This is a genomic window from Sphingobacterium paucimobilis HER1398, assembly GCF_000416985.1.
GTDB classification, from domain to species: domain Bacteria; phylum Bacteroidota; class Bacteroidia; order Sphingobacteriales; family Sphingobacteriaceae; genus Sphingobacterium; species Sphingobacterium paucimobilis.
Window position 1 is genome coordinate 57,672 of record NZ_ATDL01000014.1, and the last position, 57,671, is coordinate 115,342.

The following is a 57,671-nucleotide window of genomic DNA, read 5'->3' on the forward strand; positions in this document are numbered from 1 at the left end:
ATTGATCATCAAAGGGCAAGTGGCGAAAAGTGAAACTGAAGTTCTGTCCCCATCTTGGAGTGATATCCATTGTTGCTCTACGCGAGTTGCGGTTGAAGTAGGCTTGATAATTGAGTGGAAAGGCGATTTCATCATTGAAGTTAGTTAGGTTGCTTAAGCTTATGTTGTATCTTTTGAGATAGGATGTGCCAAAATTGACCCTATAAGAATATATTGTGTTGCCTCGATATTTACTGAAGGGTAAACTAATGTCAAGTGAGGTGATGCGTTCTCTCCAGTCAAAGGGGATGCTTGTTGAATTGTTAGTCTGTGCGGCCCCAATCTGTCCTTTGTCAGTGTAGGATAAGGTGATCTTGGGGAAGTATTTTTGGTATGACAATGATGCGGAATAGATACTTTTTTGGAGGTCATTGTCATATTCATAGCCTATTCTTAGGTCTGTAGTGTTGAGAAGGTCATTGGAAATCCAGAAGATCCCTGGTTTTAGGTTGTCAAAATTCTCGAAGTCATTTCCGCTAAGTGTCAGGCTGTGAAAATTAAAACTGTTTTTGAATGTTTTGTAGTCTTTGATTGTGTATTCCGTTGTGATGGAAGTATCTATTGGGGTTTCGTTTGCGTTATTTAGGCTTTGACTGCTATAGATGGCTTCTATCATATGGGGTTCTATAGGCTGCTCTTTAAGCTGGGATAAGGGGATGCTGTTTATCTGATAGCCTATTGGAGTGTAATCATTGTACCATAGAGTGTCTGCATGCAAGGAGGGATTGAATATACCAAAACGACTGTCCGTTAGCTTAGTTATTTCTCCTTTTTTCCATCGGAATAGGTCATCTTTATTGCCGTAATTTGCTTTGAATATAACATCGTCTTGGTCGAAAATGGGCCTTTCAATCTGTGCATTTGACCAGTCAAGTAGTGGTGTTAGGCTTTTTTTCTGCAGGTCTATCTGCATCAGATTAGTTCCTTTTTCGTTAACTGCTATAGCTATTAGATGGGTTCCTTTCGTATTGAACTGAGGTTGTTGGAGGTGTAACCCCACAGGTAAAATGAGGGAGTCAATCTTTTTGGAAGTAGCAATATCTAGCCATACTAGAGAGGTTCTATTGGTAAGATCTACCTCAATGCAGATGATTTCTTTTTTATTGGGAGCGACTATAGGACTGTAATATCGACTGTTTTTGCTGAGTGTTTTTTTCTTTTTTCTGGCCATATCATAGACCATGATTACGTTGTATGTTTGTTTTTCGAACCTCGCATCTTTGCGGTATTCATCCCAAGTGATGAGCTGTTCACGTAAGTGAAAATAAGGCATAAGCTGTATGCCTAAAGTTAAAACGGTCTTGCTATTGTAAGGTGCCTTTTGATTCGTTTGGACAATTCTTGCTGTTCTTTGCGGTCCCTCTTGCAGTGCAAACGTAGCGTCTTCGTTCGCTTGTGGGAGGAGGTAATTGGTCGGGTATCGGTCTGTTTGTTTTGAGATATTAGTGTCAAAGAGTGCTGAATCGGTAGCCCATTTTTCTGCTAAGTTTGCCATTGTTAACTTGAAAATGGCGTTGGATTTTAGTCCATAATTCTTCTTTAAGCTGCGTTGGAAATTAAAAGGACGGAGTAATTTTCCGTTCATTTCAGCTAATATTTTGCCATGAATCAATGGGTCTTTTTGATGAAGTTCGCTATTCATAAAGTAACCGATTGTGTAGAAACTAGGAACGATGTCTTTAAAAGATCCATGAACATATTTATTGAAATCATAATTTCGTCCGGTTAAGATATCTGTTCGGATAGGCATCTGCCAAGAGGTAAGCCGGCCTCTTCCGCCTTTAGAAAACAAGGTTTCCTGAAGAACGGCATCTCCCTCAAAGTACCAACCTGGGAGGTTCAAGCCGAACAATGCGAGGGCTAACTGTTCACCAAAAGGAGCTCTTATTTTGCCTGTCAAATTGTCAAATTGGGCGATGTGCCTAGACTCGTGAAGGGCTAAATTAGGTAACCATTCCTGATTGTCAGCAATAGCAGAAGGAGTGGAGTAGAGCTCTGATTTACGTGGGGCTAACTGTACAAATCCGTTCTGTTGTATATGATTTTGTTGGACTATTATATTGATGAAACGTGATTTTCTTTCTAAATCCGAGGAGGTGTTTTGTATGAATTGGGTGATGTTGTCGGCTAGCTTCGGTGCGCTGGAACTAAACTCGCTAGGGAAAATAAGACGGAACTGATCGGTTGTGATTTGCTTCCATTTTACGCTGTAATGCGCTTGACTGTAATCAAAAACCTGACTATAGATTATATAGAAATTTATAGTTAATATAAATGTTAGTAATGATTTGATTTTCATTTAGTAGCAATTGATTAAGGGGTTGAATTTCTTTGTTGCTAAAAATAATAGTAATTCAGTTTGTTTTTATATTGTGTGTTTGTTTAGTTATGTGTCTGTAATAAATTGATTATTATTGATTAAATGTTTTTTTATTTATTTTTTTTGATTGTTTTTTTGTCTCCAAAAAATGGCTTTTTTGATTTTTGAAGTAAAATAAAATGTCTTTGTGCATCGTGCTACTAAAGTAGTGTTTTTTTATTAACTCAGTATTAGGTTTATTGTTTTATGAGGGAGTCAATGTTGGTGGAGCTTTAGGCTGTAAAGGAGGTTCGTTTCCGAAGATGAAGAATGTGTTTCCCTTTTTAAGGGTAACTTCTGTTGTTGGGAAAGTCTTGTTTTTAGTGTTACTGGGTTTTATGCTTTGTGCCATCAGTTCTGACAGTCGTTATTTGTTTTTTTAAGGAGATGAGGCATCTTTTTTGTTTTAACCATAAGTGACATAATGTCTTTTTTTTACTGAGTGCCTGTTTTCAAATTGGAGGTAAATCGAGCAAAAAAAAAGATTATATTTTTTGGTATAAAAAGGCGACTTTTGCAGACGTACTTAAAACCACTGTTTGGTGTTTGATAGGTGCACACTAATTAACATACTCTTTCAAAAGAAGTAAAACATGTAGGATAAATATCGGAGGCAATATGGAAGAATTGGAAATGCAGGTCGTGCATGTAGAACAGCTAATTGAGGAAGGTAATCTGGTAGCGCTGGAGGATTTTCTGAATGAACTTAATATTTCTGACGTCGAGGAATTGATCGACGAACTTCCCGAGCACGGTGCACTTTTTTTGGAAACCTTAAATCTAAAACGAGCTGTCAACGTATTCCGTATTTTAGACTTTCCGACGCAAGAGCGTATCTTCAAAAAACTATCTGCAAGTAAGGTTCGAGAGATCATCAACGAGATGCCTCCGGATGACCGTACTTCTTTTTTTGGTGAGCTGAAGGGAGATGTCGTAAAACGTCTTATCATCATGCTTTCTCCGGAGGAGCGAAAGGAAGCACTCTCGCTGTTGGGCTACCCTGAAGATAGTGTGGGGCGACTGATGACGCCCGATTATATTACGGTGAAAGCGCATTGGAGTATTACGCGTATCTTAGACCATATCCGTCGGTATGGGAGTGCATCGGAGACTATTGATGTATTGTACGTAATCGATTCTGAAGGGAAGCTGATTGATGATATTCGGATTAAAGATATTCTATTGGCAGATCCGGAAACCCGAGTTGGGGAGTTGATCGATAATCGTTTGATTTCTCTTAATGCGAATGATCCGCAAGAGGATGCTGTTACGGTCTTCCGTATGAATAATAGGGTCGCTCTGCCTGTAGTGGATGAGCAGGGTATCATGTTGGGGATTGTGACAATTGATGACATACTTTGGGTGGCTAACGAGGAGTACACGGAGGATATGCAGCGTATTGGTGGTACAGAGGCGTTGGATGAACCGTATTTGGACGTGTCCATTATGCACTTGGTCAAGAAACGTGGAGGATGGCTAGTGGTGCTGTTTTTGGGGCAATTGTTGACGGCTACCGTTATTGAGCAGTTTGAGGGGCAGTTGGAGAAGGCTGTTTTTTTAATGGTGCTAATGCCGTTGATTATGTCTAGTGGTGGTAATTCTGGCTCACAGGCTTCGACCTTAATTATCCAGGCTATGGCGATGGGAGAAGTGACGTTGGCGGATTGGTGGCGCGTGATGAAGCGTGAGATAATTTCCGGCCTGTTGCTAGGGGTAATTTTGGGTATATTGGGGTTTGTGCGTGTGGCCGGATTTGAGGCATTTTTGGATGCCTATGGTGAATATTGGATATTGATTGGACTAGTCGTGAGTCTTTCTTTGGTTGGTGTGGTTATGTGGGGGTCGCTGACAGGATCGATGTTGCCTTTTATTCTTAGGCGGCTAGGAGCTGATCCTGCGAGCTCATCGGCTCCTTTTGTATCGACTTTGGTTGACGTGACAGGATTGATAATTTATTTCACTATTGCGAGTCTTATCTTGAGAGGAATTTATTTGTGATAAAAAATCTGATTGGATTTGAGGAAGTTGCAGTTTTGTGCTTAAAAATATTTGCAAAGACGAATTAAACTTCCGATAATTGCATCACCGAAAGGGAAACAACATAAGATTCCTGAATAGCTCAGTTGGTTAGAGCATCTGACTGTTAATCAGAGGGTCGCTGGTTCGAGCCCAGCTTCAGGAGCCATGTTTGTAAAGCCATCAACATAAGTTGATGGCTTTTTTTTGTATTACCATTTCCAGGCAAGAATTCTTGAAATTTTTTGACCCTGTTGCATCGGAATGATTTCTATAGCAGCAGCTTTGTGGTATTCGAGTATGGCTACTAATGGTTTTATGTGGTCTTTGCTTGAAACAAGGGTTGTTACCCAGTTGAGTTGATCTTTAAACTGTATACTCTCGTATATTAATTTTGAGATAAAGGCTTTCTCGCCTCCAGGATACCACAGTTCATTAGGGTGACCCGAGAAGTTTTGAACAGTCGGTTGCTCTTTGTTCTTGTGTAGGTTTTGGAATTTCTTGGAGCTTACATTCCAGTTGTCCTCACGCGATTTGAAGAACGGAGGGTTGCATAGCACAGCATCGAACCTGTCTTTTTCAAATACAACACCTTGTAGGATATGTTCTTTGTCATCTTGGAATCTCAATTGTATTTTCTTTTTAAGCCAGATGTTTTTGGTGACGTTTGTTTCCGCATATTGAATAGACTTTGGATCTATCTCGGTAGCCGTGAAATCCCATAGGTATTCTTGTGCCCCTATGATGGGGTATACCAAGCTTGATCCAGTTCCTATGTCAAGTACTTTGACTTTTTCTCCAGTTGGGATCTGACCATTATTGTCCTTGGCCAGCAGGTCGGCTATATAGTGTATATAATCGGCTCTTCCTGGAATGCCCGGACAAAGGCTGTTGGGACTAATTTGCCAGTTCTTGATTTTATACTCACTGGTGAGCAAGGCTTTGTTAAGCTCGAATACCGCTTTTGGGTTGGCAAAGTCAATACTTTGTGTGCCAAAATCATTGGTGAAGACGAAAGCGAGAAGGGCTGGATTGCTTTTACTCAGTTTGTCCATCTGATAGCCATTTCGGTGTTTGTTGCGAGGGTGCAGTTTTGAAGGAGTTGCGCCTTTTGGAATCATGTTCATTTACTGTTGTTGAAAGAACAAAGGTACATTTGTGGCGCTATTAAATAGCATTTAAAGGTAAAATTAGTGCTTGTCTAGGGCTTTTTTATGTCAGGGATTCGCTAATACCAAGCATTTTGTCTATGTTTGGGCTTTCATTTTAAATAACTAGATGGGGCTGCATGTAGAACAGTGTAATTGTACATACTGTATGTTGGCGTGTCTAAAGCATTAACAAATTTTAAAATCATAATTGTAGATGATTAACATTACTCTCCCTGACGGTTCGGTGCGTCAGTATGAAAAAGGAACTACCGCTATGCAGGTGGCTCTATCTATCTCCGAAGGTTTAGCACGTAATGTATTAGCAGCAGAAGTCAATGGCGAAGTATGGGACGCGTCCCGTGCGATCGATTCGGATGCCGCTGTCAAGTTGCTGACTTGGAATGATGATAAGGGCAAGTCTACTTTTTGGCATTCTTCTGCGCACTTGTTGGCAGAAGCATTGGAAGAATTGTATCCAGGTATTAAGTTTGGTATTGGCCCTTCTATTGAGACGGGTTTTTACTATGATGTGGATTTTGGCGATCAGGTATTTTCTTCTGACGATTTTAAGCAGATTGAAGATAAAATGCTTGAATTGGCCAAGAAGAAAGAGGTGTTTGATAGAAGAAGTGTTTCTAAAGCCGAAGCATTGGCTTACTTCGAAGATAAAGGAGACGAGTATAAGCTGGACCTGATTAAAGATCTAGAGGATGGATCGATTACCTTTTATTCGCAAGGTAACTTTACCGATCTATGTCGAGGTCCACATATCCCGAATACTGGTTTTATCAAAGCTATTAAGTTGACCAATGTTGCCGGAGCCTACTGGCGTGGAGATGAAACAAGAAAACAGTTGACCCGTATTTACGGCGTTACTTTTCCTAAGGCATCGGAGCTTTCGGATTATCTCAAGTTTATTGAAGAGGCCAAGAAGAGGGATCACCGTAAGCTAGGTAAGGAGTTGGAGCTTTTTGCTTTCTCTGAAAAAGTGGGTATGGGATTGCCTTTATGGTTGCCAAAGGGAACAGCGTTAAGACAGAAGCTGACAGACTTTCTGCAAAGAGCACAGCTGAATTCGGGCTATGAGCCGGTAATGACCCCGCATATTGGACACAAACAGCTCTATATCACTTCAGGACATTACGAGAAATATGGAGCAGACTCTTTCCAACCGATAAAAACGCCAGTAGAGGGAGAAGAGTTCTTGTTAAAACCAATGAACTGTCCTCACCACTGTGAGATATATAAGACTAAGCCTCGTTCGTATAAGGAATTGCCGGTTCGTTTTTCAGAGTTCGGAACAGTATATCGCTATGAGCAATCAGGGGAGCTTCACGGTTTGACTCGTGTTCGTGGGTTTACGCAAGATGATGCCCATTTATTCTGTCGTCCTGATCAAGTGAAGGAAGAATTTAAGAAGGTTATCGACTTGGTTCTTTATGTATTTGGAGCATTGGGCTTTAATGAATATACAGCACAGGTTTCTTTACGTGATCCAGAAAATAAAACCAAATATATCGGTTCGGACGAAAACTGGGCTTTGGCTGAATCGGCTATCATTGAGGCTGCTGCGGAAAAAGGACTCCCAACTGTCGTGGAATACGGTGAAGCTGCGTTTTATGGTCCTAAACTGGATTTCATGGTTAAGGATGCATTGGGCCGTAAATGGCAATTGGGTACGATACAAGTTGACTATAACTTGCCAGAGCGTTTTGAATTGGAATACACAGGAAGCGATAACCAAAAACATCGCCCAGTGATGATTCACCGTGCGCCGTTTGGTTCTATGGAAAGGTTTGTAGCGGTATTGATTGAACACTGTGGTGGTCAGTTTCCGTTATGGCTTGCTCCTGAGCAGTTTATCGTCTTGCCGGTGTCAGAAAAATATGAAGATTATGCGCAAAAACTTTTGGAATCGCTAAATAATTCCGATATTCGCGGTCTAATCGATCTCCGTGACGAGAAAGTAGGACGTAAGATACGTGATGCTGAAGTTAAAAAATTGCCTTATATGCTTATTGTAGGGGAAAAGGAGATGGAAAGTGGCACAGTTTCTGTTCGTAAGCACGGGTCAGTGGACTTGGGTTCCATGACCTCTGATGAGTTTAGAGATTTATTAATAAAAGAAATAACCGTTTAAAAATTTAAACATTTGGCATTAAAAAGACCTAGTGGTCCTAGACCACCGATGAGGAAAAAAGAACCGGAGCACCGTATCAACGAATTCATACGTGTGCCTGAGGTACGTTTAGTTGGGGATAATGTTGAGCCAGGAGTATATCCTACGCGCAAAGCGTTAGAGCTGGCTGATGAATTGGAGCTAGATCTAGTTGAGATTTCTCCGAATGCTGTTCCTCCTGTTTGTAAAATTGTTGATTACAGCAAGTTTATTTATGAGCAGAAGAAAAAGCAAAAGGAAATCAAAGCGAATGCCAAACAAACAGTTATTAAGGAGATTCGTTTTGGACCTAATACAAGTGAACACGATTTTGACTTCAAATTAAAGCATGCTATGCGTTTTTTAGAGGCAGGAGAGAAAGTTCGTGCGTATGTACACTTTAAAGGGCGTGCTATTGTCTTTAAAGAGCAAGGAGAGATTTTATTGTTGAAATTTGCTCAGGCTTTAGAGGACTATGGTAAAGTAGAGTTGTTACCTAAATTGGAGGGTAAACGTATGTTCTTGACGTTGGCTCCAAAGGGTGCTAAGAAATAAAAGTATTCTAACAGATTGATATAAATATTAAGTATTATGCCAAAAGTAAAAACCAATTCCAGCGCTAAGAAACGTTTTAAAGTGACTGGAACAGGTAAAATTGCAAGAAAAAGCGCTTACAAAAGCCACATCTTGACTAAAAAGACTACTAAACAAAAACGTAATCTTACGCAAACAGCTTATGTTTCTGATGGAGACTTAGGTAATGTAAAACGTATGTTAGTTCTTGGGAAGTAATCCTTTCTTAACAAAAAAAACAATATTTTTTGACCGGGTATAGGGTTGTAAGCTTGCTGAAAAACGTAACACCTTTTACCAAATTAAATTTTAATAATTATGCCACGTTCGGTTAACGCAGTTGCTTCGAGAAGAAGAAGAAAAAGAATTTTGAAATTAGCTAAAGGCTATTTCGGTTCACGTAGCAAAGTATATACTATTGCTAAAAATACAGTAGAAAAAGGTTTACAGTACGCTTACCGCGACCGTAAAACCAAAAAACGCGAGTTCAGAGCTTTATGGATTCAGCGTATCAATGCAGGTGCCCGTCAGCACGGAATTTCTTATTCTAAGTTGATCGGTAAATTGAATGCTAAGAATATCGGATTGAACCGTAAGGTTTTAGCTGACTTAGCTATGAATAACCCTGATGCTTTCAAAGCAGTTATTGACGCTGTAAATTAATTTAGTTTTAAATCGCTGTCAATTTGTTAGATATTGAAAGGGACCCAATCGGGTTCCTTTTTCTTTTTTTAATGGTCTAGGTATACTTGCTATGTAGCGATCATTATCGTGATTTGGGACCTTTAAATTTTATAAACTGCGTTTTTGAAAGGGCGCAACTCTGGGATGAATGATTGTGCTATATAGGGTAGGGACTCGGTTATTTGGGCTTAATATGCTTATGAAGTAGAGTTAGGCTCGCACAAGAGGTAAGTGTGGAAAACTGCTTTGTTTTCCTTATCTTTAAGAAAGTTACCTTAAATCGTGTGTGATGGAAAGTGTTAAAATATCTTTGGCATTTATGCCTTGCGAAAAAGTTAATGCCAAAATCAAAGGCATAAAAGATATGCTCAAATCCTTGGTCGGTTGGTATTCTAGTTGTAATGCTACGGGACATATTACAATCTGTGAATTTGAGACCACCGAGGATCAATTGGAAGGCATAGTGGCGATATTGCGCGAAGAGTTGAACTATGAGCATGCGCAATACGTTTATTTCAACGACTATTCGGTCTTTCAAAACGGGGATAGTTATACCTACTATATTGCACCAACCGTGCAATCTCGATATTATTTTAATCAGCGTTCGGCAGTCGTCATCAATGCGCTGAAAGGAAAGTTTTCTTTACGTTCTATGTCTAAAGAACCGCACCTGTCTATTGGTCGACGCCTTGAGGAGAGTATGCTTAAAGAAGCAAAGAATAACCTTAAGCAGATTGACCTGGATTTTTTCTGCGATGCGGTGTTTGTGCGTGTATTCAATCCCGTTGTGAAACAGTACGATATATATACTAAAATCCCATTCGGAGGAAAAGTAAGAGAGGTATACCCTTCAGGACAATTAAGCTTTAATTTTTAGAAAAAAAAGCATCATTTTTTAAATGATGCTTTTTTGTAACGTATACTTTTATTTCTCTTTAGCCGGTTCGGTGTTAAACCTATTGATATCTTTGGCATTTTTTACTTTGCTCTTTAGTAAAGCTAGGTCGATTACTTCAGACATCTCCGATACATAATGAAACTGCATGTCTTTTATATAATCTTCTTTAATCTCCAGAATATCTTTCTTGTTCGATTTACAAAGAATAATTTCCTTGATATTAGCCCGTTTGGCGGCGAGTATCTTTTCTTTTATACCACCAACAGGGAGAACTTTGCCACGTAATGTGATTTCGCCTGTCATTGCTAACTTTTCTTTGACCTTACGCTGTGTGAACAAAGAGGTCAATGCGGTAAGCATGGTGATCCCCGCAGAGGGACCATCTTTTGGAGTAGCACCTGCAGGCACGTGTATGTTGACATCCCAATGGTCAAAAATGCGATAGTCGATTCCAAAATCTTCCGCATGGGAACGTAAGTAAGCCATAGCAATTGCGGCCGATTCTTTCATGACATCACCAAGGTTACCGGTTAGACTTAGTTTGCCTTTTCCTGGGCTGAGACTGGATTCTATAAAAAGAATATCGCCACCAACAGAGGTCCATGCTAATCCCGTCACGACTCCTGCAACTTCATTGTTTTCATATATGTCTTTGTCAAAAATTGGCGCTCCAAGAATCTCTTCAGCAACCTCTGCATTTACGTTGGCACTATGAGGTTTCTCCATAACAATCTTAGTCGCGATACCCCGAACCACTGAACCAATCTTTTTCTCTAAGCCACGGACACCAGATTCTCTGGTATATTCTTCAATAATTTTCTCAATGACTTTATTGTTTAATGTGACGTCCTTGTTTTGGAGGCCATGCATCTCCCGTTGTTTTGGAAGTAAGTGCTTTTTCGCAATTTCTATTTTTTCCTCTATGGTATAGCCATTTACTTCTATGATCTCCATACGGTCGAGTAGCGCCGGTTGAATGGTGCTTAAGGAGTTGGCTGTAGCGATAAACATGACCTTTGACAAATCATATTCCATTTCCACATAGTGGTCATAGAAATGCGTATTCTGTTCTGGATCTAGCACTTCTAATAGTGCGGAAGAAGGGTCTCCTTTAAAATCTGAACCTATTTTGTCAATTTCATCGAGTACAAAAACAGGGTTGGAGGTGCCGGCTTTTTTGAGGGACTGTATAATCCTTCCTGGCATAGCCCCGATGTAGGTCTTGCGGTGTCCTCTGATTTCTGCTTCATCTCTGACTCCGCCTAGGGCCATACGGGTGTACTTCCGTCCTAATGCTTTCGCTATAGATTTTCCTAAGGATGTTTTACCAACTCCTGGAGGACCTACAAGACAAAGTATAGGCGCTTTCATGTCATTTTTGAGCTTTAATACCGCAAGGTATTCTATGATGCGTTGTTTGACTTTCTCTAGTCCATAGTGGTCTTTGTCCAGTACTTTTGTAGCACGGTTTAGATCAAATTTATCTTTGGTGTATTCGCCCCAAGGGAGATCTAAAAGAAGTTCGAGGTAATTGAGCTGTACGGAGTAATCTGCAGCAGCTGGATTGATACGAGCTAATTTTTCGATTTCCTTAGCAAAATGTTGCTTTACATCTTCAGGCCACTTTTTACTTTTGGCCCGTTTCTTTAAATCTTCAATCTCTAGATCTGGGGTATTGCCCCCTAGCTCTTCCTGAATTGTCTTAAGCTGTTGATTCAAGAAATAGTCCCTTTGTTGCTTATCTAAGTCCACCCTAACTTTATTTTGAATCTGGTTTTTCAGTTCCAAAATTTGCACCTCACTAGTGAGGTGCTCCAAAAGTAATTTAGCCCGTTTGACAAAATCTTTTAGTTCTAATAACTCTTGCTTGGAGGGTAATTCCAATGCAAGGTTGGAAGAGATAAAGTTGACTAAGAATGTAGGACTTTCAATATTTTTAATCGCTATCCCTGCTTCTGATGGAAGGTTGGGAGAGAGTTGGATAATCTGTAAGGCGAGTTCTTTGATGGAGGAAATTAAAGCTTTAAATTCCTTGCTGCTGGTTTTCGGTTTTTCCTCGGCAAAGCGCTCGACTTTAGCTTTGATATAGGGCTCTGACTGCACAAGCTCTTGCAGTTTGAAACGTTGTTTGCCTTGGATAATGACGGTAGTATTCCCGTCTGGCATTTGCAATATTTTGATAATGCTTGCTACTGTACCGACTTTATGTAGCTGGTCAAAACCAGGGTCTTCGACGGACATGTCTTTTTGGGATACAACGCCAATTGTTTTATCTCCTTTGTAGGCCTCTTTGACGAGTTTAATGGATTTATCGCGGCCAACTGTGATTGGTATAACTACCCCTGGAAATAAAACGGTGTTACGTAGTGGAAGAATAGATAAAATCTCAGGTATATCTTCGTTTCGCATTTCGTCCTCATCCTGTGGGCTCAACAAAGGGAAGAATTCGGTGTCTTCACTTATAATTGGGATAGCTTGGTTGAAGTCGAATGTGTCAAATTTGCTCATATATTATTTTGTTTAAAATCCGACAACATGTCAGACTTTAGGTGTACTTTTTCCATTATGGATTACGAATGGTTATAGTGCAAGCTGAATGCCAAGAGTAAAAACTGGTATTATTTATGCTATAGTATAAGCGAAACCTGCTAAATCGTCACGTAAAGGATTGATTTATGACAGCGTTTTGATATTGCAAGTTATTGTAAAAATAAAAGAAATTGTAATATTGTGGAAATGTTTATAAGTATTTGTTGATGACTTAAACTTATTATGGCATTTTTACTCTAATACGTAAACTAGAAACTTTAAATCAAGGATATGAATATTAAAATTGCAAATAATCAATTGAAATCATTGAAGTTGGGTATGACAGCATTAGCCTTAGCTTTGACGACATTGACGGTTCAGGCACAGCAACAAGAACATAGTAATGCAAATGTGAGATTGGGACAGAAAGCACTGCTTGATGGTGATTTCAAAAGTGCAGTTTCCCATTTAGAGAAAGCGATGCCTACCGAATCTAAAGATCCTGATGTGATGTATCTATTGGGGTATTCTCAGTTTCAGTCTGGTGATTTTCAAAAGGCAGCTGCTTCTTTCAGTAAGGTTGTGACCTTGGATGCTAAGAATGCTAATGCGTATTATTATAAAGCTAAAGCTAACAATGCACTAGCAGAGAACAGTAAGCTTTCAAATGCAAAGAAAGAAGAATTGCTACAATCGGTATTAGCTGATTATTCAAAGGCTATAGCTATTAATGCGAATGATGCTAAATTGTATCAGAATAGAGCAGTAGCATATCGTGATTTGGGGATTTTGAAAGGAACAGCAGGAACTGAAAATTACAATAAGGCAGAAGCTACGGCTGCTTATAATAAAGCAATTGCAGATTACGAAAAAGTACTTTCGTACGATGCTGCCCGTAAGGATATTCAGACTGAGCTGAAGAAAGCAAAGGTCTATCGTGATAATCTGAAATAAGCTATTATCACCACAAAAAAAGGCTCCCTCTAAGGAGCCTTTTTTTGTGGCTAAGAACGTATCCTTTCGTATTTCTCTTCGATAAAACCGAGCGTGGTCTGCATCATTACAGATAGTTTTTGTTCGTCAATGTCGGCTAGTTTTTTAATGTAAATACAAGCTTTACCCATGGTAAATTTCCCAAGTCCTTCCAAGAGATGGACATGTTCTTCAGAGCCGGTATAGACATACAGTGAAAAAGCTGCTTTTCGTGGTGAAAAGCCTAATAATGGGGCTTGGCCTTCGTGTCCACTGGCATATCGGTAATGATATAAGCCAAATCCAATGATAGAAGAACCGAACATTTTGGCCTGTTCGCCTGTAATTTCTTGCATCATCTGAATGAGTCGATTGGTGTCTGCCACTTTTTGATGGTCCGTTATCGTATCGATAAAAAGAGTAATACTTTGATCGGTATAGACTGTTTTATTCTGGGGCATGAGGACGGTTTATGAATGTTTATACTTATCATGAAGCGCTTTCCCTTCTAAGATGAGTGGCTTTATTTTATCTAGTCTAGTTGCTTTTGTCTTTTCCTGTTTGGCCTCTGAAATATAGTTTTGATATTCTTTGCGTTTACCTGGTGTCAAGCGATCAAATGCTATTTTGAACGCGGCATCTTGGTTTAATGCTTCTTTGAGAATACCTTCGGGCTGTTGGGGGGCGATACGTTTTGGCTTTATTTCTTTCCCATCTTTGATTGTCTGTATGCTTTCTTGAATATAAGCAAGGATGTCTTGTTCATTCATTTCCTCCCGACTATTAAAACGCCATTGCCGCAGTGCCTTTGTTTTTCCCTCGGATGCGTTGATCAATACCTTTAATCTATCTTCTAAGAAAACACCGTTATAAAACCATAATGAAAAGAAATGCTTGAAACCTGCCCATCCAATTACATTTTTGCCTTGGTAGGTATACACATCGGTTCCCCATTTAAATTCTTTTTTAAGATTAGTCTTGACAATAAGTTGATTCATGAATTCTTCACAGTCTCTCCATGCAGCACGATGATTGTCCCATTGAGGGGCCTTTTTGTCTTGTAACAGTCGTATATTAAACTGTATGATATCAATCAGTAAATCTTTGGGCAAAGTTGCATTCAATGGGATTTGTATAGCACCTTTGCTGGTTTTGAAGGCTGTTAATCGTTCTGTGAAGGCTTCAATCGCTGTTGGTCCTGGATAGATTCCGATATGGTTCTTGAATTTTGCAAAATGTATGAGGTTGCCATGCCAACGGTAGGTTGGCATACCATAGTTAATCGTTTCCTTTGCATCGTCGGGTGCTGTGGACCGTATGAACTGTCTAAGGTTCTGTAGATCCTCTTGTGTATCGGGATCGAAGCTATTGATGTATTCGTCTATAGAAGAAAAAGTGGTCGACATACGGTTTTGTTTATCAATCCCTGAAACTTATGAAAACTATGCTTGTATTTCATAATCTAGTTTTTAGCTGGATCGGGTGCTGTTATTTGTCTTTTGCTAGTTGGAATATCTAGGGGATTAACTGGTTTTTTTCATAAAATCAAAAGCTCCAGTACGCAAGTTGATGCCATATTCTAAATAAGCTTTTAAACAAGCTAAGAAGTTTGCCCAACCTTCGGTCTGTCCTATTGCCTGTTGAATACCACTCTCACTGACCGGCATCTGTTGTTCTGTGATACGGACGACTGTACTATTGTTGGGGTAGGTCTCCAAATGGATCTCTACCAGCATTCCTTCGCTCCCGCCAGACCAATCGAAGGAAATGTATTCATTGTGTCTTATCTGTTTGCCCGTTACTGGAAATTGTCCATCAAATTCGGGAAATTTCCACTGAATGGTGATATCTGTTTCTAATGGTCCAGAGCCGTGTTCGATAAAATAATGATTCATCTGCGTAGGGTTGATGATGGCTTCAAAAACCTGATCTATGGGTTTTTGAATTTGAATCGAGGCCTTCGCCGAGAGTATCTTTTCCATTTGGGTTTCTTTTAAAGCAGTGTGTAATGGATTGAACTATTCCAATTGATAAAACAAAAATAGTGAAAATAGGTTTTCGGTTCTCTATATGAATAGCACAAAATCCCCCGCCATTATCCGTATAGGAATAGCAGGGGATTTTTATACGGAAGGATTAGTAGTTAATTGCTAATCCAACACCAAAGCCCATATCACTGTCGTAGTGAGTTCGGATGCCTAGATTTTTATGTACGATGTACCGTAGATCTACCATATATTCCTGGTCCGTATTCACCATAAATCCACCTCTAAGCCTTCTGGAGATAGGAATGTCGTCTCGCATAAGAGATAATCTGGTGATACCATCGTGGTATACTTCGGCCTGGAAGTTGATTAATAGTGGGAGCGTATACATGAATCCTAAACTGACAGCTGTATGGTTGTCTTTTTTATTAACCTGTCCAAACATGTTTTTTTCGTGGTTATCTTTTCCCATTTTACGGTAGCGCCAGTCGAATCCGATAAAAGGCATAAACCATTGCATTTTGCCAATATAGCGTCCAAGATGGGTTTCTACTTCATAACCGTGCATATCATTGTATCCTAGGCGCCATTCCGTTCCAAGGCTCCAACGGGCGTTTTGTATCATGGCTTCCCCATCATTACCGTTGGTAGCAAAATCATTCTGTACCATGAAATGAGTCATGTTGCTTTCTTTCTGAAGGACCTTGTATGCTTTTTCTTTGTCTGGTAGTAGAGGGTTCTTATAGTTTCCTACCTCAAATACACGATTCATTCCGGCCATCATATGGTATAAGATGTGACAGTGGAAAAACCAGTCACCCTCCCGATTGGCTTCGAATTCAATAACATTGGTCTCCATAGGCATAATATCCATGACATTCTTCATTGGAGCATAATCGCCCTGTCCATTGATAAGTCTAAAGTCAAAGCCGTGCAGGTGCATGGGGTGACGCATCATCGAGTTATTATACAATGTAATTCTTAAAATTTCGCCTTTTTTGACAGGGATTTTATCTGTCTCGGACATCACTCTGTTGTCCATACTCCATACGTAACGGTTCATATTTCCAGTTAGCTCAAACCGGAGTTCCCTCACGGGTGCATTAGTGGTGTCGAGTGTTGTTTTTTCGGTTGCTTTTAACATGGCATAATTCAAGGTGACCCTATCGGTGCTGTTGCCGTGATGATCATGCTCCTGATGTCCGTTCTGCTCAGAGGAAGATTTCATATTATGTTGCTCTCCAGTCACCTCAGGATACATTACCGCATTCATGTCCATTTTTTGTAGGCTCATCTGCATTCCCATGTCATGCATGTCACCATTCATCTTCATCATGTCATTCATCATTTTCATCCCCTCAAAGTATCGAAGCCTGGGTAATGGGGTATTTAATTGACGGATACCTTCTCCTATAAAAAGGGAGGCCGCTCCAGAGCGATCTTCCGCTGTTGCAGAGAGCTCATATGAAGTGTTCTCGGCGGGTATAGTGACTATGATATCGTATGTTTCGGATACACCGATTATCAAACGGTCGACTTCAACAGGCTGTACATCGTTACCATCATTGGCGACTACTGTTATTTTACCACCAGCATAGGTGAGCCAGAAGTAGGACGATGCTCCTCCATTGGCAATCCGCAATCGAACACGGTCCCCGGCTTTGAATTGTGCCAGTTGACTGGATTGCTGTCCATTGATAAGGAAGCTTTCATAATAAACATCGCTGACATCCATGGCTTCCATACGTTTCCACTCATTGGTGACTTTTGTTTTGAAATGACCTTCTTTTATAGCCTCGACATAACTCTGTACTGTGTTTTTCTTTATGCCAGGCCAGTCGTTGCTGGTATGTAGCATCCGCTGGACGACTTCGGGCTTTGTATTCGTCCACTCGCTAAGCATGACAGATACAGTCGGAATGTCGTCTATTCCTTTTCTGAAAGTAGGATCGTCTTTTCTCTTGTTGAATACCATGGATCCATACATGCCGATTTGCTCTTGTAGTCCAGAGTGGCTATGATACCAATAGGTGCCGTTTTGTATAACAGGGAAGCGGTAGGTATAGGTGGTGCCAGGGGGAATAGGCATCTGCGTCAGAAATGGGACACCATCTTCCCGGTTGGGAAGCCATACACCATGCCAATGTAGAGAACTGCTTTCTTTTAACTGGTTGTGCACAATAATCTCTGCGGTGTCTCCCTCCGTAAATGTTAATGTCGGTAAGGGAATTTGTCCGTTGGCTGCAATGGCTCTCTTCGGTATACCTCCGTAGGTGACAACCGTATCTTGCAGGTAGAGATGGTAGGTTACTGTACGCTGCGCCTGTACCGTGCCCAGTAGGCACAGTAACAGGAGTAGTATTATATTTATTTTTTTTAGCAACATAGTTCAGCTTAGTTTATTTTTTCTTTTACACTCCCACATGTCATCATTTTCGAACCATAGAATGGGTTTTTGATTTCTTCATTTAAACTTAGCCAATTTGCACCTTTGCCATTCTCAAACATAGGACAGTTTTGATAGTACACTGGGGATGCCAATGGGCTTGCTTTGACCATGGGGTACAATTTAGTTGATAAGGCCGCAAAATGCTTCCTTTGATCAGCAATGTTTGAACTGTTAACAATATTATTGGTCAATGCCGTGATTTCTTTCACCTGGTCCATCCAAATCTGATGGACTTTAGTGGAAAGTGTTGTCATTTTTAAACTTTCAATAGCCTGAAGCAATGATTTCGCTTGTGAGGTAGCTACTTTTGAATCTGAACTGACCAATGCATCTTTTAGGGAAAAATAAGTTCCCATGACGGTTTGAAAAGTATTTGATTCCGCTTTCTTTTCGTCGTTACTATGGTGCTGATGTCCCTGCTCATGTGTTTGATGGGAGTTTACCACAGCAATCTCTTTCCCTTTCAAGGTTCTTTCGTATTGGCAGCAACTATGTAGTTGGGTATAAGTCTCATCTGGGGCTAAGTACTTTTCATTGTCGTAGCCGGCCAAAGCTATACGTTTTAAAATAGCGTCACTGTTTGTCTTTTCGGCATCGTAAACGATGCTGGCACTTTGAGAGCCGGCATCCCATGTCACCTGTGCTTCTTTTTTCTTGCTTCCAGCTTTCTCAATGGTTGCCTTACACATATCACAATTGCCATTGACATGAAATGTTTCTGTCTTCGCATTTTTAACTTGTGCATATATATTGTTGGTCGTGATTAGTATGCTACAGATACTAATCCAGAAAATAATCGTTTTCATATGTAAATAATTTGTCTTTTAACGGTCATATGGAATATCCAAAGCATATTATGCACGATTTTATTACTGTTGGTGTGCATGCTGCTTCGCGGTCATTCGTCTTTGTATAGCCTGTACTACATGGATATTTCATATGTGTATAATTTATTTTTTATCTGTCATCCGCCAATTAATGGACATCATTGATTTCTGTGGTTTTGCAAGCAGGATTAATCCATCTAGAAATAATCTATTAATGGATATAACACCCGCTTATTGCTTAACCGCTTGTTGGCGAATTTGTTTGAATTTATCGGATTGATTTAGTTCTAAAAGCTAGAACCACAGCAGCGTGATACGTTCGGATAAGACATACCTATGGCTGTGCAGATATTAAATTAACCTATTTTTGGAAGAAGCCATATAGACGGAAAGCCCGGTGTCACACGGTTGTCGTTGGCATAGAAGGAAACCTTTCCATTGGGATTATTGCTCCATTGGTGGACCTTGGTCAAGGTAAAAAACAACTGAAATTTAATACTGCTCTGTTGACAGCTAGCGCCTTTACATTGGCCATCGCAGTGTTTGCCATAGTCCTGTTCGGAAGAAGTCTCCGTCTGGCAGCAATCGTGTGCTTTATCCTTGTGTCCTTGGTCACAGCAGGAAGGTGTGGTGTGTACAGGCTCATGTTGCTCACAAGCAGATACTGATTTGGTCAAGGTGAGTAGACCAAATAGTAAGGTGAAACATATGAACATATACTTTTTCATGCGTAAGGTAAAATTACATATTTTCTTTATAAAAGGAAAGTCCTTTTGCGTAACTATATGGTGATATGCAATAACTGTGCCCTGGAGCTTATTTACTGGCTATCTCTAGAAAAGCATTGCCGTAGGTACGGGCCATTATGTCCCAGCTGTAAGTTGTGCGTGTATATTCGGCATAAATTTTTGCCTGTTGTTGGTAATGCTCTGGATTTTCTAAAACTTCTGTCAGGACATTGACCCAAGCATGCCTGTTTTCTGCAGGAACTAGTATGCCATTTTTTTTGTGCTGTACGGCACTATTTATTCCCTCTAGTGCAGATGCAATAACCAATGATCCTGCCGTAGATGCTTCTAGGCAGACTAACCCAAAGCCTTCCATATCTCCAGTAATAGCGATGTTGGGCATCAAGAAGGCAAGGGACTCATTGAGAATTATCTGTAGGTCTTCGAAAGGTACTTTTCCCAAATGAATAGCTTTAGGATAGTAGAGTGGCAGTATTTTTCGGAGTGTGGTTTGATCGGATGGGTATCCCAAAAATAACATGATCATTGTCTTTAGCTTTGAGGGAAGGAGTTTGATTAATAGATCTGTTAAAGTCTTTTTTGTACTGTAAGGGCCTAGCATTAACAACTGAAAATCCGTACCTAAGTAAGGGATGACATGTTGCAAGAGCCAAGAAAATCCCTTGCGCTTTACGGGACGACCTAGGGTGACGAATATTTTTTTGTCTAACTGTATATCGGGATACTTGTGACTGATGTCAGCTATTTTTTTTTTGACTCGATGCTCAGTGGAGTCTACGCCATTGACTATGACTTGAATCTTTTCTGCCTTAATTCCACGATCACAAGCGGCTTGAGCAGTGGCGTCACTTACTGCAAAAATACGATCAAAGGTATTAAAGCGAGGGATGATTTTCTTTTGAAAATAGGCTAAGGGGTATACGATGTCAAGACCGTGTATTGTAGCAGTTTTTTTGATCTGCTCATACCCTTTGTGATAAGAAGCGATGGCCGCGATCAAGCCATCATTGAAGTGTATAAGCTTGATCTGTGGATTCGCCTTGATCACTTTCAAGATACGCGCATTTAGTTTTAGAAAGAATGTTAGGAGCGACTCTTGATGATTATAGACGATGGTATGTGTTTTTAGGTAAAGGGCTACCCCATTGATCAATTCGTGGCTTTGCTTTTCCATTCCGCCGGTGGCAGGAGGTGACTTATGGCTTACAAATAGTATTTCTATATCGGTTGACTGCTGCATTCTATATCGAATTTTAATAGCTGCTGGTGGGGGATGTTTGAAGTTGTTCTGGTTTCAACTGACTCGGGTAGACTTTAAAGAACACCGATAATAGAACACCAATAAGGCTCCATATTACCTGTCTGAACCGGCGAAGTATAGAGATAGAAATCCATATTGTCGCACTTTTTATACCAATCATATCTAGGGTAATCTTGTTCGCAAATTCTTCGATACCTATTTGTCCGGGGATAGCGGCTCCTATACTTTTTATAACAATAATGGACATATCGAGTACCAAACTATCCATCGGTTGTATGGAGTACCCCATAAAAAGAAGGAGCAGATAGAGTTCCATGCTGCCCACAATCCAATGAAATGCAAAAAACAGATAAGAATACCAGAAGTTCTTTTTGTCGTGCTGGAAAAAAACCTTACAGTTATAAAATGTGATATTCAGTGTGGTTTTTGTATGCCTCCATAGAGAACTTTTGTCCTGTATAGGTGAAGGACCTGTCGGTCGATATAAAGCGATAAATAATGCTGTCTTTAATAAGAGAAGTACGACAATTGTACACGTAATTATCCATGTTAGTTCTTGAGATACCGTCTTACGGATTGTATTGGATAATAGCCAGATCATGGCAATGGTAAATAAGGAAATCTGAGATAATGTAGCCGTTATTCTAGAGGATGTTACGGATTTTAGGGCTGTCTCTTGGTTAATCTGATAGGGCTTTAGAAGTTGGACTTTCAGTAGGTCGCCTGCTATGATACTGGTTGGATTATAAAGCGCTAATGTTTCGCCAATCTGTCGAAAGGCAAATAATCGAAACAACGATATATTTTTTCTATCCTGTCCTAAACATAGCCACCAACCTAAAGTTCCCAAAAAATAGGCTGTAAACGTCAATAATAAAATATAGGTGAATTTGAAACCGACCTGTTTTAGTTGGTTTTTTAAAGCGATAAAGTCTGTATTTGCAATGAACACAGCTATGGATATTATTGCAATACATAGTATAAAACCGTTGGCGAATTTACGCCATAGAGTTAGTTTGCCCATGCTAAACCTGTTCTGTTCTTTTGTAAAGCGAGTTGTTGTATATCAAGAAAATATTGGTTGGCCAGTTTATTCCAATCTAATTGAGATACGAAACGAAGCCCTTCTTTCTTGAATTTTAAACTAAGAATGTTGTCTTCAATTATGTTTTTTAGAAAGGATACATACTCTAGTGCATTTTGAGGATTACATCTGAATCCGGATACACCGTGGTTGACTAATGAAGCTGATCCTCCGCCGTTGGCAATTACACAGGGCAGTCCAGAAGCCATCGCTTCTATCACGACATTGCCATAGGTTTCGGAGGTTGACGTAAAGACAAATGCATCGGCCGATGCGTATAGCCTGGAGAGCTGTTCATGATTTTTCTTGCCTAGAAAGAAAGCTTTAGGCATTTCCTGCATTGCAACTGCTTTGGCAGTGCCTTCACCTACAATGATTAAGTTATAGTCTAAGCTCTCCTGAGCTAATGTATGGTAAATTGCGATCAAGGTTTTTATGTTCTTTTCCCACACCAATCGGCTTGCAAAGAGAATGTTAGGTTTGGAATTGCCTGTTATCTGTTGGATGTAATCATTGTCTCGTTTTACTGGTGTGAAGAGTTGACAATCTATGCCTCTAGGCCAAATTTGGATTCTTTCGGAGTCAATCCCTATTGTTGATAGCTCATCAGCAATAGATTGTGTGGGTACATAGGTCACTCCACAGCGGTTGTAGAAATTGAGCATGACCTTCTTTATCCAATGTTGTGTGGGTTTTACCAACGATGTAAGATTTCTGAAGTAATAATCAATATAGGAGATAAAATGAGTGTGGTATATGGTCAATACCGGGATTCCTCTTTTCTGAGCGTAGTTCAGTGCGAAAAAGCCGAGAAGAGAGGGGGTAGCTATATGGATGACTTCAGGGCCGAAGTTGTCCAGTGCGGTCTCTAATTTTGCTTTTATAAGATGTGGAATTGCAAGACTGTAGTCTTCATTGACTGGTATTCTAAATGTCGGAACTTTATAGGATTTGAAATTCCGGAACTGTTCTGGTCCATTTCCGTAAATGAACAGATAGTCAAATAATGTGCTGTCAATTCTTTCTATCAATTGGAACATGGTGCGCGAAGCTCCGTCAAAATCTGCGATCAATATTTCGGTAAAAAAGGCGACTCTCCTCATTTTATATCGTTTATCCGTAAATATATAGGAAGGACGTAACGTGGATGATAAGTAGAGGTTAAGATTATGTAATCTGTTTGTAAGGGAAGTGTTGTGTGTTAATGATTTGTAAATCAGTAGACGATATATTGTTAATGTAAAGGTGAATCTGTGTTTATAATATGGTGGTAATTTTGTAGGAGATCAGATTAAATAGATATGTTATTGTATTTGTCTTACGAAAGAAATAAGAAGCAATGGAACATAAGGGTTTTAATTTTATCCATTGTATGTGGTATAGCATGTTTGCTTCTGGCATTTAGAAGTAAGGGGACGGTACAACGTGGTTTTGAGCCTGTTCTTTTTTCGCTTCCAGAAATGTCTTCTGGTGAAATTGATGTCTTGACTTATAATATAGCAGGATTACCAGAGTGGATTTCTAGTGCGAGTACGCCACGGGAGGCAAGCATTGTTTCTATTGGACAAAAGATCAATAGTTTTGACCTGGTGAATATCCAAGAGGATTTCAATTATAACAAATTTTTGTATCAGGACAACCGACATCCTTACCGGACTCCCAATATGGGAGGGGTACCATTTGGTGATGGTTTGACTACCTTGTCAACGTATCCTATTATTGCGTTTGAACGTGTGGCTTGGAATGATTGTCGTGGTGCAGACTGTCTTACTCCTAAAGGATTTTCTTATGCAAGGGTTCAACTGGCAAAAGATGTATTTTTGGATGTATACAATGTACATGCGACTGCCCAAGATGATGTTGCTGCTACTCAGGCTAGAAAGGGTAACTTGCGACAATTGGCATCGTATATCGAAGAGCATTCTATGTGTCAGGCTGTATTATTGATGGGCGATTTTAATGCGCATTATGCTTTTGAACGAGAGTGGATAAAGGCTTTTCAAGAGCGGGTAGGTGTGATTGATAGTTGGGTGCTTCTGCAGAATGAAGGTGCTTTCCCTGAGGTGGTCAAAGATTTTAAGGCAAAACCCGCATTGAGTGTTACCGATGACTGTGAGAGTATTGATAAGATATTTTTTAGAAATAACGATAATCTATTGTTGAACCCTACAGGTTATCGGGTGGAGCAGGAGCTTTTTCAAAATGAATCGGGGCAGCCGCTCTCCGATCATTGTGCCATTTCTTTGACGCTATCTTGGCAGCGTGTCAAATAGTGGCTTGAACGGTTGAAGAAATTTGTAAAGGTATACCTAATTTATAGCTTTTTTGAATAACTTTACCTGTTCTCGAAATGTTGTATATCCTGTTTTTATTCATTCTGATCGTCCTCTTTATTCTATTTTTTAGAAGAGGCAGAGGTGTATTTATATCGGAGGTGCTGAATTCGATCGATATGGAATATCGACAAGAAGGAAACCTTCGTGTATTGACTTACAATGTTGCTGGGCTTCCTCAACGTCTTTCCAGTGCCTCTACACCAAGGAGAAGGAGTATGGAAATTATCGGTGAACTTCTTAACAGTTATGATATCGCAAATATACAGGAGGACTTTAATTATAATCGTTCTCTTTTTGCAAAATCCCTGCATCCCTATAGAACGCTGCATAAAGGAAAGGTGCCTTTTGGTGATGGGTTAAGTACGTTATCTAATTTTCCGATATTAGAATACCGTCGTATACCGTGGAAGGCCTGTCATGGAGCAGATTGTCTGACTCCTAAAGGATTTAGTTATATTCGTGTACAATTATCTAAGTCTATTACTATAGATGTATACAACCTTCATGCTAACGCTCATGATACTGTCCGTTCGGCTCGGGCTAGGAGCCGAAACTTGGATCAATTGGCGCAGTATATTCATGACCATTCTTTGGAACGACCGTTGTTGGTAATGGGGGATTTTAATGCGCACTATTCAAATGGTTTGGATAGTATGTCTGACTTCCGTCGAAGAACTCAATTGAAAGATGTCTGGGTAGAATTGGAGAATAGAAATGAAATTCCTGCTGTTGATCCCTTTTTTATAGCGAAGGATATGTTATCATTGACCAATAAAGCAGAAAGTCTAGACAAAATTCTATATCGGAATAATCCCCATTTTAAATTCACGCCTATCTTGTATGATATCGAGAGGAAGATATTTCGTAATGAAATCAATCAACCTTTGTCGGATCACTTAGCTGTTTTAGTGAATTTAAAATGGGAATATAAGTTTGATCAATAACTATTGGTCTTTGTGCAAGATATACTTATCCGCTAGTGCTCCTGTTATTTCTTTTCCTTCAGTGTCTAATTGTATAAGTATATTTTCGCCAACCTTATATTTGATGTCCATGTCTTTTCCTTTTAGTTGTATGGAGCCATCCTTGTCAAACCACTCGAATTTTCCAGTATCTGCTACTGTTAAGTTGCGGTCTTGGTAAAGAGCTTTGTAGGAGAAAGTTTCGTCCTTGTAGATTTTGATTGTTGTTTCTATTCCTGGGCAGTCAGCACAAGGAGTGGTTCCTTTATAGGTTCCCATCCAATCAACTGAGTTTTTAGAATTGTGGGCATCCCCAATATAATCTGGATGATTTGGGTTCAGCGCATTCGTATCTAGGGTATTCTGTTTGTTTGAATCGGCCGTACCGTTTGAATTTTTAGTGTTGTTTGAATTACAAGCTGCTAGTACTAGAATAGAACATAGTGCGATGGTAGAAATTGTTTTGTTCATGTCTGAATATGTTTTATATGTTATTATAATAAGAAACCTTTTCTGTTATCTTTTGTTTTAACTTTTTGTAAAAGTTACTAAAGATACCCCAATAGTTTGTGAATAAATTAAATACCAGTTTATCTTTGCCCGTATGAAGGAATCAGAATTAAGGACACTTTTACAGGCAGAAGTGTTTCAATTTAGCGATGTGCTGGATTTAGTGGAACGCGAGTACACCTATATACCTACTGCTTTTAAAAATGGAGCTATCGAGAATGGCAAGGATGAGAATCAAGGAAGTGCAAGAGTACTGTTTTTGGGATATTTACATGGACTGAGTAAAGAAGATACCTTACGTCTATTTGGTGAATATTATGTGTCTGTATTGAATAGCCCTTCAGGGACAGACCATCAGAATATTCGACAGTTTATAAGATATGGATGGTCTGCTGTATCTTTTGAAGGTGACGTCCTTCTTGAAAAATAACTTCGCTAATATAGTAATATAGAGGTCATCTCCGCACGATATTATGTGCGTTAGAGACGGCCTCTAGAGTAGTGTGATTTAGTAATGTAATTATTTTTCCAGAATTGTTTTTAGGGTTGCGAGACCTTTATCAAAGTCTTTGCTCATGTCGTAAAAGATAGACATCAGGTTAAAAGGGTAGGGCATCTTCCCATTAATTTCCCAATGCACCTCACTTTGATTTGGGGATAGGGAATCGACTTGTATAAAGGACTTATTGGCTTGGTCTGATCCATTAAAGAAAAGATCCATATCTACTCGTTTACCTTCTTCTATTTTCGTAATGACCTGCTTTCCGTCTCCCACTTTTTTACTTTTCCATGTATAGGTAAAGCCAACAGTGCCGTCAGTGCCACTATATTCCTTTTGTATTTGAGGGTCTTGTTGTGACCAACTATCATAGGTTCCTTGCTTCTTTATTTGCTTTATATAGTCAAATACTTCGGTTGAAGGTTTGTTGATAACTATTGTACTGCCAGCATGAAAGTTTTTAGGGAGTATAGCAGCAACGAGTAGAATAATGGCAATTAATCCCAGTACTGTAAATAGAAAGTATTTAATAAACTTCATTTGTTACTTTATTGTTGGTTCATCATTTGATTTTTTCCTTCATAATGGATCATCCATGCAATACCAAACTGATCAGTGAAAGATGCGTAGAGTTCAGCGAAAAACTGTTCGCCTAAAGGCATTTCTATATTTTGGGCATTGACAACTAGTGCATCATATAGTTTTTGAGCTTCTTCTGCAGATTCTACATCGAGCATGATATAGGTATTGGTTCCAGGGGTTGCTTTATGTCCAAAGTTTTCGATACAGTCTGATCCCATGAGCATACTGTCGGCATTGATCATCAGCGCAGTATGCATGATTTTTCTTTTATCTCCATCGTTAAGGGGATAGTTAGGGTCTGCTGGCATATCGCCAAAGCGATAGGTTCCGATAAGGTCTGTATGGAAGACGGTTTTGTAAAAAGCAAATGCGTCTTCGCAATTGCCATTAAAATTTAAGTAAGCGTGGATCTTTGCCATAGTGTTTTTGTTTTATTTGATGTTATTGATCGTTTACTTTTGTCTAATGTTAAGAAATAAGGGGTAAATATCTTTTTTTGTTCTCAATAATTATCCAACTGTTGATCAGTAAGAGTATGATAGCCATCAATAATCCTTCTGGAGCATATATGAGATGTTGAAGGAGGATACCGACCATTACAGGCAAAATCATGATTGCAGCCAATGCCCTGGTTTTAGGAATGATAAACAATAATCCGGCAATTATTTCTACTGTTGCTATCAAGGGCATCAGCCATTTTATAGTGGCAAAAGCCTCATTGACTTGACGGAGTTCTGCTGACATTTCGGGGACCGGTAGGTACATGAAGAATTTATTAAGTCCGGCATTGATGAACATCAATCCGAACAGAGAACAAATAATGAGCTTTAGAACCTTCATGGCATTTTATCGTTTATAATTTATTCTTCAAAGTTATTATAGGGATAGAAGAAACAACTTGACATAAGATAAGTTTTAAAAATTTAAAATTATTTGTCTCTAAAAAATATCTTACTTTTGCAGCTGAAGCAAACTGGTTCTATCGCTGTTTCGATTTATCGGAAGAGAGGAAAGTCCGGGCAACATAGAGCGACACGCTTCCTAACGGGAAGGCTCCGACTTGTCGGAGACAGAAAGTGCCACAGAAAATAAACCGTCCCGATTAATCGGGATAAGGGTGAAAACGTGAGGTAAGAGCTCACGGTCTTGTATGGTGACATGCATTACGGTAAACCTCGTGTGTTGAAAAACCAAATAGGTTGCGGGAACCGAAGGCTGCTCGTCTTCTTCCGACTTGTCGGGAACCGCAATGGGTAGGTTGATGGATCCTATGAGTGATTGTAGGGCTAGATAAATGATAGAATCCCGATACGTCGGGAACAGAACCCGGCTTACAAGGTTTGCTTCTTTTTTGTTTTTCGAAGATTAGAGACGAAATTGATGCCTGCTTGTCTCTCATTGGAATCCTAAAAGTTTTTTCTTATTTTGTTCGACATTAATTCAAATGTGAATATGGCTACAATTTTAATAATTGATGATGAACGTCCTATCCGTAGTTCGCTGCGTGATATATTGGAATATGAGGATTATAAAGTTCTTGATGTAGATAACGGTGTAGATGGTTTGGAGCTTCTAAAAAAGGAGAAGATTGATTTGACCCTGTGTGATATCAAGATGAATAAAATGGATGGGATGGAGGTTCTGACTGCAGCTAAAGAGTTTTCGGATACTCCATTTATCATGATTTCTGGCCATGGTACAATAGAGACGGCGGTAGAAGCGGCCCGTAAAGGAGCGTACGACTTTTTAGAAAAACCGTTAGATTTAAATCGTCTTTTAATCACTGTTCGTAATGCCCTTGAAAAAGGCTCCTTGGTTAAGGAAACCAAAGTGCTAAAGAGAAAGGTTTCCAAAACAAAGGAGATCTTGGGTGCTTCAGATGGTATTTCGCTGATCAAAGACAGTATAGATAAGGTAGCACCTACGGAAGCTCGGGTACTGATAACGGGAGCTAATGGATCCGGTAAGGAATTGGTAGCGCGGTGGTTGCATGAAAAGTCAAATCGGGCCTCGGCCGCTTTAGTTGAAGTCAATTGTGCAGCTATTCCTTCGGAACTTATTGAGTCCGAATTGTTTGGTCACGAGAAGGGGTCGTTTACCTCTGCTGTAAAGCAACGTATAGGTAAATTTGAACAAGCTAGTGGAGGTACATTGTTTCTGGATGAAATTGGAGATATGAGTCTTTCTGCGCAGGCGAAGGTACTACGTGCATTACAAGAGAATAAGATAACACGTGTGGGAGGGGAGAAAGAGATTTCTGTGGATGTACGTGTGGTAGCAGCTACTAATAAAGACTTGTTGAAGGAAATTGATGCTGGTAACTTTCGAATGGATTTGTATCATCGACTGAGTGTTATCTTGATTCATGTTCCCTCTCTGGCAGAACGTAGGGATGATATACCCACATTGGCGACGGCATTTTGTGAGGAGATATGCGCAGACTATAATATCCCTACTAAAGAGATAACAACCGAGGCTATGAAGGCATTACAAGCTCTTCCGTGGACTGGAAATATTCGGGAGTTACGTAATATGGTCGAGCGTTTGATCATTCTGAGTGATCGTAAGATTACGGATAAGGAAGTGAATTCGTTTGCTAATCCTTCGGTGTCCACCCATCACGGTCTTGGTGGCGTAACTTCGATGATCGATTTGGATCGAATGGACAACCTTGAAGATTTCTTAACTTTTGCAGAGGATAAATTTCTATCACACAAGCTGAATAAAAATAATGGTGATGTGGAAAAAACAGCTAGAGCAGTAGGGGTGTCGGAAGAACGACTAAGAGAGCAGGCAAAGAAATATAATATTGTATAAAAAAAGGGCATATGCCCTTTTTTTAATCATTATACCTTCTCTTTTGTTTATTGTAGAGCATGAAGACTACAACAAACAAAAGTACTAGACCAATAATCATAAATACAGTAGGGGATGTCTGTTCTGAACCACTTCCTGTCTGCGCCCACCCCATGTTAGAAAGCAACATTAGGAAGAATACACTATGCCATTTTCTCATAATACAAAAATAAATCGTTAACCATTAAACTTACTGAATTTATTTGATAAAAGCAACTGGTATTTAGATTTTTAACTAGTTTTTAACAGTGTGGCGTTTTAACTTTTGTATGGAGACTTGCCTGTGACTAAAATAAAAAAGGTATCAACTAGAATAGCGATACCTTTTGTTCATTGCTTGAGTTAATATATTAGGCTATTTCTGCGAGGAAATAACCAGGTTGGTTAATTAGTTCCCGTTTATCGATAATTTCCTGTAGATTAAGATAGCCAATGACATATTTGTGGTCTTCGCCATAAAATCTTTCTGTAATATTCTTGAATGCTATATTTTCTAATACGTTTTCATCTGTATACCGGAAATAAACTTTGATGTCCACATTGGTCGTATATGTTAATTCCTGAGCATCCAGGTGTTTTTTATATTCATAACGATAGTCATATCGTAGTGCGGTGATGTCGGAAAGAACAGCTGATCCTGTTGGGTGGCCTCCGGCACCTTTACCATAGAAAAACTGCTCGTCTGCAAATGCTGCTTTAACCAAAACCCCATTGTTTTCGTTTTCGACATTAAACAGGATACTGTCTTTAGATACAAACTTAGGCAGCACATATAGTACGACCTCGCTATTGCTTACTTCTTTGGCCAGTGGAATCAATTTTATTTTGAGATTCTTTTCTTTTGCATATCGAATGTCGGTATCGTTCAATTTGTCTATACCTAGATTTAGGATAGTGTCTGGATCAACAAATAAGCCATAGGCATGCGAAGCAACGATTGCCAGTTTGAATTTTGGATCATATCCGCCTACATCTAATGTCGGATCTGTCTCGGCAAAACCTAGTTCTTGTGCTTTTTTTAGTGCAGTATCATAAGTCTGGTTCTCGTTGAATATTTTTGACAGAATATAGTTGGATGAACCGTTGAATATACCGCTTACCGAATGTAGTAACTCGTTGTCATAATACTCTTCTAAATTTCTGATGATGGGAATACTGCCACACACTGCGCCTTCATATAACAGTGAGGTTCCATACTGTTGTTGTATAGAAGTCAACTCTTGAAGATGAGTTGCAATCATTTTCTTATTGGCGGACACTACGTTCTTGCCTGAAGATAACGCTTTTTTTGTTATTTCGAAGGCGGCATCCGCATCGTCGATCAACTCTACAACTGTATTGATATGAGGATCGTTTAAGATGTCATTAGCGTCTGTGGAAAAGAGTTCTGCGGGCAGGCTGCGTGCTTTGCCTGCATTCTTGATAACAAATTTTTTAATCTCTAGGTTGAGTTTTTTTGTTTTGATGATGTCGTATAGTCCTTGGCCTACAACGCCAAATCCGAACATGCCAATAGTAAGCTTTTTACTCATTTCGTTCTTAATGTTGCTTTAACTTTTTGTTATTCGGTATTACAGTAATCTTAATACCTGATTAAATACGATAGGCAATTTGAATGTTTTCCAAATTGCCTTCGTATCTGTGGGTTAATATTTGTTATTTAATTTTTTCAAAAGCTTGTTGCAAGTCTGCTTTGATATCGTCGATATGTTCGATTCCGACAGATAGACGGAGTGATCCCGCATAGACTCCAGCTGCGCGCTGTGCTTCTTCGCTCAACTGTTGGTGTGTCGTTGCTGAAGGGTGGATGATCAATGTTTTGGCATCACCAACATTAGCTAAGTGGCTTATTAATTCCAGTGAATCGATAAATTCGTCTGCTTTTTTCGCATCACCTTTAATAATGAATGAGAGTACGGCACCGTATCCATTTTTAAGATATTTTTGTGCCAAAGCATGGTGAGGATGACTTTTTAATCCTGGATAGCTCACGGACTCCACTTGTGGGTGTGCTTCTAGCCATTGTGCAATTTCTTGGGTGTTGTCTACGTGACGCTGTACTCTTAAAGAAAGCGTTTCTAGGCCTTGTACTAATAAGAATGAGTTGAAAGGTGATAAGGCAGGGCCAAAGTCACGTAAACCTTCTACACGAGCTCTTATGGCGAACTGAATGTTTCCGAATGGACCGTTAACGCCAAATACATCTGAAAACACAAGTCCATGGTAACCTTCGGATGGTTCAGAGAACTGCTTGAATTTTCCATTACCCCAGTTGTAGTTTCCTCCGTCAATGATTACCCCACCAATACTTGTGCCATGCCCGCCAATCCATTTGGTAGCTGATTCTACAACAACATTCGCACCGTGCTCAATAGGTTTGAACAGATAACCACCAGCTCCAAAAGTATTGTCCACAATAAGAGGTAAATCATATTTTCTTGCAACGGCAGCTATTTTCTCAAAATCAGGAATGTTGTAGCTTGGGTTGCCAATTGTTTCGACATATATCGCTTTTGTTTTATCATCGATTAGCTTCTCGATATTTTCTGCTTCACTATCTGCAGCGAACCTAGCTTCGATACCTAATCTTTTGAAGGATACTTTAAACTGATTATAACTCCCTCCGTAAAGGTTCGCACCTGATACAAAGTTGTCACCAGCTTCTAATATATTCGTCAGTGCGATAAACTGTGCAGCCTGTCCAGAAGCTACTGCAACTGCTGCTACACCACCTTCTAATGCTGCGATACGTTTCTCGAACACATCAGTAGTAGGGTTCATGATACGGGTATAGATATTTCCGAATTGCTTTAGCGCAAAAAGATTGGCTCCATGTTCTGCATTTTCAAAAACAAAAGATGAAGTTTGGTATATAGGTAATGCACGGGATCCAGTTGTAGGGTCAACTTCTTGTCCTGCATGTACTTGTAATGTTTCGAAGTTTAAATTTTTATTGTCAGCCATTTTGTGTTTTATTAAGATGTGTTTGAATTTATAGTAAGAAGTAAAAAGAATTGGGGTGTTGGTCGTCGTTGGATGTGCCTGTCATTTGCCTGTTACCCTTAGGGTATCGGCGGGGAAAGGGACTGACGACTAGCGCATTCGTGTGGATATACAACTATAAATAGCTGTACAGGAGTAGGTCTTGCGGTTAGTTAAACTATCCGCAACAATTTTTAATTGCTGTGTGAAATTTAATGTCATAGTCTTATTTCATTTATATGCTCCAAAAATTTATTTCTTTGGACAGGAATTGGCACCTTTTCAAATACCTTTTGAAGGTTGCCAGTGGGTCATAGAGCCAGTCTCTCGCCACTTCTTTATAAATCAAGACCTATAGATAAGGCGTTGATTAGATGCACTACTGTCTAAGTGCATCGCAAATATAAGAGATATTTTTAAATATGCAATGAATTTTAAGAAGTTATTAAAATATAGAGCTTTCTCCTTTCTGGTATATGACTTTGTTCCTGTTTTATAAATTAGAATTTAAGGTGTTTTACGGTAAGTCCGTTATTAATGAGTTGTTTTAAAGCATCAATTCCGATGTTCAGGTGTGTTTCAACAAATTTTTCTGTGACAGCCAGGTCGCTTTCTATAGTTTTTACACCCTCAGGTACCATGGGTTGATCCGATACGAGCAATAATGCGCCGGTAGGGATTTTATTGGCAAAGCCCACACTGAATATGGTCGCGGTTTCCATATCTACTGCCATTGCTCGGATAGTTTTTAGATACTTCTTAAACGCTTTGTCGTGTTCCCACACCCGTCTATTGGTCGTGTATACAGTTCCTGTCCAGTAATCTCTAGCGTGATCCCTGATGGTAGTTGATATTGCTTTTTGCAGCGCAAAGGCGGGCATGGATGGAACCTCAGGTGGGAAGTAGTCGTTGGAAGTACCTTCTCCACGTATGGCCGCTATCGGGAGGATAAGTTCGCCCACGGCGATTTTCTTTTTGAGCCCTCCAGTCTTTCCTAGGAAAAGGACTGCCTTGGGCTGGATAGCGGACAATAGATCCATTACTGTAGCGGCCATTGGGCTTCCCATTCCGAAATTGATGATGGTTATGCCGTTGGCGGTACAAGCTTGCATGGCTTTGTCTTGTCCATAAATAGGAGCGTCCTCATGCATAGCAGAGAACATGGTAACATACTTGGAGAAATTGGTTAGGAGAATATACTCTCCGAATTCTTCTAGAGGTTTTCCAGTATAACGCGGTAACCAGTTGGAGACAATGTCTTCTTTAGATTTGAGTCCTGGTGTAATTGGGGTCTCGATAGATTTCGTTTTTTTCATATGTGTATAATTATTCGTGCATTTAATTGTTTTCTCGCTAGAACTCATGAATGCTTCGCATTTATTTCATATTTATTTTTTTATCCTAAATAACAATCCCCCACCGGATGGGTGAGGGATTTGTTTGCTTAGGCTACTTTTAACTTCTTAATATCTGATTTTGCAAATTTCTTTTTTGCGTAATCGAGTGTTATATGTAAGCTTGTTTCCTCACGCTCTTCTTTTGTGGTTGGTATTTCAAACATGGCATCCAGCATAATAGCCTCACAGATACTTCGCAGCCCCCGTGCCCCCAATTTGAATTCCCATGCCTTATCAACAATGAATTCATAGACTTCTTTGTCAAACTTGAGTTCTACGCCTTCATATTCAAATAGTTTGACATACTGTTTAATCAATGCATTTTTGGGTTCGGTAAGGATACTTAAGAGTGTTTCCTTATCCAAAGGGTTTAAATGCGTTAATACAGGTAATCTTCCTATTAATTCGGGAATGAGACCGAAACTCTTTAAATCTTGTGGTGTGATATATTTATAGAGGTTGTTAAGGTCGATGTCTTCTTCATCCTCCATCATTTTATAGCCTACGGTCTGCGTTCTCAGACGGTTGGCTATTTTTTTCTGTATACCATCAAATGCACCACCACAGATAAATAGGATATTGCTCGTGTTTACGGTGATCATCTTTTGATCCGGGTGTTTACGCCCTCCTTGAGGTGGTACGTTGACATTGGTTCCTTCTAGGATCTTCAAAAGTGCCTGTTGTACACCTTCTCCAGAAACATCTCTGGTTATGGATGGGTTGTCACTTTTGCGGGCTACTTTATCGATCTCATCGATGTATATAATTCCTCTTTCCGCAGAAGCAACATCGTAGTCAGCTGCTTGGAGCAAACGTGTAAGTATGCTTTCCACATCTTCACCTACGTAGCCAGCCTCAGTCAATACTGTTGCATCGACGATAGAAAAAGGGACGTTAAGTATCTTTGCTACTGTCTTGGCCAACAAAGTCTTTCCTGTACCGGTTTCTCCAACGATAATCAAGTTGGATTTTTCGATTTCAGTCTCATCAGCGCTTGTTTTTTGGTTCAATCTTTTATAATGATTGTATACGGCTACCGAGATTACTTTTTTAGCTTCATCCTGTCCAATGACATACTGATCCAAATGCTGTTTGATTTCTATCGGGCGGATGAGTTTCAGTGTTGTTTGCAACGACTTGTTTTTCCGTTGATTCAACTCTTCTGTTAAAATCTCGCCTGCTTGTGTCACACAGCGATCACAGATATGTGCTCCATCCCCAGCAATCAGCATCAAGGCTTCGTTTTTGCTGATCCCACAAAATGAACAGTGGATATCTTTGCTGTTGTTCTTGCTCATTTATTTACTTTCTTTTCTAGGTGCTAAGACCTCATCAATCATTCCAAATTCTTTCGCTTCTGCTGCTTTCATCCAATAGTCACGGTCTGAAGATTTTTCTACCCATTCATAGGATTGTCCGGAATGTTCTGCTATTATAGTGTACAATTCTTCTTTAAGCTTTAACATCTCTCTAAGATTGATCTCCATATCCGCTGCTACTCCTTGTGCGCCTCCAGAAGGTTGGTGGATCATTACTCTAGAGTGCTTCAGGGCGGCACGTTTTCCTTTAGCCCCAGCAACTAACAATACTGCACCCATAGAAGCAGCCATACCTGTACAAATCGTGGCTACGTCTGGAGAGATATACTGCATCGTGTCGTAGATACCTAGACCGGCATATACACTTCCGCCAGGCGAATTGATGTATATCTGTATGTCTCGCTGTGCATCAGTAGACTGTAAAAATAATAATTGTGCTTGAATGATATTTGCTACTTGGTCGTTGACGCCATCTCCCAAAAAGATAATACGGTCCATCATCAATCTAGAGAATACATCCATCTGCGCAACGTTTAACTGACGCTCCTCCACAATGTAGGGGGTCAAGTTTGTTGGCATTTGTGTTTCTACGCGTGAAATAAAGCCATCTACGTGCTGTGAGCCAATGCGGTGATGTTTTATCGCGTATTTTCTGAATTCGTTTTTATCTATATTCATTTTGTATGATGTTACTATTTTAAAAATATTAGACTAATATAATTCGTTTTTCTCAAATACAAATAATATTTATGTCTCCTTATTGTAAATTGGTAAGTCTGAAATAAAATCCACGCTGTTGTTTTCAAAGTTGACCTTACAGAAATAATGTTGCAATCCGTTGCTTACCAATAAAAGTGGAATCTTGTGCTTACTGTTATAACTGCCGATCTGTTCGAAAGTCGCCTGTGTTATCTTCACACCAGGGGCTTTGAACTCAGCTAACAATATCTTTTCTCCTTGATTGTTAAATATGACCAGATCGCTTCTTTTTTGCAGTTCATTAACGATGAGACCTCCTTCTATATTCATCAGGGATTTTGGATATTTCTTATGCAAGTGCAAAAAATGTACCCAATGTTGCCGGACCCATTCTTCTGGTGTTAGCAATAGGTTCTTCTTCCTCAGTATATCAAAAACGTAAACTTTATCTTGAACACGCGTCAGCTTTAAGGGAAAAGGGGGTAAGTTTAATTGTACTGGCTTAAACATAGGCAAATTTACGATTTTTTGATGGCAAAGCAAAATTGGCGTTAATAAGAGATTTATGTGTTTTAAATGAAGGAGTAATTTGAGCACTCATTGCCGTGCAGGGCAACAAACTTTTGCTTGATCAAAAGTTTGACAAAAATCAAGGCTGTATCTTATTTGTTGCTCCAGTGACGCTATGGTGTAAGCGCAGCCCAAGGTCTCCTTCACGCTATCCCCTCTCAAAGACTAGGGGCTGCTGGAGATATTGCAATCTGATAAGAATCGGTATACACCATACCTACTTTCACGGCCAAATAAGCTAAGGCCGTTTTGTATACTTTACAATAATTGTTCGCAATTTCCTTCCCTATCAGAAAAATGTCACCTTGGCGGGTTGCCAATTGTAGTAATGGTGATCCGTTGTGGCAAGCCGGCGCAGTGACGCGCTTTTACCTCCTTTTGGCAAGACAAAAGGAGGAGCCAGTCGCGGCTTGAGCGACAAAAAGATATCGATAATAAACCTTCTATTTCAATAGACAATCGTATTCACTGCGCAGATATTCCTCTATATTATGTATTTTCGCAAAGACATGAGTGCACAATCCATTTTAACTGATATCAAACAGCGTAAGTTCAAACCCCTGTATTTATTACATGGTGAAGAATCTTATTATATTGACTTGATTAGTGATCGTATTGAGAATAGTGTTCTGGACGATAGCCAGAAGGGCTTTGATCAAACCATTCTGTATGGGAAGGATACTGATTTTTCGACTATAGTCAGTGCTGCTAAGCGGTATCCTATGTTGAGCGATTATCAGGTGATCATCGTTAAAGAAGCACAAGGGTTAAAATGGAAAGGGGATGACGATTTCCTGATGAAGTATGTGGAACAGCCAACACCTACTACGATTCTTGTGTTTGCTTTCAAGCATGGCAAGTTCGATAAAAGAACCAAGCTCTATAAAGCTCTTGAAAAGAAAGGTGTTGCTTTTGAATCGGAGAAACTCTACGATAATAAAGTAGCTCCTTGGATTATGGAAGAGTTGCAAAGGAATGGTCAGAAAGTGCATCCGCAAGCGGCAGCGCTTATGGCCGACTATTTGGGCACTGATCTTTCGAAAATAGCTAATGAAGTACAGAAACTGGTGCTCAATGTACCCAAAGATCGTGAAATATCCGTTCAGGATGTCGAACAGAACATTGGTATAAGTAAGGATTTTAATGTGTTTGAACTCAATTCGGCATTAGGTAAACGGGATGTTTTAAAAGCGGTTCAGATAGTCGATTATTTCGCGTCAAATCCTAAGTCCAACCCCTTTGTGGTCGTGATTGGCTCGCTGGCCGGTTATTTTACGAAGTTGTTGAAGTATCATTATCTACCCGATAAATCTTCCGCTATTGTGGCCAAGGAACTCGGTGTGCACCCATTTTTCACGAAAGAATATGATATGGCTGCTCGTAATTTTAACAGACGTAAACTGTTTGATGTACTTTCTATACTACGGGAATATGACCTCAAGTCGAAAGGGCTGAATGCTGGGCCTAATACAAGCGATGGAGATTTGATGCGTGAGATGCTGTTCAAGATTTTAAATTAACGGTAATATAATGAAGAAATTTCTATTGTTGATTTTGTCTGCTGCTTTTTATATGCCTTTACAAGCGCAGTCTTTGTATACCTTAATTCAAGGAGGGGGTAACTTAGGCCTTGCAAACCCTGGATATAAGGGGGCATTTAACGGTTACTCCTTGCATTTTGTTTTTGGTAGGAACTTTGATGATAAAGCTTATCTTGGTTTAGGGTTGGGGAACGAACGTCTAAAAGGAAGTTATAAAGCAACGAAGGAAGGGGGGCAGGATTTGGATAAGAAATTTAATTACGATCAGAACCTATTTCCCATCTTTGTCGATGGGAGAGTTCCTTTTGCAGGGCTAGGGGAAGATGGGCGGCTGGGAGTACTAGTCAATGGGGGATACGCTCCTAAGATAAGCCCACAGTATGATCGTGGTTTTGTGTTCAAAAGCGGTATCTTCTATCTGCATGAGGCTCCAGGGAAAACGGATTGGACAGTCTCCGCGAGCTACGGTTACCAACAGCTCACTAAAAATATCGTTGGCAATGATTTTAGACATCAACATCTTAATATTTCTGTGGGGTTGATGTTGAAGTAACTTCTTTACAGTTTTACTTTTTAATATATTTGTAACCATGAAGGACGGAAAAACAAGAGCGGATATCAAGCCAGGTATGTTGGTGAATATTGTGCTAAAGAAGGATCAGCGTACAGGTATTCTTACAGAGGGGATAGTCAAAGACCTGTTGACTTCTGCTTCATTTCACCACCGAGGCATTAAAGTCCGGTTGGATGATGGACAGATAGGACGTGTACAAGAGATTTTGGAGGAGGATTAAGGTAATATTTTTTTTATTTTTATTTTTGACTTATTACTTTTCTTTCTACCTTTGTCCCTCGTGAAAATTGATGTTTTTAATTTGATTTCCGAGGACAATGTGTTCAATGTTTACATTGAAATATCACAAGTTTGATACGTATAGCCCATTTGGGCTTTTTTTATGTCCAAAAATTGGGAATCGAGTTTTCAAATAGTCAAAGCATCAGCTAACATGTAGGACAGAGATTACAGCTCCTTCTAGATTTGAAATTATTTAGTACTTAATATAGAAAATGACCAGCTACAGTAAATTACCCGCAATTTTAGTTTTAGAAGATGGAACAGTTTTTCACGGCAAAGCCGCAGGAAAAATTGGTACAACTACTGGAGAAATTTGTTTCAATACCGGTACCACAGGATATCAAGAAATATTCACTGATCCGTCGTATTATGGACAGATTATGGTGACCACCAATTCTCATATTGGTAATTATGGTATTGATGAGGATGATGCCGAATCGAATAAGAATCAAATTGCGGGACTGGTTTGTAAAAACTATAATATCAATTACAGCCGTAAAATGGCAGATGAGTCTATACAGAGTTATTTTGAGGCTCAAAATCTGGTTGGTATTTCTGATATTGATACGCGTTCTTTAGTACGTCATATACGCGATAAGGGTGCTATGAATGCCATCATCTCTTCAGAGAACTTAGACGAAGCATCGTTGAAAGCTACTTTGGCAGAAGTGCCTTCGATGGCTGGTCTGGAATTGTCTTCCTTAGTAACCACGAAGGAGCCTTATTTCTATGGTGATGATACGGCGAGTACACGTATTGCTGTTTTGGATTTAGGTATAAAGAAAAATATCCTGCGTAATTTTGACGCAAGACAGGTTTATGCCAAAGTGTTTCCTGCGAAAACCAGTTTTGAGGAGATGGAAGCTTGGGGTGCTGATGGGTATTTTATTTCCAATGGTCCTGGTGACCCTTCGGCTATGCAATACGCGATCACGACAGTTCAAGAGATTCTTGCAGCAGACAAGCCTATGTTTGGTATCTGTCTGGGACATCAGATTTTAGCGCTAGCTAACGGTATCCGTACTGAAAAAATGTTTAACGGCCATCGCGGTATCAACCATCCTGTGAAAAACATTATTGCCGACAAATGCGAGATTACGTCACAGAATCATGGATTCGGTGTAGTGCGTGAAGATATTGAGAACTCGGACATAGTCGAGGTGACACATATCAATTTGAATGACAATTCTATCGAAGGAATTCGTGTTAAAGGTAAAAAAGCTTTTTCAGTGCAGTACCATCCGGAGTCTTCTCCAGGACCTCACGATTCTCGTTATTTATTTGATGATTTCATCAGTATGATAAAAGGTTAAAAAAAAGGCTCAGTTTTCTGAGCCTTTTTTATGCGTATACTGTCGTGTTAGAATACTTTTTTTTATAGGTCAACGTGCTTGTACCAGCCACGATTAGGTATATTCAGAATATCTGTATCTGAGAAACGATGTTTAATATACTTTAGGACTTTCCAATAAATCGGTGACATATCCTAAGATCTCAATCTCGCTGTGTCCATCCTCTAACATAGAAAAGGTGAGGTATGCCGCATATATTTCTCCACTGAATACAATATGCTTGTCTTGTACGATAGTATCGATAATCTGATCTCTTATTTCTACGCCTACATGTTGGAGTTCATTGTGTAGATTGGTCGAGATGGTCTCATGACATTCGCCACTGGCAAAACCAACTATAATGTGTAAGACTAGCTTATCAAAAATGTCAGGATCTTGGTTCTTGAATTTATTGGCATAAAGGTCGTAGTCAAATCGTTTTTTTGCACTATTGACTATTTTATCCCAGATCAAAAATTCTGTTTTCGTCTGCATAACTGTAATCGTTTATAAGGTGGTTATGTAAATATAAAAAAAACGTACTGTATTTCAAAGCGTAAAAAGGGGATCTGCCTCTCAGTAAAGAGAATATTTCAATTTTTGTAGAAAACCATTTTCAACGAAAAGCTGTTTATTAATTAGAATTATGGAGTCTTTTTAACAAGCGAAAAAGGAGGTTATCATGCTATTCAATAATTATGTCGATCCTGAAAATGATTTTTTTGAGGATGACGATCAGGAAGATGGTTTGGAGGTCAATGATTTGACATATGATGAAGAGAAGGGGAGTTATCGGTTTGACGTCGATGATAATGATCCCGACTGGGATCATCCGGCAGATTATGACACCCTTAGCCAAGGTGCGGAAGAGGATTTGTCTACCTATGATGTTTCCAACCCGTTTGTAGGATCGGAGTATGCCAATTTGGATAATTTGAAACAGGAAGATTTGGAAAGATCTGGTATGCGAATTACAGGTAAGAAAAATTTTAAGTTATCTAAGCTGGATAAGGAGATATCAAAGGACGAAGAAGATTTTCGGGATGATCTTGACGAGGAAGGGTATCCAAGAAAGGATTGATCGGATTTTAAATTGGGGATATTTTAGTAGTTTGATAACGAATTTATCGAATAGCATCTGTATTTTTAGGTTTTAAGCTGTGCATATGGAAATAATATTAAAAGGCAAGAAAGCCTTGGTCGGAGGTAGTTCGTCAGGAATAGGACGTGCTATAGCATTACAACTTGCAAAATGTGGGGCAGATGTTACCTTAATGGCTCGCTCTGAAGATAAGTTGAAAGTGGTATTGGATGAGCTGGATTCTTCCTGGGGACAACAACATCGGTATCTGATCACCGATTTTAACGATTATGAATCTCATAAGCTTAACATAGTCCATTATTTTGAGAATCACGAGGTAGATATCTTGGTGAATAATACCAACGGGCCTCAAGCAGGAGACGTATTGCATAAGGAAGAAACGGATTATCAACAAGCTTTTGAACTGTTGTTTCAGAACGCTGTATTTACGAGCCGTTTGGCTTTGCCTCATATGCAATCGCAGGGATTTGGGCGTATCATCAATGTATCGTCGATGACTGTTAAGGAGCCGCAGGATAGCTTGGTGCTATCTAATACGATGCGAACAGCTTTGGTGTCTTGGAGTAAGAGCCTATCTAATGCAGTGGCAGTGGATGGGGTTACCGTAAACTCGATTATGACGGGTTACTTTGATACCGAACGGTTGAATAGCTTAATGGACAATCAGGCTAAATCAGCTGGTATCAATCTGGCTGATGTAAAGAAGCAGCGAATTGCATCTGTACCCGTTAATAGGTTAGGTGATCCGAAAGAATATGGATATCTGGCAGCATTTCTAGCTTCAGAGTATGCTGGTTTTTTGACTGGAGCCGCTATTCCCCTAGACGGGGGAATTGCTAAGACTCTATTTTAGCATATACTAGAAACGGGACGATATAGCTATCGTCCCGTTTCTAGTATTGATTAATTGTAGCCGGGGTTTTGTTGACTTTGGATTACTGTGTTGGCATCCACTTCGCCTAGAGGAATAGGTAAGAGTGTTTTATAGAATGTTCTATCTATGGTTTTATCTCTATGGATTGTTGAAATGTTGCCAAGGCCATCATCAAAAGTAATCGATTTATTCCAACGCATCATATCAAAGAAGCGGTGCCCTTCTGTAAAGAGTTCTTTTGACCGTTCGTTGGCAATCATGTCCATTGTGATGCTAGTCTGATCACTTGGAGTAAGATTGGGGGATCGCTTTCTGATTGCATTCAGATAAGTAGAGGCCTTTACTAGATCTGGGGTGTTATGACGTAAAGCCGCTTCTGCTGCTATAAGGTACACTTCTGATAATCGAATTACCTTAATATTTACTGCTGTCGTATTGCTTGGAGTCTTTTTATCACCTGCTAGGGTTGTACTTCCGCTATATTTATACGACGCACCAAATCTAGTATTCGAAGTCTCATCGTTGGACATGACGCCTTTTCTAACATCATTACTGTCTTCGTTCAAAAGATTAATAAAATCAGTACTAGCTGTAAAATAACCTGCCGCTATTGTGGTATTAGGATGACCTCTTCGACGGTAGTAAGCGCCAAGGGAAGTGTTGCCTAGATCTCCTTCTTTTGGATAGATCCCCAATTCGAAAATTGATTCTTTGCCAAATTCCGAAGTCCAAGAGCTTACCCATTCGCTATTCTCATAGAGTTTGTAGACATTAGGCGTGATAATCGATTCTGCAGCTGTTAATGCGTTAGTGAAATCTTCCATGTAGAGATAAGCTCTAGCTTGTATGGCTTTGTTTGCATAGTAGTTTAAGAATCCATCTGTTTTGGTTTTAGGCAATAACGATTCTGAGTCTTTTAGGTCTTTGAGTATCTGCGTGTAGTTTTCTTCTACCGTATTTCTGCCTAACTGATCTTGCATCGTCAGTCTGGTAAGAGTTATTGGTACACCTAAGGCAGTTTTGTTTTTACTATAAGGCTCTCCATATAAGCGAACTAGGTCAAAATAGATGATAGCTCTAGCAGTTAGAGCTTGCCCAATAGAACTGTTAAAGTTTTCTGTTGAGCCATTAGCTTTTAATTTCTCGATTTCACTTAATAGATCATTGATTTGTGCAATACAATGATAACCTTGGGACCAAATACTGGAGTAATTGTTCGTGTTTTTGGAGTGGTTGAATACATATAGGTAGTCATAGCCCCTGCCTTGAGAGGTAATCGTAATATCTCCTCCTTTTGTATCAGCATAGAGGGGAAAGTTACGTCCATAGTAGGATCCACTAGCCATTTTACTCATTAATCCTCGTACGATTACTTGAGCATCTGCTGCTGTTTGAATGGATTGATTGGCATCGATAGAATTTGTGGGAACGACGTCGAGAAATCCATTACATGAAGTGAATGTGCATGTTGCAAAGATGCAGGATGCCAATATAATATTTTTCATGATTGTCTAATTTAAGTTAAAAACTAAAGTCAATACCAAAAGTATATGTTTTAGCGATTGGTGTTTCCCAACCTCTGGTGCTATATTGGTTTACTTCTGGGTCTGCATTTTTATATTTGCTGAAAGTTAACAGGTTACTGCCGTTAAAGTACACACGAGCGCTACTGATTTTAACAGAATTTAATAATTCTTTTGGTAGGTTATACGCTAAAGATACATTTTTTAGACGCAAGAAAGAAGCGTCATAAAGATGACGACTACTGACTTGGTTAACATCTTCTAGGTCACGACCCGATACCATCGGAAAATAGGCGGATGTGTTATCAGGTCTCCACGTATCCTCTACAAAATATTGAGCATGGATACGTTCCCAATAATAGCCGTCATCAGCGACATCTCGATTCCCTGCGTCATATATTTTTCCGCCAATCTTGTAATTGAAGTTGAGGCCCAAAGCAAAGTTTTTGTATTCAACATTGGAGTTGATACCACCAAATAACTTGGGGATACCACTTCCTATGATAATTTGCTCAGCTTTTGTGTAATTGTTTGTGGCACCTCTACCTTTATATAGAAAGTCCCCTTTAGAATCATCATTAGGATCATTGACAAACCATACGTTTTTTCCGTTAGAAGGATCAGTTCCTGCCCATTCTAAACCGTAAAAAGATAAAGTTGGCTGTCCTTCTCTATACACCAAACGTGTGCGTGAATCACCTCCCGTTGGATCATACCATACTGCTTGTTCGCCTTCATTGAGCGAAACCACTTTTGATTTGATAGTAGCACCATTTACACTCAACGTCCATTTTACATTTTGATTATTAACAATATCCGACCCTAGTGTGAATTCTAGCCCTTTATTGTTAATTTGTCCCACGTTCTTCACAGAAGAGCTAAACCCTGTGATCATTGATTGTGGTACATCCTGTATCAGATCTTTGGTGTCACGGTTGTAATATTCTATTGTTCCAAATAGTTTGTTCTGTAGTATTCCAAATTCTAGAGCAATGTTGGATGCGTAATTAGTTTCCCAGGTTAGATTAGGATTGGGAGAGTTACCAATCCCTCCTCCTGGCCTGGTCATGTATTTATTGCCAAAAGTCACTAAAGGTCTCCAAGCATAGTTGTCTGTAGGTAGGGTTCCATTGACGCCGTAAGAACCTCTTAATCTTAGGCTGTTGATAGTAGAGATGTCTTTTAAGAAGTCTTCTTTTGCTAAATTCCAAGAAGCAGCTACTGACCAGAAATTACCCCAGCGAACATCAGGTCCGAGTTTTGATGAGCCGTCACGTCTATAGGATGCTGATCCGAAGTATCTTTCGTTATAGTTGTATTCTGCCCTGGATAGTACCGATAGCATGTTATTCCCCCAGCTGTATGCCGTTGCATCCAAGACTCCAGCTGTAGCCACAGTGTGTAATTCTGAATTGGGAAGATCAGTACCAGAGGAACGCATGTATTTAGTTTGGTTTTTTTCTGCTTCAAAACCAACTAAAAGCCCTAAACTGTGTAAACCAAAGGACTTGTTATAGTTTGCCGTTGTAGATGATACCAATTTTTCGACGTTTGTTGACATTTCTGAGACAGATCCGTAAACTGAAGAAGCAGCATAATGGTTTGCACTGAAGTATATATGATCTTTTGCTTCAGCATTATCATAGGAGAAAATCGTCTTGATATTTAATTCGGGTAATAAGAATAGAGTTAGTGAAGGAACAGCTGAAATTCTCCTCGTATTTGTGGAATTTTCCCATTCATTATTGTAGTAATCATGGTTTTGTGCATAGCTATTATAGCGTTCTGTCCACGGTTTTCCAGTCTTATAGTCTGTAGGCCAATAGAACGGCCAAAATAGATTTCTTGATTGAAATAGATAACTCGTACTTGTATTTCGAGTGTCATTTACTCCTGCTTGATTGGTGTTAGCGACATTGACATTAGCATTAAACTCTGCTATGGAGCCTATTTTCTGCGTAAGATTTACTCTTCCATTGATACGATCATAGTTGTTGATTACAGCTCGACTCTTATCAGAAGTATAGCCTAAAGAAGAAAAATAGCTCGTTGTTTCAGTACCGCCACTTATGGAAATGTCGTTCGTGTTGAATTTTCCAGTGCGGAAAAATACTTTATCCCAATCGAAGAATTTTCCCTCTCTATTTTCTATACCGTCTGTCTTTCCCTTAATAGTAACATTCTCAAACATGGAAGTCCCATTTGTTGAAAATTCGTAACCATGAATACCGAAACCATAACCTGAAGTGGGGTTACCAAAGCTAGAATTTAGGGATCCATCAGAATTATACCTCGCCCAATTCTTAGAGTTGAGGCGGAATAAGGTTTCTTCATTAGCTTGTTCAGGAGTTCTTCCTGAAGCTATCCTTGAATCATAAAGGATGCTGTAAAGCATATTGATTTGATCCTGAGGTGAGGCCGATTCATAATTATCTGTTGCCCAGGTTGGACTTAATGCAAGCGAGCTCTTAAAATTAACTTTTGGGCTCCCTTTTTTTCCTCTTTTTGTAGTTATGATAATAACACCATTTGCTGCTCTAGATCCGTAAAGCGAAGCCGCTGCGGCATCTTTTAAGACAGTAAGGCTTTCAATGTCATTTGGGTTAAGCGTGCTCATCACGTTATTGGAAGTAGCAATCTGTCCGGACATCTGAGAAATGTCTCCCGATACGACAGGAATTCCGTCAATGACATAAAGAGGTTCGTTCGAAGCATTCATAGAACCTATACCTCTTAATCGTATAGATGAAACAGCTCCGGCTTGTCCTGAGTTGGTTGTTACAGTTAAGCCTGCTACTTGTCCTGATAATGCTTTTTCAAATGAAGTGACAGGTTGTTTGTCGATGTCTTTAGCGCTAACAGTTGCGGCAGAACCTGTAAATGTACTTCTCTTTGCTGTGCCATATGCAACCACCATGACTTCGTCAATGGATTGCTCATCTGAAGTTAGAGTCACGCTAATTGTCTTGCGACCCTTCAGCTGGATCTCTTGAGAGACATAGCCGACTGCCGAAACCATTAAAGTGGCATTTTGGTCTGCATTTAGCGTGAATAGTCCACTTGCATTGGTAGACCCTGCGGTGGAGGTGCCTTTGACCGTGATGGTCACGCCTGATAAGGGAGCACCATTTTGGTCACTGACCTTGCCAGCTACCGAAATCTGCTGCGCGTTTACAACCTGTAAACCAGCGCTCGCCATCACACATAGTGTGGTGAGTAGATGATTTTTCATGATTAAGGTTTTTTAGTTTATAATTTTTAAGTTTTATTTGGTACTCTGGTCGCCTTGCGACCAGAGATTTGTTTTTGTTGGTGTTAGGCGTTTTGTAGAACACCTATACCAGGACGGTCTGGCAGTATACACTGTCCATCACGTACTGTCATTCCATCATAAATATCATTTCCGATCAGTAATGCTCCATCCAGATCAGCCCAATCGACCAATGGAGCTAATTGTGCTGCTGCTGAAATAGCACAGGATGTTTCGGTCATACAGCCGAGCATCACTTTCATTTCTAATGCTCGTGCTAATTCAGCCATTTGTTTTGCTTCACGCATTCCTGTACATTTCATTAACTTGATATTGATACCCGAATAGACATCTTTTAACTTCGGAACATCGGCTAGACGTTGGCATCCTTCATCGGCGATAGTTGGGATGGGGGAGTGTGCTGTCAACCAGGCATTCTCATCGATCATCTCTTTGGGCATCGGTTGTTCTAAGAATACGACATTTCGCTCATGTAACCAATGGGCCATCTCTAGAGCTTCTTCTTTGTTTTTCCAACCTTGATTGACGTCGGCACATAGTGGCACATCCGTTACCGAACGGATAGTCTCTATAATCATTTTATCGGTGTCAAGACCTAACTTGACTTTTAGAATCTTAAATTGCTCCGCTTCCTTTACCTTCTTGCGGATCATCTCTTCACTGTCTATGCCTATGGTATATGACGTAGGAGGAATACGGTCTGGATTCAATCCCCATATTTTATAAAAAGGCTGTTGCATAATCTTGCCTAACAAGTCATGTAGGGCGATATCCAAAGCTGCCTTTGCTGCCGTGTTTTTTTCTTGGAGCATGTCGACATAGTGAAGGATTTCTTCTGTTTCAAATGGCGAAGAAAAGTGACTTAGGTCGATTTTACGCAGAAAATTACATACGCTTTCTTGGGATTCACCAAGATACGGGGGCATACTGGCCTCTCCATATCCGATGAGCCCTTCATATTCTATTGCTGTCAATACTACAGGGGTAGTGGTCCGACTAAAGGACGCAACTGTAAAGACATGACGCATTTCTAGGGTGTAAGGCCTAAAGCGTAATGTGAATTTACCCATTGTTATTGTTTCCCAGGAATTATTGCTCATGGTGTCTTTTGTGTTTTATTTTTTGTAGAATGGGTTGTCTTGTATAGCTACGATAGCATGATCATTGGCTCCGATATAACGTTTTGCTGCAACGACGGTTCTGGTTTGAAAGTCATCGTAATTGCTTGCGTCCTTTAGCATCGAATTGATACGTACTGTGCCTGCTGAATGTATAAATTCTCCGTTGCCGATATACAGGGCTACGTGTGTCACACGTGCATTGGGATTACTCGCTTTACCAGCTGCAAAGAACAGCAGATCGGCTGGTTTTAGATTTTTCAAAGCCTTTGAAGCATCAAAATGCCCTTCTGCATCTAGAATATCTACTGCTTCACCGGCTAGGACTTGTTGAGAAGCATCGCGTGGAATTACATAGCCGTTCATAAAGAATGCTGTTTTAGTGAAACCGCTGCAATCTACTCCTTTGACGGATGTTCCACCCCATAGGTAGGGGAGTCCTAACATGCTCTTGGCACTGTTCAACACATTGTCGGCGGTTAGGTTTCTCGAAGTTATCCAATCTTGTAGTGCCAAAGCTTCATCTTTGGGTACATAGCCAATGCGTCCATCGGGATAGGCAACTTCGTAGAATTGGGAAGTTTCTTTCTCCAGCGCCAGGATATTACCATAGACTAGGTCCGATATACGGATACTTTTTACATCTGGCTTGGAGTAAGCTTTTCCAAAATCATTGGTATATACTATTTTTTGACGGTTTTTCCATTGTTGTACTTCTGCTGTAGTCATTGGAACAAGTGAAGAGGTCGGTACCCATGATATATACCCCTCTGGTGTACGTACTCGATATTCACCATTCGACTTTTGTAATATGTCTACCTGTGTGCCCAGTATCGCCTGAGAAGCCATTTCGGAAGCATGTCCCGGTTTGGTCCGCAGATTTGCTACGGATAAATTGATAATTCCGACATTTTTTGTGCCTACTGATGTGTCGGGGTATAGCTTAACTTTTATTTGTGCTCCACTTTTTTGCAATTTCTTTTCAAGAAATGGAAGAGCATTCGATTCCGTAGTCTGTATGACATAGGTGTTCTTTTGTAAGTCTGCACTTGTGATCTCGATCAATTTGGTTCTCTTGTCTGGTGCAAATTGTGCTTTGGCGTCTTCTATAGCAGCGACAACAATTTTGTATTTTGTTGAATCGACTTGTGCAGTACTATTGACCGATGAAAATAAAGCTAATACCGGAAAACAATAATAAGTAAGTTTTTTTATCATAATCATAATCTCAACCTTGAGGGGATTCTATAAAGTAATATCTAATTTACAATAAAATGCATAAAAATGCAATTTTTACGGAATTAATTAGGAATTTATGCGTTTTATTCGGAAAAAGCAATAAAAAAACAAATATCATCGGTTAATCTGACGATATGGAGATTGTGCTGTTTACTTGTTCTAAAAAATAAAAGGAGCTATTTTTATAGCTCCTTTTATTTTTTAGAACAGGCCAATCTGACCACCGTCATCGGCTTGGAGATCGTCCGGATTGGTGATTTCCAGTGTGATGGAGTCGGTTGTATCTGTGTTTTTTTCCGTTTCTGTAGCCGGCGGAACCGCTAGGTCAATCTCTTCGCGCAGACTTGTTACTTTCTGTACGTTGTGGAAAGACAATCTATTACCCTGTGCTTTTATTTTCTTGACATCAATGAGTTCGTTTAACGATTGTTCTATTGTCTCGGGTTGTTGGGATTTACCTTTAAGTTGGTCGATCTTAACGAGAGGCTCAGGGTTGTTGGTCAATAGAATCAGTTTTGAACCAGGTTCTTCATTAATGAAGGATACACGTTTTCCGATTTGTATATCTTCAAAGACAAAGCGTTTTACATAGAATGCACCGGATTTTCCGTCTTTATGTACCGCTGTGTACACATGGTTTGGAAGATGCTTTTCGATACGGATCATTTTTTCGTCGAAATGATTATTGAGGTCGAAATTCGAAAGTTCGAAAGAACCGTCCTGGAAGACCTGCAATATTTTGTCATCACCATCAAACTCACCAAGGAATTTACCTCTTTCTTCCGCATTTAGTCGCTTCAATACTTCGTCGTACCATATTTTGCGGCCTGCTAGGGTGGAAACTCCAGCGCTTTTGAATGTGATTTTCTTAACAGGGTATTTGGATACGATATTCCCCATAGATGCCCTGCCTTTAATCGCTATCTCTGCAAAATCTTGGTCAAACGTCAGTTTTCGCAACTTGGTGTGCGGTTTTAGCTGAATGTTTACCACCTCAGCCTCGCCATTTGGATTGGCTGTGAAGTACAGAACCTTCGACCCCTTAGTTCCCTTGCTGATATCGTAATCTTTGTCACGGGTTACAGCTGTTACGGCAAAGCGCTTAATATAGGTAGTTCCATTTGGACCGTCTTTATATATTGCATTATAGATAGTGCGTTCGTCTCCCTTTTTGAAAACGGCTACATGGATGATATCTTTACCCACAAATACTTTGTCCTGTACTTTTACAACGCTGTACTTGCCATCTTCACGAAATACAATGATATCGTCAATATCAGAACAGTCGGATACGAATTCATCCTTCTTCATTCCTGTTCCGATGAATCCTTCTTCCCGGTTGACGTATAGTTTGGCATTTGCTAAAGCTACCTGTGAAGCCTCTACTTTATCAAATACACGGAGTTCAGTTTTTCTTTCGCGACCCTTAGCGTATTTCGTATGTAGTCTTTCGAACCAGCTGATGGTGTATTCCGTCAGTTGACGAAGGTTTTTCTTGACTTCCTTGATTTCATCCTCCAATGCTTTCATTTGTTCATCCGCTTTCTTGACATCAAAGCGTGTGATACTGCTCATTGGTTTGTCAATAAGCTTCTTATAGTCTTCTGCGGTTATTTCGCGATAGAACTGGTCAAAGAATGGTGTGAACAGTCGGGTTAAGACTTGGGTCACCGTATCAAAATCTCCGGAGTTTTCGTAATCCGGATGCTTGTACATCCCTTCTTGGATAAAGATCTTAAGTAAGTTGCTGAAGAATATCTTCTCTTGAAGTTCGCGCAGGCGGATTTCTAATTCTTGTTTCAAGAGATCCTTTGTCTGCACGGTATTTTCGATCAAGATGTCATTCACACTCATAAAGTGTGGTTTGTTTTCCTTGATGACACAGGTATTTGGAGATATCGATGATTCACAGGATGTAAATGCGTAAAGTGCATCTATGGTGACATCTGGTGATATACCTGGCGCCAAGTGAACGATGATTTCTACATGTTCTGCGGTATTATCTTCAATTTTTTTAATTTTTATTTTACCCTTGTCGTTTGCAGAGACGATACTTTCGATCAGGCCACCCGTAGTCGTTCCGTAGGGGATTTCTGTAATCGCTAGTGTTTTTTTATCCCGTTCCTCTATTTTAGCTCTGACTCTGATTTTGCCTCCACGTTGTCCTTCGTTATAATTGGATACGTCGGCCAGTCCTCCTGTTGGAAAGTCTGGGAATATATTTGGTCTTTCGCCTTTTAATACCTGAATGGATCCCGCTATAAGTTCAATAAAGTTGTGCGGCATGACTTTGGTCGCTAAACCTACTGCGATACCTTCTGCTCCTTGGGCCAATAATAGCGGGAATTTGACAGGAAGTGTAATAGGCTCTTTGTTACGGCCGTCATAGCTTAGCTGCCAATCTGTAGTATCTGGATTGAACACAACCTCGTTCGCAAATTTAGAAAGCCTTGCTTCGATATAACGTGGTGCTGCTGCAGAGTCTCCTGTGACTGGATCCCCCCAGTTACCCTGGCATTCGATCAATAGGTCTTTTTGACCGATCTGTACCATCGCATCTCCAATTGAAGCATCCCCATGCGGGTGGTATTTCATGGTATTACCTACGACATTGGCTGCCTTATTAAAGCGGCCATCATCCATTTCTTTTAAAGAATGAAGGATACGGCGCTGCACCGGTTTAAAGCCATCATTGATATGAGGCACCGCTCGATCGAGTATAACATAAGAGGCATAGTCTAAGAACCAGGTTTCGTATAATCCCGATAGAGGGATGGTATTACTAGCCTGTTCGCTATCCTGTTGTGGGTTGTTTTCTAAGTTATTGTCCTCAGGATCGTTTATTTCATCAATCATTTACGTTACTTTAAAATTATACTAAGCGTGACTTAAGGGCTGTTTCTAATAGGGTAAAATTACAAAAATCTTTGTAATTTTTGGTATTTGAAATTTGGATAAGAGAAGATACTAGGCTGTTCGGTATTTAACCATATTGGTATAAAAGTCAGTATTTGGACACAAATATGACGAACTAATCTTTCGAATGTTATTTATGAACATTAATTTTGTGTTAACCTTTTTTGGAAATTATATTATTAGGCACAAATTGAATCAATCGATTTATGGCAAAGAAAAACTACGTTTCAAATTCAACAGAGTCTACCCGAATGTTTAAGAATGATTTCTTAGAATCATTGACAAAAGTTCATTTTACAGTTCCTCTGATTTTTTGGATTCCCGTAATCATTTACTTTATTCGCAAATCTTATGTAGTGGGTGAGATGTCGGTGGGAAATATTGTCTTGTACTTTTTATTTGGGCTCGCTTTCTGGACATTTGCGGAGTATATTCTGCATCGTTGGGTATTCCATTTCGAACCCAAGAGTAAGTTTGGACAGCGTATCCATTTTATCTTCCACGGGGTGCACCATGATTATCCAAAAGACCGCTTGCGTCTGGTGATGCCACTTTCGGCAAGTATCCCGATGGCTACGATTATCTATCTTATTTTCTATCTTTTCTTTTCAGAATTTACGCTCGCTTCTTTCTTTGCAGGTTTTTTATTTGGTTACCTGATTTATGACGAGTGCCATTATGCGATGCATCATGCAAACTTTAAATCTGGTCTGTTCAAAAAGATTAAAGATCACCACATGTTGCACCACTACTCGGATCCTGAAAAAGGGTTTGGCGTGAGTTCGGCAATCTGGGATAAAGTCTTTAACTCTGGTTTCCCAAAGAAAGAGAGCAAAAAGAAATAAGCAGTCTTTACATTAGACTAGGGTTTATTGGACAGGCTGTCTTGCTGTAAGGAAGCTTCGTAAGCAGCTTTGTCCTCGTCATCCATTTCGGTGTCGAGATCATCTTCCTTATAGCGTCCCAGCTTGATTTTGAAATTTTCGGATGTACCATTGATACGCATCGGTATTCCTAATATTCCAAGAGGAGGCAGTCCCAGTCTGAATCCAATATTCATTCGTCCATCTAATGTGACTTGTCCTTCAAAGCGAGGGCGAAAGCCTGCCATCTTCATCTTCGTCCGCTCGATGGTCATGACATTGTTTTTGATAGCGCTGTGAATATTGACTTTTTTGAGTTCTCCGTCTAGGAAGCCCTCTTTAGAAGTCGCTTTACTGATGCCGTTGAGGAGTTTGAAGTTCTTGAATCGGATCTGATCTAAGCTGAGTACACCTTCCCCCTGTATGGAGGGCATTATTGGATCCATATTGGCATTTAGTAAACCTGCTAACTGGTAGTCTAAGGATATGATGCCATGGGCATCTTTGGCGGAGGTTACCATTTGTTGAAACATTGGGATCTCTCGGTAGGCACGTTGTATATCGAAACTGTCAGCCTTGACCTTAAAGTCAAATTTGGCTTTGTAAGGAGACAGGGGCTGATAATTCATCTGCATATCCGTGGTAAGCCCTGCGACTTGAAAACCTGTGTTTTCAAGGGCGAGTTTGCCGTCTTTTAATTTAAGATTACCTCTGAAATTTTGTAACAGCAACTGGTCATAGGCTACTTGATCTACTGCTCCTAATACTTCAATATCCAGGTTTTTGGGCAGCAGTACGACACCGGAGTTGTTCGTTGGTGCTGCGGTTGCACTACTGTTGGATGTACTGAATGCCATAAAATCATTGACATTGATTTTGCGACTGTGTATATCAAAGTTTCCCTTCAATATATCGGTGTCTAGTGTTAGGTAATTTATAATATTGTTGATATAGCCTTTGACGCTAAGTTCATTGCGCCCGTATTGCGCTACAAATTTGTCGAAGTTGAGTTTTTCCTGTTTGAAGGAGAACTTTCCGCTCTTGATCTGTACGGGCTGTGGTAGTAATTCGGTTTCGACCTTTATGTTGCCAATATCGACGTATCCCTCATTTTTTAGGCGGTTGTATCTGCCTTGTAGAGCATCACTTTGCAAACCTGCCAAATCCAGGTTGGTACGGATATAACCATCGACATGGGTGCCTTCTAGGGCAAATATCTTATATATAGGTCCTAAGTTCAGTTTTCCCTTGGACTGAATCGCGTATTTGACGTTGTTGAAATTCTGAAAATCAGCGTGTAGAAAAAACGGTTCTCCAGCAAGTTTAAAGGATATTGGCAAAATTTTGACGTTAAGGTCCTTTAAGGAACCTTTCTTGCTATTGATATATGTTTCTACTTGTATTTCCTCTAGGGGAACGGGGTAGTCTGCTGTCATGAAATAGCCGTTCTTCATCGTAACCGTGGCACTTGTCTCCGGTATGATATTTTTTTTCAGGTCCATAAACCCTTGGGATATAATATTAACGAATATATTGCCCGCGATTTCTACGTCCTGGATCGGGTATATTTTCTTAATATCCGAAAGGTCGATATCAGCTTGTATGTTAGCATCTAGGTGGGGTTTTTGAAAATCTTTGATATCAGCATGTCCCTTTATGAAATTGTTTAGGGCGGCAATATCAATATCTTTTAAAGCAATTTTTGCATTCTTGATGTTATGATCCGTTCCTGTTGCCTCGAGTGCATAGTTGATCTTTTCGATAGCAACAGGTAGGGTACTTAACTTAAAGTATCCGTTTTTTAATGTGTTTTTTATATTGAATGTGGGAATGGAAGCAATGTAGACTTCCTTTTTGTTACGTAACCCGTAGGTCAGTGTATCTGTGGCATAAGTGCCGTCTATTGTGCCATTCAGATCCAGCTGTCCGGCGAATGTGAAGTCTGGCCATTGCACAGCCTGGTAAAGGCTGCCCAGGTCGAGTGAACTATTGACCGTGGACTGTATCTGCATAGGGTCTACTCCTGATAGGTGTCCTTCTGTTTTGAAAAAGCCATTGGCTATCTTAAATTCAAATTGGCGCAGGTCTATAGCTAGAGAATCGGGGTTCATTTGTGGTAAATTTACCTTGAATTTGGCATTCCATCCCGATATCGGTGTTTTGGCATTTTTGTAGGCGAGGTATCCGTCATTGATGATCAGTCCCAAGCTTAGGTTTGGCATTTTATGTTCGTCGGCGATATAGTCTCCCTCGAGATTCATGAATACTTCGGATGTTCCTTTTACTTGGGTATCTTTTAGCCAACCAGCATATGCTTTGGGCACTAGGGAAAGTAGTTCGTTTAGTGTACTTTCCTGTGATTTTAGTTTGAAGTCCAGGTGGTATCCATTAGTCAAAAAGGCGAATGAACCCTTGAAGCGAACAGGGAGCCGATTGATGCGTATGTCATTTTTTTCAAATACAAAGGAGAGATCATTGGTATTGATCTGAGTAATAAGCTGCGCATCTATACTTTTGTGTTCGATATACCGTTCGTGGTCAAACATGAAGGAAAATGCTTCAATCTTAGCATTGGTCTTTAGATCAAAAATAGAAGAAGTCAGATCTCCCTTGCCTTCGTAATCGATGTTTTTAGCTTCGATAAGCATGGGGAGAGAGGCATCGAAGTAGTGGAGGTCGATGTTTTTTAACTTTAACAGTTTGAAGGCTATCTGTCCATCTGATGTTTCGTCGCTCTCGCTTTGTGTCGTAGTATCCGGATTGTTATAGATGTTATAGTTGGCAGCACCGAGTGAGTCTACCAATACATTGATGTTCCCGTCTGTGATGATGAGTTTGTCGAGGACAATTTTGTCTTTGAACAAGGACAGTACATCAATACCAATACTGATTTCTTTAACACTCAATAATGTGCTGTCCTGAAAAGGTGCGGAGCCTTTTAGTTGTACGTCGTGTACCGAAGTGGTCAAGGAAGGGAAGTGGGTAAAGAAACTGATGTCGATATCGCGGTAAGCAAGTGTTCCGTTGATCGTCTTGTTGGTCATCTCTTTGATGGTCGCATTGATTTGATCTTTAAAAAAGTAAGGGATAGCGACCATTGCTATCAAAATGGTGGTTGTTAAACCTAGGATAACGTATAGAATACGCTTTGATATGCTTTTATATTGTTTGTTGGGCATGGTAGTCTTGCTAATGGTGTTGCAAAACTGCTAAATTTTAAGGAGAATAAGGGGACAGAGAGGGATAAAAATTTTGAATCTTAAGGAGATGAGGGGGGAGAAGTTTAAGGAACATTTTTTTAGCGCCTCTATGCCGGCGCAAGGCATGTTACTTTTGTCTTGACACAAAAGTAACCCAAAAGTCAAGGCTGTACCTTATTTGTTGTTCCAGTGACGCTATGGTGTAAGCGCAGCCCAAGGTCTCCTTCACGCTACCCCTCTTAAAGACTAGGGGCTACTGGAGATATTGCAATCTGATAAGAATCGGTATGCACTATACCTACTTTCACGGCCAAATAAGCTAAGGCCGTTTTGTATACTTTACACTGATTGTTCGCAATTTCTTACACTTTTGAAAATGTCACCTTGGCGGGTTGCCAATTGTAGTAATGGTGATCCGTTGTGGCAAGCCGGCACAGTGACGCGCTTTTACCTCCTTTTGGCAAGACAAAAGGAGGAGCCAGTCGCGGCTTGAGCGACAAAAAGATATCGATAATAAACCTTCTTTTAAAGCTAACACTTACTTCTCAAAACCATACTTCTTTTCAAGAACTTTAAAATGCAGCTCTTTCTTTTCTTTTAGAAGCAGGTCATAACCTTCTTTTAGATTTTGCCAGAATGCTAAAGTTGCTTCGTTGACATCGGCCTTATGCTTCGCTATGTTTTCATCTGTCATTTCAAAAGGGAAGATATATACTGGAATGTTTTGCTGTCCAGCTTCTTTGGCCCATAGGGCATAGAGGTATATTTCTTTGATCAGGTCATCGGTCATTGGCAGGCAACCTACAGTTTCGCATTTTCCATGAATAAAGATGTCTGAACCGGTATAGCCTAAGCTTTTGTCCAGCTCGTTGGGGTAGTTTAAACCTAAAGAAAGATAGTATAGACTTTGGGGATTAAAACGATCGATGTGGTAGAAACCTTCAGGTACTTGTTTGTCTCCTTCTGCTTTTTTTGGACCTAGTATTCCAGAACGTTTACATATTGGGTAGGTATGCAGGAGGTTATAGGTGCTTTCTGTTGTCGCTTTTGCATACAGCTCCAGTCTGTCTGCATTTTTGTAGGCAACAAGCAAGATGTTCAGCTCTTCCGTGTTTAGTTTTTTTGAAGCCAACAGTTTCTTGAGTTGACCTTCTTTTTCCTCTTTCGCTACTGCAACACGGTCTTCAGTATGCTGTTGCTTCGGTTGGTTTTGACAGGAGAGAGTTATCAATAGTATCATTAAACCTGAGATTATTTTGTGCATGGGTTTTTCTTATTTGGCAATTTTTTAGGTGTGGGCGATTTCTTTACGGATACGGCTCAGGGAAGTGTCTGTGATACCCAGATATGTAGCGATATATTTTAGAGGCGCCTGTTGTATGATCTGTGGC

Annotated in this window: 50 protein-coding genes, 1 tRNA gene, 1 other RNA gene and 1 riboswitch (2 of these 53 cut by a window edge); of the genes, 20 read left to right on the forward strand and 32 right to left on the reverse strand. The window is 39.9% G+C overall.

Features of this window, described 5'->3' with window-relative positions; translation table 11 throughout:
- On the reverse strand, positions 1–2,338 hold the 5' portion of the coding sequence (locus tag M472_RS31530) for a hypothetical protein (protein WP_021069884.1). Its footprint begins 455 nt before the window's first position; only the first 2,338 of its 2,793 coding nucleotides appear in the window; it begins with the start codon at positions 2,336–2,338; the stop codon falls past the left edge of the window.
- Positions 2,339–3,016: 678 nt separating this feature from the next.
- On the opposite strand from M472_RS31530, the gene mgtE reads away from it, so the two are divergent.
- Positions 3,017–4,396 carry a magnesium transporter gene (gene mgtE, locus M472_RS31535; protein ID WP_021069885.1) on the forward strand — a complete coding sequence of 460 codons (1,380 nt, stop codon included), beginning with the start codon at positions 3,017–3,019 and terminating at the stop codon, positions 4,394–4,396.
- Positions 4,397–4,506: 110 nt separating this feature from the next.
- A tRNA-Asn gene (locus tag M472_RS31540) sits at positions 4,507–4,583 on the forward strand.
- Positions 4,584–4,626: 43 nt separating this feature from the next.
- On the opposite strand, the gene rlmF is transcribed toward M472_RS31540, so the two are convergent.
- On the reverse strand, positions 4,627–5,541 hold the full coding sequence (gene rlmF / locus M472_RS31545) for a 23S rRNA (adenine(1618)-N(6))-methyltransferase RlmF (RefSeq protein WP_021069886.1): 915 nt from the start codon (positions 5,539–5,541) through the stop codon (positions 4,627–4,629).
- 238 nt (positions 5,542–5,779) lie between these two features.
- Here rlmF and thrS point away from each other — a divergent pair, with 238 nt between their 5' ends.
- From thrS to M472_RS31570, 5 genes are all read left to right on the forward strand, one after another.
- Positions 5,780–7,705 (forward strand): threonine--tRNA ligase, encoded by a 1,926-nt coding sequence (gene thrS / locus M472_RS31550; RefSeq protein ID WP_021069887.1) that lies wholly within the window; start codon positions 5,780–5,782, stop codon positions 7,703–7,705.
- A gap of 48 nt (positions 7,706–7,753) precedes the next feature.
- The gene (gene infC / locus M472_RS31555) at positions 7,754–8,278 is read left to right on the forward strand and encodes a translation initiation factor IF-3 (protein ID WP_021069888.1); all 525 of its coding nucleotides are present in this window, start codon (positions 7,754–7,756) and stop codon (positions 8,276–8,278) included.
- Positions 8,279–8,314: 36 nt separating this feature from the next.
- Positions 8,315–8,515: a 50S ribosomal protein L35 gene (gene rpmI / locus M472_RS31560; RefSeq protein ID WP_021069889.1), complete on the forward strand. Its 201-nt coding sequence runs from the start codon at positions 8,315–8,317 to the stop codon at positions 8,513–8,515.
- Between the two features lie 99 nt (positions 8,516–8,614).
- Positions 8,615–8,959, forward strand: coding sequence for a 50S ribosomal protein L20 (rplT, locus tag M472_RS31565; protein ID WP_021069890.1), 345 nt, complete (start codon positions 8,615–8,617; stop codon positions 8,957–8,959).
- A 310-nt stretch (positions 8,960–9,269) separates the two neighbouring features.
- Positions 9,270–9,857 carry a 2'-5' RNA ligase family protein gene (locus M472_RS31570; protein ID WP_021069891.1) on the forward strand — a complete coding sequence of 196 codons (588 nt, stop codon included), beginning with the start codon at positions 9,270–9,272 and terminating at the stop codon, positions 9,855–9,857.
- A 48-nt stretch (positions 9,858–9,905) separates the two neighbouring features.
- Here M472_RS31570 and lon read toward each other — a convergent pair whose 3' ends face one another.
- Positions 9,906–12,386 carry an endopeptidase La gene (lon, locus tag M472_RS31575; protein WP_021069892.1) on the reverse strand — a complete coding sequence of 827 codons (2,481 nt, stop codon included), beginning with the start codon at positions 12,384–12,386 and terminating at the stop codon, positions 9,906–9,908.
- Between the two features lie 312 nt (positions 12,387–12,698).
- Here lon and M472_RS31580 point away from each other — a divergent pair, with 312 nt between their 5' ends.
- The gene (locus tag M472_RS31580) at positions 12,699–13,361 is read left to right on the forward strand and encodes a CDC27 family protein (RefSeq protein WP_021069893.1); all 663 of its coding nucleotides are present in this window, start codon (positions 12,699–12,701) and stop codon (positions 13,359–13,361) included.
- 50 nt (positions 13,362–13,411) lie between these two features.
- Here the strand turns inward: M472_RS31580 and M472_RS31585 are convergent, their stop codons facing one another.
- From M472_RS31585 to M472_RS31620, 9 genes are all read right to left on the reverse strand, one after another.
- Positions 13,412–13,840 (reverse strand): DUF1801 domain-containing protein, encoded by a 429-nt coding sequence (locus tag M472_RS31585; RefSeq protein ID WP_021069894.1) that lies wholly within the window; start codon positions 13,838–13,840, stop codon positions 13,412–13,414.
- A 9-nt stretch (positions 13,841–13,849) separates the two neighbouring features.
- On the reverse strand, positions 13,850–14,785 hold the full coding sequence (locus M472_RS45610; protein WP_021069895.1) for a DUF1801 domain-containing protein: 936 nt from the start codon (positions 14,783–14,785) through the stop codon (positions 13,850–13,852).
- 117 nt (positions 14,786–14,902) lie between these two features.
- Positions 14,903–15,361, reverse strand: coding sequence for an SRPBCC domain-containing protein (locus tag M472_RS31590; RefSeq protein WP_021069896.1), 459 nt, complete (start codon positions 15,359–15,361; stop codon positions 14,903–14,905).
- A 154-nt stretch (positions 15,362–15,515) separates the two neighbouring features.
- Positions 15,516–17,750, reverse strand: a complete 2,235-nt coding sequence (locus M472_RS31595) for a multicopper oxidase domain-containing protein (protein WP_021069897.1) — start codon at positions 17,748–17,750, stop codon at positions 15,516–15,518.
- Between the two features lie 8 nt (positions 17,751–17,758).
- Positions 17,759–18,619, reverse strand: a complete 861-nt coding sequence (locus M472_RS31600; protein ID WP_021069898.1) for a DUF3347 domain-containing protein — start codon at positions 18,617–18,619, stop codon at positions 17,759–17,761.
- Between the two features lie 377 nt (positions 18,620–18,996).
- The gene (locus M472_RS31605) at positions 18,997–19,368 is read right to left on the reverse strand and encodes a hypothetical protein (RefSeq protein ID WP_021069899.1); all 372 of its coding nucleotides are present in this window, start codon (positions 19,366–19,368) and stop codon (positions 18,997–18,999) included.
- Positions 19,369–19,456: 88 nt separating this feature from the next.
- Positions 19,457–20,629 carry a glycosyltransferase family 4 protein gene (locus M472_RS31610; RefSeq protein WP_022829310.1) on the reverse strand — a complete coding sequence of 391 codons (1,173 nt, stop codon included), beginning with the start codon at positions 20,627–20,629 and terminating at the stop codon, positions 19,457–19,459.
- A 13-nt stretch (positions 20,630–20,642) separates the two neighbouring features.
- Complete coding sequence (locus M472_RS31615) at positions 20,643–21,674, reverse strand: lysylphosphatidylglycerol synthase transmembrane domain-containing protein (protein ID WP_021069901.1); 1,032 nt, start codon at positions 21,672–21,674, stop codon at positions 20,643–20,645.
- A complete protein-coding gene (locus M472_RS31620; protein WP_021069902.1) occupies positions 21,662–22,837 on the reverse strand; it encodes a glycosyltransferase family 4 protein in 1,176 nt (391 codons plus the stop codon). The genes M472_RS31615 and M472_RS31620 overlap by 13 nt, the downstream gene beginning before the upstream one ends.
- Positions 22,838–23,035: 198 nt before the next feature.
- Between M472_RS31620 and M472_RS31625 the strand changes: the two genes are divergently transcribed.
- Both M472_RS31625 and M472_RS31630 read left to right on the forward strand, forming a co-directional pair.
- Entirely contained in the window at positions 23,036–24,007 is a 972-nt protein-coding gene (locus M472_RS31625; RefSeq protein WP_021069903.1) for an exonuclease/endonuclease/phosphatase family protein, read from the forward strand.
- 77 nt (positions 24,008–24,084) lie between these two features.
- On the forward strand, positions 24,085–25,014 hold the full coding sequence (locus tag M472_RS31630; RefSeq protein ID WP_021069904.1) for an endonuclease/exonuclease/phosphatase family protein: 930 nt from the start codon (positions 24,085–24,087) through the stop codon (positions 25,012–25,014).
- On the opposite strand, the gene M472_RS31635 is transcribed toward M472_RS31630, so the two are convergent.
- Positions 25,015–25,503 carry a copper resistance protein NlpE gene (locus tag M472_RS31635; RefSeq protein WP_021069905.1) on the reverse strand — a complete coding sequence of 163 codons (489 nt, stop codon included), beginning with the start codon at positions 25,501–25,503 and terminating at the stop codon, positions 25,015–25,017.
- A gap of 133 nt (positions 25,504–25,636) precedes the next feature.
- Between M472_RS31635 and M472_RS31640 the strand changes: the two genes are divergently transcribed.
- Positions 25,637–25,972, forward strand: coding sequence for a HopJ type III effector protein (locus M472_RS31640; RefSeq protein ID WP_021069906.1), 336 nt, complete (start codon positions 25,637–25,639; stop codon positions 25,970–25,972).
- A gap of 90 nt (positions 25,973–26,062) precedes the next feature.
- On the opposite strand, the gene M472_RS31645 is transcribed toward M472_RS31640, so the two are convergent.
- Genes M472_RS31645 through M472_RS31655 form a run of 3 tightly spaced genes read right to left on the reverse strand, consistent with a single transcriptional unit; the run spans position 26,063 to position 27,463 of the window.
- The gene (locus M472_RS31645) at positions 26,063–26,581 is read right to left on the reverse strand and encodes an SRPBCC family protein (protein ID WP_021069907.1); all 519 of its coding nucleotides are present in this window, start codon (positions 26,579–26,581) and stop codon (positions 26,063–26,065) included.
- An 8-nt stretch (positions 26,582–26,589) separates the two neighbouring features.
- Entirely contained in the window at positions 26,590–27,042 is a 453-nt protein-coding gene (locus M472_RS31650) for a VOC family protein (protein WP_021069908.1), read from the reverse strand.
- Between the two features lie 49 nt (positions 27,043–27,091).
- A complete protein-coding gene (locus M472_RS31655) occupies positions 27,092–27,463 on the reverse strand; it encodes a MauE/DoxX family redox-associated membrane protein (protein ID WP_021069909.1) in 372 nt (123 codons plus the stop codon).
- A gap of 126 nt (positions 27,464–27,589) precedes the next feature.
- Between M472_RS31655 and rnpB the strand changes: the two genes are divergently transcribed.
- Both rnpB and M472_RS31660 read left to right on the forward strand, forming a co-directional pair.
- Positions 27,590–27,973, forward strand: an RNA gene (gene rnpB, locus M472_RS44490) — RNase P RNA component class A.
- A gap of 102 nt (positions 27,974–28,075) precedes the next feature.
- Positions 28,076–29,440, forward strand: coding sequence for a sigma-54-dependent transcriptional regulator (locus tag M472_RS31660; protein WP_021069910.1), 1,365 nt, complete (start codon positions 28,076–28,078; stop codon positions 29,438–29,440).
- Between the two features lie 22 nt (positions 29,441–29,462).
- Here the strand turns inward: M472_RS31660 and M472_RS45440 are convergent, their stop codons facing one another.
- The 7 genes from M472_RS45440 to M472_RS31690 form a co-directional block, all read right to left on the reverse strand.
- Positions 29,463–29,639, reverse strand: a complete 177-nt coding sequence (locus tag M472_RS45440; protein ID WP_021069911.1) for a hypothetical protein — start codon at positions 29,637–29,639, stop codon at positions 29,463–29,465.
- A gap of 190 nt (positions 29,640–29,829) precedes the next feature.
- Positions 29,830–31,011 (reverse strand): homoserine dehydrogenase, encoded by a 1,182-nt coding sequence (locus M472_RS31665; RefSeq protein WP_021069912.1) that lies wholly within the window; start codon positions 31,009–31,011, stop codon positions 29,830–29,832.
- Between the two features lie 124 nt (positions 31,012–31,135).
- Positions 31,136–32,443 (reverse strand): O-acetylhomoserine aminocarboxypropyltransferase/cysteine synthase family protein, encoded by a 1,308-nt coding sequence (locus M472_RS31670; protein WP_021069913.1) that lies wholly within the window; start codon positions 32,441–32,443, stop codon positions 31,136–31,138.
- Between the two features lie 250 nt (positions 32,444–32,693).
- Positions 32,694–32,808: riboswitch (SAM riboswitch) on the reverse strand.
- Between the two features lie 153 nt (positions 32,809–32,961).
- On the reverse strand, positions 32,962–33,777 hold the full coding sequence (locus tag M472_RS31675; protein ID WP_021069914.1) for an AMP nucleosidase: 816 nt from the start codon (positions 33,775–33,777) through the stop codon (positions 32,962–32,964).
- 128 nt (positions 33,778–33,905) lie between these two features.
- Complete coding sequence (clpX, locus tag M472_RS31680) at positions 33,906–35,156, reverse strand: ATP-dependent Clp protease ATP-binding subunit ClpX (protein WP_021069915.1); 1,251 nt, start codon at positions 35,154–35,156, stop codon at positions 33,906–33,908.
- Entirely contained in the window at positions 35,157–35,855 is a 699-nt protein-coding gene (gene clpP, locus M472_RS31685; RefSeq protein WP_021069916.1) for an ATP-dependent Clp endopeptidase proteolytic subunit ClpP, read from the reverse strand.
- A gap of 69 nt (positions 35,856–35,924) precedes the next feature.
- On the reverse strand, positions 35,925–36,386 hold the full coding sequence (locus M472_RS31690) for a type I restriction enzyme HsdR N-terminal domain-containing protein (RefSeq protein WP_021069917.1): 462 nt from the start codon (positions 36,384–36,386) through the stop codon (positions 35,925–35,927).
- A gap of 569 nt (positions 36,387–36,955) precedes the next feature.
- On the opposite strand from M472_RS31690, the gene holA reads away from it, so the two are divergent.
- The 4 genes from holA to carA all read left to right on the forward strand — a co-directional run bounded on the left by holA (position 36,956) and on the right by carA (position 40,156).
- Positions 36,956–37,966 (forward strand): DNA polymerase III subunit delta, encoded by a 1,011-nt coding sequence (gene holA, locus M472_RS31695; protein ID WP_021069918.1) that lies wholly within the window; start codon positions 36,956–36,958, stop codon positions 37,964–37,966.
- A 10-nt stretch (positions 37,967–37,976) separates the two neighbouring features.
- Positions 37,977–38,540 carry a hypothetical protein gene (locus M472_RS31700; RefSeq protein ID WP_021069919.1) on the forward strand — a complete coding sequence of 188 codons (564 nt, stop codon included), beginning with the start codon at positions 37,977–37,979 and terminating at the stop codon, positions 38,538–38,540.
- Between the two features lie 37 nt (positions 38,541–38,577).
- Positions 38,578–38,781, forward strand: a complete 204-nt coding sequence (locus M472_RS31705; RefSeq protein WP_021069920.1) for a YwbE family protein — start codon at positions 38,578–38,580, stop codon at positions 38,779–38,781.
- Positions 38,782–39,055: 274 nt separating this feature from the next.
- On the forward strand, positions 39,056–40,156 hold the full coding sequence (gene carA, locus M472_RS31710) for a glutamine-hydrolyzing carbamoyl-phosphate synthase small subunit (protein WP_021069921.1): 1,101 nt from the start codon (positions 39,056–39,058) through the stop codon (positions 40,154–40,156).
- 132 nt (positions 40,157–40,288) lie between these two features.
- Here carA and M472_RS31715 read toward each other — a convergent pair whose 3' ends face one another.
- Positions 40,289–40,669, reverse strand: a complete 381-nt coding sequence (locus M472_RS31715; RefSeq protein ID WP_021069922.1) for a hypothetical protein — start codon at positions 40,667–40,669, stop codon at positions 40,289–40,291.
- 187 nt (positions 40,670–40,856) lie between these two features.
- Here M472_RS31715 and M472_RS31720 point away from each other — a divergent pair, with 187 nt between their 5' ends.
- Together M472_RS31720 and M472_RS31725 are read left to right on the forward strand one after the other, a co-directional pair.
- The gene (locus M472_RS31720; RefSeq protein WP_021069923.1) at positions 40,857–41,255 is read left to right on the forward strand and encodes a hypothetical protein; all 399 of its coding nucleotides are present in this window, start codon (positions 40,857–40,859) and stop codon (positions 41,253–41,255) included.
- A gap of 85 nt (positions 41,256–41,340) precedes the next feature.
- Positions 41,341–42,129, forward strand: coding sequence for an SDR family NAD(P)-dependent oxidoreductase (locus M472_RS31725; RefSeq protein ID WP_021069924.1), 789 nt, complete (start codon positions 41,341–41,343; stop codon positions 42,127–42,129).
- Between the two features lie 50 nt (positions 42,130–42,179).
- Here M472_RS31725 and M472_RS31730 read toward each other — a convergent pair whose 3' ends face one another.
- The 5 genes from M472_RS31730 to M472_RS31750 all read right to left on the reverse strand — a co-directional run bounded on the left by M472_RS31730 (position 42,180) and on the right by M472_RS31750 (position 52,157).
- Positions 42,180–43,655: a RagB/SusD family nutrient uptake outer membrane protein gene (locus M472_RS31730; protein WP_021069925.1), complete on the reverse strand. Its 1,476-nt coding sequence runs from the start codon at positions 43,653–43,655 to the stop codon at positions 42,180–42,182.
- A 16-nt stretch (positions 43,656–43,671) separates the two neighbouring features.
- Entirely contained in the window at positions 43,672–46,905 is a 3,234-nt protein-coding gene (locus M472_RS31735) for a SusC/RagA family TonB-linked outer membrane protein (RefSeq protein WP_021069926.1), read from the reverse strand.
- A gap of 83 nt (positions 46,906–46,988) precedes the next feature.
- Positions 46,989–48,044: a dipeptide epimerase gene (locus M472_RS31740; RefSeq protein ID WP_022829312.1), complete on the reverse strand. Its 1,056-nt coding sequence runs from the start codon at positions 48,042–48,044 to the stop codon at positions 46,989–46,991.
- A 15-nt stretch (positions 48,045–48,059) separates the two neighbouring features.
- Positions 48,060–49,280 carry a C40 family peptidase gene (locus M472_RS31745; RefSeq protein WP_031301583.1) on the reverse strand — a complete coding sequence of 407 codons (1,221 nt, stop codon included), beginning with the start codon at positions 49,278–49,280 and terminating at the stop codon, positions 48,060–48,062.
- 222 nt (positions 49,281–49,502) lie between these two features.
- Entirely contained in the window at positions 49,503–52,157 is a 2,655-nt protein-coding gene (locus M472_RS31750; protein ID WP_021069929.1) for a DNA gyrase/topoisomerase IV subunit A, read from the reverse strand.
- Positions 52,158–52,423: 266 nt separating this feature from the next.
- On the opposite strand from M472_RS31750, the gene M472_RS31755 reads away from it, so the two are divergent.
- Positions 52,424–53,062 (forward strand): sterol desaturase family protein, encoded by a 639-nt coding sequence (locus M472_RS31755; protein WP_021069930.1) that lies wholly within the window; start codon positions 52,424–52,426, stop codon positions 53,060–53,062.
- A gap of 17 nt (positions 53,063–53,079) precedes the next feature.
- Here the strand turns inward: M472_RS31755 and M472_RS31760 are convergent, their stop codons facing one another.
- From M472_RS31760 to M472_RS31770, 3 genes are all read right to left on the reverse strand, one after another.
- Positions 53,080–56,259 (reverse strand): AsmA family protein, encoded by a 3,180-nt coding sequence (locus tag M472_RS31760; protein WP_021069931.1) that lies wholly within the window; start codon positions 56,257–56,259, stop codon positions 53,080–53,082.
- 559 nt (positions 56,260–56,818) lie between these two features.
- The gene (locus tag M472_RS31765; RefSeq protein WP_200859610.1) at positions 56,819–57,520 is read right to left on the reverse strand and encodes a L,D-transpeptidase family protein; all 702 of its coding nucleotides are present in this window, start codon (positions 57,518–57,520) and stop codon (positions 56,819–56,821) included.
- 48 nt (positions 57,521–57,568) lie between these two features.
- On the reverse strand, positions 57,569–57,671 hold the final stretch of the coding sequence (locus tag M472_RS31770; RefSeq protein ID WP_021069933.1) for a Crp/Fnr family transcriptional regulator. The gene runs 470 nt beyond the window's last position; the window shows 103 of its 573 coding nt (coding positions 471–573); the start codon falls outside the window, past its right edge; the stop codon is at positions 57,569–57,571.

Bases quoted from the DNA above. Each gene is read 5' to 3' on its own strand.
- carA (WP_021069921.1), top strand. From the start codon at position 39,056: ATGACCAGCTACAGTAAATTACCCGCAATTTTAGTTTTAGAAGATGGA.
- infC (WP_021069888.1), top strand. From the start codon at position 7,754: ATGAGGAAAAAAGAACCGGAGCACCGTATCAACGAATTCATACGTGTG.
- M472_RS31590 (WP_021069896.1), bottom strand. From the start codon at position 15,361: ATGGAAAAGATACTCTCGGCGAAGGCCTCGATTCAAATTCAAAAACCC.
- M472_RS31665 (WP_021069912.1), bottom strand. From the start codon at position 31,011: ATGAGTAAAAAGCTTACTATTGGCATGTTCGGATTTGGCGTTGTAGGC.
- M472_RS31740 (WP_022829312.1), bottom strand. From the start codon at position 48,044: ATGAGCAATAATTCCTGGGAAACAATAACAATGGGTAAATTCACATTA.
- M472_RS31730 (WP_021069925.1), bottom strand. From the start codon at position 43,655: ATGAAAAATATTATATTGGCATCCTGCATCTTTGCAACATGCACATTC.
- M472_RS31615 (WP_021069901.1), bottom strand. From the start codon at position 21,674: ATGGGCAAACTAACTCTATGGCGTAAATTCGCCAACGGTTTTATACTA.
- M472_RS31580 (WP_021069893.1), top strand. From the start codon at position 12,699: ATGAATATTAAAATTGCAAATAATCAATTGAAATCATTGAAGTTGGGT.
- M472_RS31715 (WP_021069922.1), bottom strand. From the start codon at position 40,669: ATGCAGACGAAAACAGAATTTTTGATCTGGGATAAAATAGTCAATAGT.
- M472_RS31570 (WP_021069891.1), top strand. From the start codon at position 9,270: ATGGAAAGTGTTAAAATATCTTTGGCATTTATGCCTTGCGAAAAAGTT.
- M472_RS31610 (WP_022829310.1), bottom strand. From the start codon at position 20,629: ATGCAGCAGTCAACCGATATAGAAATACTATTTGTAAGCCATAAGTCA.
- M472_RS31735 (WP_021069926.1), bottom strand. From the start codon at position 46,905: ATGAAAAATCATCTACTCACCACACTATGTGTGATGGCGAGCGCTGGT.
- M472_RS31605 (WP_021069899.1), bottom strand. From the start codon at position 19,368: ATGAAAAAGTATATGTTCATATGTTTCACCTTACTATTTGGTCTACTC.
- M472_RS31705 (WP_021069920.1), top strand. From the start codon at position 38,578: ATGAAGGACGGAAAAACAAGAGCGGATATCAAGCCAGGTATGTTGGTG.
- holA (WP_021069918.1), top strand. From the start codon at position 36,956: ATGAGTGCACAATCCATTTTAACTGATATCAAACAGCGTAAGTTCAAA.
- M472_RS31750 (WP_021069929.1), bottom strand. From the start codon at position 52,157: ATGATTGATGAAATAAACGATCCTGAGGACAATAACTTAGAAAACAAC.
- M472_RS31700 (WP_021069919.1), top strand. From the start codon at position 37,977: ATGAAGAAATTTCTATTGTTGATTTTGTCTGCTGCTTTTTATATGCCT.
- M472_RS31660 (WP_021069910.1), top strand. From the start codon at position 28,076: ATGGCTACAATTTTAATAATTGATGATGAACGTCCTATCCGTAGTTCG.
- M472_RS45610 (WP_021069895.1), bottom strand. From the start codon at position 14,785: ATGTCGACCACTTTTTCTTCTATAGACGAATACATCAATAGCTTCGAT.
- rpmI (WP_021069889.1), top strand. From the start codon at position 8,315: ATGCCAAAAGTAAAAACCAATTCCAGCGCTAAGAAACGTTTTAAAGTG.
- M472_RS31595 (WP_021069897.1), bottom strand. From the start codon at position 17,750: ATGTTGCTAAAAAAAATAAATATAATACTACTCCTGTTACTGTGCCTA.
- M472_RS31600 (WP_021069898.1), bottom strand. From the start codon at position 18,619: ATGAAAACGATTATTTTCTGGATTAGTATCTGTAGCATACTAATCACG.
- M472_RS31670 (WP_021069913.1), bottom strand. From the start codon at position 32,443: ATGGCTGACAATAAAAATTTAAACTTCGAAACATTACAAGTACATGCA.
- lon (WP_021069892.1), bottom strand. From the start codon at position 12,386: ATGAGCAAATTTGACACATTCGACTTCAACCAAGCTATCCCAATTATA.
- M472_RS31720 (WP_021069923.1), top strand. From the start codon at position 40,857: ATGCTATTCAATAATTATGTCGATCCTGAAAATGATTTTTTTGAGGAT.
- clpP (WP_021069916.1), bottom strand. From the start codon at position 35,855: ATGAATATAGATAAAAACGAATTCAGAAAATACGCGATAAAACATCAC.
- clpX (WP_021069915.1), bottom strand. From the start codon at position 35,156: ATGAGCAAGAACAACAGCAAAGATATCCACTGTTCATTTTGTGGGATC.
- rplT (WP_021069890.1), top strand. From the start codon at position 8,615: ATGCCACGTTCGGTTAACGCAGTTGCTTCGAGAAGAAGAAGAAAAAGA.
- M472_RS31765 (WP_200859610.1), bottom strand. From the start codon at position 57,520: ATGATACTATTGATAACTCTCTCCTGTCAAAACCAACCGAAGCAACAG.
- rlmF (WP_021069886.1), bottom strand. From the start codon at position 5,541: ATGAACATGATTCCAAAAGGCGCAACTCCTTCAAAACTGCACCCTCGC.
- M472_RS31640 (WP_021069906.1), top strand. From the start codon at position 25,637: ATGAAGGAATCAGAATTAAGGACACTTTTACAGGCAGAAGTGTTTCAA.
- M472_RS31630 (WP_021069904.1), top strand. From the start codon at position 24,085: ATGTTGTATATCCTGTTTTTATTCATTCTGATCGTCCTCTTTATTCTA.
- M472_RS31760 (WP_021069931.1), bottom strand. From the start codon at position 56,259: ATGCCCAACAAACAATATAAAAGCATATCAAAGCGTATTCTATACGTT.
- M472_RS31635 (WP_021069905.1), bottom strand. From the start codon at position 25,503: ATGAACAAAACAATTTCTACCATCGCACTATGTTCTATTCTAGTACTA.
- M472_RS31625 (WP_021069903.1), top strand. From the start codon at position 23,036: ATGTTATTGTATTTGTCTTACGAAAGAAATAAGAAGCAATGGAACATA.
- M472_RS31620 (WP_021069902.1), bottom strand. From the start codon at position 22,837: ATGAGGAGAGTCGCCTTTTTTACCGAAATATTGATCGCAGATTTTGAC.
- M472_RS31655 (WP_021069909.1), bottom strand. From the start codon at position 27,463: ATGAAGGTTCTAAAGCTCATTATTTGTTCTCTGTTCGGATTGATGTTC.
- M472_RS31755 (WP_021069930.1), top strand. From the start codon at position 52,424: ATGGCAAAGAAAAACTACGTTTCAAATTCAACAGAGTCTACCCGAATG.
- mgtE (WP_021069885.1), top strand. From the start codon at position 3,017: ATGGAAGAATTGGAAATGCAGGTCGTGCATGTAGAACAGCTAATTGAG.
- M472_RS31645 (WP_021069907.1), bottom strand. From the start codon at position 26,581: ATGAAGTTTATTAAATACTTTCTATTTACAGTACTGGGATTAATTGCC.
- M472_RS31650 (WP_021069908.1), bottom strand. From the start codon at position 27,042: ATGGCAAAGATCCACGCTTACTTAAATTTTAATGGCAATTGCGAAGAC.
- M472_RS31725 (WP_021069924.1), top strand. From the start codon at position 41,341: ATGGAAATAATATTAAAAGGCAAGAAAGCCTTGGTCGGAGGTAGTTCG.
- M472_RS31585 (WP_021069894.1), bottom strand. From the start codon at position 13,840: ATGCCCCAGAATAAAACAGTCTATACCGATCAAAGTATTACTCTTTTT.
- M472_RS45440 (WP_021069911.1), bottom strand. From the start codon at position 29,639: ATGAGAAAATGGCATAGTGTATTCTTCCTAATGTTGCTTTCTAACATG.
- thrS (WP_021069887.1), top strand. From the start codon at position 5,780: ATGATTAACATTACTCTCCCTGACGGTTCGGTGCGTCAGTATGAAAAA.
- M472_RS31690 (WP_021069917.1), bottom strand. From the start codon at position 36,386: ATGTTTAAGCCAGTACAATTAAACTTACCCCCTTTTCCCTTAAAGCTG.
- M472_RS31675 (WP_021069914.1), bottom strand. From the start codon at position 33,777: ATGAAAAAAACGAAATCTATCGAGACCCCAATTACACCAGGACTCAAA.
- M472_RS31745 (WP_031301583.1), bottom strand. From the start codon at position 49,280: ATGATAAAAAAACTTACTTATTATTGTTTTCCGGTATTAGCTTTATTT.